This window comes from uncultured Lactobacillus sp. (assembly GCF_948948975.1).
Taxonomy (GTDB): domain Bacteria; phylum Bacillota; class Bacilli; order Lactobacillales; family Lactobacillaceae; genus Lactobacillus.
Window position 1 is genome coordinate 1 of the sequence record NZ_CARBVX010000013.1, and the last position, 57671, is coordinate 57671.

63 protein-coding genes (1 of these 63 running past the window's edge) are annotated in these 57671 nt (G+C 35.2%); 56 read left to right on the forward strand and 7 right to left on the reverse strand.

The features are described from left to right. Nucleotides 1–60: 60 nt before the first annotated feature. A complete protein-coding gene (locus tag Q9R40_RS06250) occupies nucleotides 61–732 on the reverse strand; it encodes an A24 family peptidase (RefSeq protein ID WP_304676943.1) in 672 nt (223 codons plus the stop codon). 165 nt (nucleotides 733–897) lie between these two features. Here Q9R40_RS06250 and rpsL point away from each other — a divergent pair, with 165 nt between their 5' ends. The 38 genes from rpsL to rpsI all read left to right on the forward strand — a co-directional run bounded on the left by rpsL (nucleotide 898) and on the right by rpsI (nucleotide 22202). Continuing rightward, complete coding sequence (gene rpsL, locus Q9R40_RS06255; RefSeq protein ID WP_003647838.1) at nucleotides 898–1305, forward strand: 30S ribosomal protein S12; 408 nt, start codon at nucleotides 898–900, stop codon at nucleotides 1303–1305. A gap of 23 nt (nucleotides 1306–1328) precedes the next feature. Beyond that, the gene (gene rpsG, locus Q9R40_RS06260) at nucleotides 1329–1799 is read left to right on the forward strand and encodes a 30S ribosomal protein S7 (protein ID WP_004895884.1); all 471 of its coding nucleotides are present in this window, start codon (nucleotides 1329–1331) and stop codon (nucleotides 1797–1799) included. 29 nt (nucleotides 1800–1828) lie between these two features. After that, the gene (gene fusA, locus Q9R40_RS06265; protein WP_297939557.1) at nucleotides 1829–3925 is read left to right on the forward strand and encodes an elongation factor G; all 2097 of its coding nucleotides are present in this window, start codon (nucleotides 1829–1831) and stop codon (nucleotides 3923–3925) included. Between the two features lie 269 nt (nucleotides 3926–4194). Beyond that, nucleotides 4195–4503: a 30S ribosomal protein S10 gene (rpsJ, locus tag Q9R40_RS06270; RefSeq protein WP_004895879.1), complete on the forward strand. Its 309-nt coding sequence runs from the start codon at nucleotides 4195–4197 to the stop codon at nucleotides 4501–4503. A 26-nt stretch (nucleotides 4504–4529) separates the two neighbouring features. Then, complete coding sequence (gene rplC, locus Q9R40_RS06275; RefSeq protein WP_003651764.1) at nucleotides 4530–5159, forward strand: 50S ribosomal protein L3; 630 nt, start codon at nucleotides 4530–4532, stop codon at nucleotides 5157–5159. Between the two features lie 14 nt (nucleotides 5160–5173). Then, entirely contained in the window at nucleotides 5174–5791 is a 618-nt protein-coding gene (rplD, locus tag Q9R40_RS06280; RefSeq protein ID WP_004895875.1) for a 50S ribosomal protein L4, read from the forward strand. Beyond that, the gene (gene rplW, locus Q9R40_RS06285) at nucleotides 5791–6087 is read left to right on the forward strand and encodes a 50S ribosomal protein L23 (protein ID WP_004895873.1); all 297 of its coding nucleotides are present in this window, start codon (nucleotides 5791–5793) and stop codon (nucleotides 6085–6087) included. The genes rplD and rplW overlap by 1 nt, the downstream gene beginning before the upstream one ends. Before the next feature lie 19 nt (nucleotides 6088–6106). Further along, nucleotides 6107–6943, forward strand: coding sequence for a 50S ribosomal protein L2 (gene rplB, locus Q9R40_RS06290; RefSeq protein WP_297582002.1), 837 nt, complete (start codon nucleotides 6107–6109; stop codon nucleotides 6941–6943). 21 nt (nucleotides 6944–6964) lie between these two features. Beyond that, a complete protein-coding gene (gene rpsS, locus Q9R40_RS06295) occupies nucleotides 6965–7252 on the forward strand; it encodes a 30S ribosomal protein S19 (RefSeq protein ID WP_003647831.1) in 288 nt (95 codons plus the stop codon). Nucleotides 7253–7272: 20 nt separating this feature from the next. After that, the gene (rplV, locus tag Q9R40_RS06300) at nucleotides 7273–7626 is read left to right on the forward strand and encodes a 50S ribosomal protein L22 (RefSeq protein WP_003649465.1); all 354 of its coding nucleotides are present in this window, start codon (nucleotides 7273–7275) and stop codon (nucleotides 7624–7626) included. Nucleotides 7627–7640: 14 nt separating this feature from the next. Beyond that, nucleotides 7641–8309, forward strand: a complete 669-nt coding sequence (gene rpsC / locus Q9R40_RS06305) for a 30S ribosomal protein S3 (RefSeq protein WP_012845643.1) — start codon at nucleotides 7641–7643, stop codon at nucleotides 8307–8309. A 2-nt stretch (nucleotides 8310–8311) separates the two neighbouring features. Further along, entirely contained in the window at nucleotides 8312–8749 is a 438-nt protein-coding gene (gene rplP, locus Q9R40_RS06310) for a 50S ribosomal protein L16 (protein ID WP_004895865.1), read from the forward strand. Continuing rightward, entirely contained in the window at nucleotides 8739–8936 is a 198-nt protein-coding gene (gene rpmC, locus Q9R40_RS06315) for a 50S ribosomal protein L29 (protein WP_003647828.1), read from the forward strand. The genes rplP and rpmC overlap by 11 nt, the downstream gene beginning before the upstream one ends. A 22-nt stretch (nucleotides 8937–8958) precedes the next feature. Next, the gene (gene rpsQ / locus Q9R40_RS06320; RefSeq protein ID WP_003647827.1) at nucleotides 8959–9225 is read left to right on the forward strand and encodes a 30S ribosomal protein S17; all 267 of its coding nucleotides are present in this window, start codon (nucleotides 8959–8961) and stop codon (nucleotides 9223–9225) included. Nucleotides 9226–9258: 33 nt separating this feature from the next. Beyond that, a complete protein-coding gene (gene rplN / locus Q9R40_RS06325; RefSeq protein WP_003647826.1) occupies nucleotides 9259–9627 on the forward strand; it encodes a 50S ribosomal protein L14 in 369 nt (122 codons plus the stop codon). Between the two features lie 20 nt (nucleotides 9628–9647). Further along, nucleotides 9648–9887 carry a 50S ribosomal protein L24 gene (gene rplX, locus Q9R40_RS06330; RefSeq protein ID WP_004895861.1) on the forward strand — a complete coding sequence of 80 codons (240 nt, stop codon included), beginning with the start codon at nucleotides 9648–9650 and terminating at the stop codon, nucleotides 9885–9887. 14 nt (nucleotides 9888–9901) lie between these two features. Then, a complete protein-coding gene (gene rplE, locus Q9R40_RS06335) occupies nucleotides 9902–10444 on the forward strand; it encodes a 50S ribosomal protein L5 (protein ID WP_004895859.1) in 543 nt (180 codons plus the stop codon). A 14-nt stretch (nucleotides 10445–10458) separates the two neighbouring features. Further along, on the forward strand, nucleotides 10459–10644 hold the full coding sequence (locus tag Q9R40_RS06340; protein WP_003647824.1) for a type Z 30S ribosomal protein S14: 186 nt from the start codon (nucleotides 10459–10461) through the stop codon (nucleotides 10642–10644). Between the two features lie 24 nt (nucleotides 10645–10668). After that, nucleotides 10669–11067 (forward strand): 30S ribosomal protein S8, encoded by a 399-nt coding sequence (rpsH, locus tag Q9R40_RS06345; protein WP_004895856.1) that lies wholly within the window; start codon nucleotides 10669–10671, stop codon nucleotides 11065–11067. Nucleotides 11068–11091: 24 nt separating this feature from the next. Further along, nucleotides 11092–11622, forward strand: coding sequence for a 50S ribosomal protein L6 (gene rplF, locus Q9R40_RS06350; protein WP_011161522.1), 531 nt, complete (start codon nucleotides 11092–11094; stop codon nucleotides 11620–11622). Between the two features lie 27 nt (nucleotides 11623–11649). After that, the gene (rplR, locus tag Q9R40_RS06355) at nucleotides 11650–12009 is read left to right on the forward strand and encodes a 50S ribosomal protein L18 (RefSeq protein WP_003647821.1); all 360 of its coding nucleotides are present in this window, start codon (nucleotides 11650–11652) and stop codon (nucleotides 12007–12009) included. A 17-nt stretch (nucleotides 12010–12026) separates the two neighbouring features. Continuing rightward, the gene (rpsE, locus tag Q9R40_RS06360) at nucleotides 12027–12551 is read left to right on the forward strand and encodes a 30S ribosomal protein S5 (protein ID WP_297939541.1); all 525 of its coding nucleotides are present in this window, start codon (nucleotides 12027–12029) and stop codon (nucleotides 12549–12551) included. A 9-nt stretch (nucleotides 12552–12560) separates the two neighbouring features. Next, entirely contained in the window at nucleotides 12561–12746 is a 186-nt protein-coding gene (gene rpmD / locus Q9R40_RS06365) for a 50S ribosomal protein L30 (RefSeq protein ID WP_024273012.1), read from the forward strand. A gap of 25 nt (nucleotides 12747–12771) precedes the next feature. Beyond that, complete coding sequence (gene rplO / locus Q9R40_RS06370) at nucleotides 12772–13212, forward strand: 50S ribosomal protein L15 (protein WP_003649460.1); 441 nt, start codon at nucleotides 12772–12774, stop codon at nucleotides 13210–13212. Then, on the forward strand, nucleotides 13212–14507 hold the full coding sequence (gene secY, locus Q9R40_RS06375) for a preprotein translocase subunit SecY (protein ID WP_297939537.1): 1296 nt from the start codon (nucleotides 13212–13214) through the stop codon (nucleotides 14505–14507). Before rplO ends, secY begins: the two co-directional genes overlap by 1 nt. 11 nt (nucleotides 14508–14518) lie before the next feature. Continuing rightward, nucleotides 14519–15172 carry an adenylate kinase gene (locus tag Q9R40_RS06380; protein ID WP_004895847.1) on the forward strand — a complete coding sequence of 218 codons (654 nt, stop codon included), beginning with the start codon at nucleotides 14519–14521 and terminating at the stop codon, nucleotides 15170–15172. A gap of 73 nt (nucleotides 15173–15245) precedes the next feature. After that, entirely contained in the window at nucleotides 15246–15467 is a 222-nt protein-coding gene (gene infA, locus Q9R40_RS06385) for a translation initiation factor IF-1 (protein WP_003647816.1), read from the forward strand. A 14-nt stretch (nucleotides 15468–15481) separates the two neighbouring features. Further along, nucleotides 15482–15598 (forward strand): 50S ribosomal protein L36, encoded by a 117-nt coding sequence (gene rpmJ / locus Q9R40_RS06390; RefSeq protein ID WP_003647815.1) that lies wholly within the window; start codon nucleotides 15482–15484, stop codon nucleotides 15596–15598. A 33-nt stretch (nucleotides 15599–15631) separates the two neighbouring features. Beyond that, nucleotides 15632–15979, forward strand: a complete 348-nt coding sequence (rpsM, locus tag Q9R40_RS06395) for a 30S ribosomal protein S13 (protein WP_003647814.1) — start codon at nucleotides 15632–15634, stop codon at nucleotides 15977–15979. Between the two features lie 24 nt (nucleotides 15980–16003). Beyond that, entirely contained in the window at nucleotides 16004–16393 is a 390-nt protein-coding gene (gene rpsK / locus Q9R40_RS06400) for a 30S ribosomal protein S11 (RefSeq protein WP_003647813.1), read from the forward strand. 45 nt (nucleotides 16394–16438) lie between these two features. After that, entirely contained in the window at nucleotides 16439–17377 is a 939-nt protein-coding gene (locus Q9R40_RS06405) for a DNA-directed RNA polymerase subunit alpha (protein WP_297939531.1), read from the forward strand. 26 nt (nucleotides 17378–17403) lie between these two features. Next, complete coding sequence (rplQ, locus tag Q9R40_RS06410; protein ID WP_003649454.1) at nucleotides 17404–17787, forward strand: 50S ribosomal protein L17; 384 nt, start codon at nucleotides 17404–17406, stop codon at nucleotides 17785–17787. A gap of 181 nt (nucleotides 17788–17968) precedes the next feature. Next, entirely contained in the window at nucleotides 17969–18817 is an 849-nt protein-coding gene (locus tag Q9R40_RS06415; RefSeq protein ID WP_297939528.1) for an energy-coupling factor transporter ATPase, read from the forward strand. Next, nucleotides 18793–19662: an energy-coupling factor transporter ATPase gene (locus tag Q9R40_RS06420; RefSeq protein WP_304676944.1), complete on the forward strand. Its 870-nt coding sequence runs from the start codon at nucleotides 18793–18795 to the stop codon at nucleotides 19660–19662. The genes Q9R40_RS06415 and Q9R40_RS06420 overlap by 25 nt, the downstream gene beginning before the upstream one ends. After that, the gene (locus Q9R40_RS06425; protein WP_304676945.1) at nucleotides 19655–20452 is read left to right on the forward strand and encodes an energy-coupling factor transporter transmembrane protein EcfT; all 798 of its coding nucleotides are present in this window, start codon (nucleotides 19655–19657) and stop codon (nucleotides 20450–20452) included. The genes Q9R40_RS06420 and Q9R40_RS06425 overlap by 8 nt, the downstream gene beginning before the upstream one ends. Nucleotides 20453–20455: 3 nt before the next feature. Continuing rightward, nucleotides 20456–21247, forward strand: a complete 792-nt coding sequence (gene truA / locus Q9R40_RS06430) for a tRNA pseudouridine(38-40) synthase TruA (RefSeq protein ID WP_023599213.1) — start codon at nucleotides 20456–20458, stop codon at nucleotides 21245–21247. A 102-nt stretch (nucleotides 21248–21349) separates the two neighbouring features. After that, nucleotides 21350–21793 carry a 50S ribosomal protein L13 gene (rplM, locus tag Q9R40_RS06435; protein ID WP_011161528.1) on the forward strand — a complete coding sequence of 148 codons (444 nt, stop codon included), beginning with the start codon at nucleotides 21350–21352 and terminating at the stop codon, nucleotides 21791–21793. A gap of 13 nt (nucleotides 21794–21806) precedes the next feature. Beyond that, entirely contained in the window at nucleotides 21807–22202 is a 396-nt protein-coding gene (gene rpsI / locus Q9R40_RS06440) for a 30S ribosomal protein S9 (protein ID WP_004895822.1), read from the forward strand. A 365-nt stretch (nucleotides 22203–22567) separates the two neighbouring features. Here rpsI and Q9R40_RS06445 read toward each other — a convergent pair whose 3' ends face one another. The 3 genes from Q9R40_RS06445 to Q9R40_RS06455 are packed head-to-tail and all read right to left on the reverse strand — an operon-like array spanning nucleotide 22568 to nucleotide 25049. After that, on the reverse strand, nucleotides 22568–23263 hold the full coding sequence (locus Q9R40_RS06445; RefSeq protein ID WP_172475965.1) for a Sir2 family NAD-dependent protein deacetylase: 696 nt from the start codon (nucleotides 23261–23263) through the stop codon (nucleotides 22568–22570). A gap of 2 nt (nucleotides 23264–23265) precedes the next feature. Beyond that, on the reverse strand, nucleotides 23266–23910 hold the full coding sequence (locus Q9R40_RS06450; protein WP_172475964.1) for an NAD(P)-dependent oxidoreductase: 645 nt from the start codon (nucleotides 23908–23910) through the stop codon (nucleotides 23266–23268). Further along, nucleotides 23910–25049: a DUF3533 domain-containing protein gene (locus tag Q9R40_RS06455; protein ID WP_304676946.1), complete on the reverse strand. Its 1140-nt coding sequence runs from the start codon at nucleotides 25047–25049 to the stop codon at nucleotides 23910–23912. The genes Q9R40_RS06450 and Q9R40_RS06455 overlap by 1 nt, the downstream gene beginning before the upstream one ends. Nucleotides 25050–25139: 90 nt before the next feature. On the opposite strand from Q9R40_RS06455, the gene Q9R40_RS06460 reads away from it, so the two are divergent. Then, nucleotides 25140–25730 (forward strand): TetR/AcrR family transcriptional regulator, encoded by a 591-nt coding sequence (locus Q9R40_RS06460; protein WP_053107063.1) that lies wholly within the window; start codon nucleotides 25140–25142, stop codon nucleotides 25728–25730. A 143-nt stretch (nucleotides 25731–25873) separates the two neighbouring features. Then, nucleotides 25874–26740, forward strand: a complete 867-nt coding sequence (locus Q9R40_RS06465) for an NmrA family NAD(P)-binding protein (protein WP_300722349.1) — start codon at nucleotides 25874–25876, stop codon at nucleotides 26738–26740. Between the two features lie 245 nt (nucleotides 26741–26985). Here Q9R40_RS06465 and Q9R40_RS06470 read toward each other — a convergent pair whose 3' ends face one another. Beyond that, nucleotides 26986–27570, reverse strand: a complete 585-nt coding sequence (locus Q9R40_RS06470; RefSeq protein WP_304676947.1) for a DJ-1 family glyoxalase III — start codon at nucleotides 27568–27570, stop codon at nucleotides 26986–26988. 263 nt (nucleotides 27571–27833) lie between these two features. Between Q9R40_RS06470 and Q9R40_RS06475 the strand changes: the two genes are divergently transcribed. Continuing rightward, nucleotides 27834–28523 (forward strand): histidine phosphatase family protein, encoded by a 690-nt coding sequence (locus Q9R40_RS06475; protein WP_061400951.1) that lies wholly within the window; start codon nucleotides 27834–27836, stop codon nucleotides 28521–28523. A gap of 27 nt (nucleotides 28524–28550) precedes the next feature. Here Q9R40_RS06475 and Q9R40_RS06480 read toward each other — a convergent pair whose 3' ends face one another. After that, complete coding sequence (locus tag Q9R40_RS06480; protein WP_304676948.1) at nucleotides 28551–28877, reverse strand: helix-turn-helix transcriptional regulator; 327 nt, start codon at nucleotides 28875–28877, stop codon at nucleotides 28551–28553. A 92-nt stretch (nucleotides 28878–28969) separates the two neighbouring features. Between Q9R40_RS06480 and Q9R40_RS06485 the strand changes: the two genes are divergently transcribed. The 6 genes from Q9R40_RS06485 (at nucleotide 28970) to Q9R40_RS06510 (ending at nucleotide 42976) form a co-directional block, all read left to right on the forward strand. Next, nucleotides 28970–29854, forward strand: a complete 885-nt coding sequence (locus Q9R40_RS06485; protein WP_297941109.1) for a cation diffusion facilitator family transporter — start codon at nucleotides 28970–28972, stop codon at nucleotides 29852–29854. Between the two features lie 64 nt (nucleotides 29855–29918). Beyond that, the gene (locus Q9R40_RS06490) at nucleotides 29919–30176 is read left to right on the forward strand and encodes a hypothetical protein (protein ID WP_011161537.1); all 258 of its coding nucleotides are present in this window, start codon (nucleotides 29919–29921) and stop codon (nucleotides 30174–30176) included. Between the two features lie 2 nt (nucleotides 30177–30178). After that, the gene (locus tag Q9R40_RS06495; protein ID WP_300734759.1) at nucleotides 30179–30421 is read left to right on the forward strand and encodes a hypothetical protein; all 243 of its coding nucleotides are present in this window, start codon (nucleotides 30179–30181) and stop codon (nucleotides 30419–30421) included. A 21-nt stretch (nucleotides 30422–30442) separates the two neighbouring features. Continuing rightward, nucleotides 30443–31120 carry a 2,3-diphosphoglycerate-dependent phosphoglycerate mutase gene (locus tag Q9R40_RS06500; protein ID WP_304676949.1) on the forward strand — a complete coding sequence of 226 codons (678 nt, stop codon included), beginning with the start codon at nucleotides 30443–30445 and terminating at the stop codon, nucleotides 31118–31120. A 108-nt stretch (nucleotides 31121–31228) separates the two neighbouring features. Continuing rightward, the gene (locus Q9R40_RS06505) at nucleotides 31229–32164 is read left to right on the forward strand and encodes an AAA family ATPase (RefSeq protein ID WP_014567106.1); all 936 of its coding nucleotides are present in this window, start codon (nucleotides 31229–31231) and stop codon (nucleotides 32162–32164) included. 234 nt (nucleotides 32165–32398) lie between these two features. Next, the gene (locus Q9R40_RS06510) at nucleotides 32399–42976 is read left to right on the forward strand and encodes an MBG domain-containing protein (protein WP_304676950.1); all 10578 of its coding nucleotides are present in this window, start codon (nucleotides 32399–32401) and stop codon (nucleotides 42974–42976) included. Between the two features lie 282 nt (nucleotides 42977–43258). Here the strand turns inward: Q9R40_RS06510 and Q9R40_RS06515 are convergent, their stop codons facing one another. Beyond that, nucleotides 43259–44920: an APC family permease gene (locus tag Q9R40_RS06515; RefSeq protein ID WP_300724377.1), complete on the reverse strand. Its 1662-nt coding sequence runs from the start codon at nucleotides 44918–44920 to the stop codon at nucleotides 43259–43261. Nucleotides 44921–45420: 500 nt separating this feature from the next. Here Q9R40_RS06515 and secY2 point away from each other — a divergent pair, with 500 nt between their 5' ends. From secY2 to Q9R40_RS06560, 9 genes are all read left to right on the forward strand, one after another. Further along, nucleotides 45421–46614: an accessory Sec system protein translocase subunit SecY2 gene (gene secY2 / locus Q9R40_RS06520; RefSeq protein WP_304676951.1), complete on the forward strand. Its 1194-nt coding sequence runs from the start codon at nucleotides 45421–45423 to the stop codon at nucleotides 46612–46614. Then, nucleotides 46614–48122 (forward strand): accessory Sec system protein Asp1, encoded by a 1509-nt coding sequence (gene asp1 / locus Q9R40_RS06525; protein WP_304676952.1) that lies wholly within the window; start codon nucleotides 46614–46616, stop codon nucleotides 48120–48122. The genes secY2 and asp1 overlap by 1 nt, the downstream gene beginning before the upstream one ends. 1 nt (nucleotide 48123) lies before the next feature. Continuing rightward, nucleotides 48124–49668: an accessory Sec system protein Asp2 gene (asp2, locus tag Q9R40_RS06530; RefSeq protein ID WP_304676953.1), complete on the forward strand. Its 1545-nt coding sequence runs from the start codon at nucleotides 48124–48126 to the stop codon at nucleotides 49666–49668. Then, on the forward strand, nucleotides 49652–50509 hold the full coding sequence (asp3, locus tag Q9R40_RS06535) for an accessory Sec system protein Asp3 (RefSeq protein WP_304676954.1): 858 nt from the start codon (nucleotides 49652–49654) through the stop codon (nucleotides 50507–50509). Before asp2 ends, asp3 begins: the two co-directional genes overlap by 17 nt. 4 nt (nucleotides 50510–50513) lie before the next feature. After that, nucleotides 50514–52880 carry an accessory Sec system translocase SecA2 gene (gene secA2 / locus Q9R40_RS06540; protein WP_304676955.1) on the forward strand — a complete coding sequence of 789 codons (2367 nt, stop codon included), beginning with the start codon at nucleotides 50514–50516 and terminating at the stop codon, nucleotides 52878–52880. 12 nt (nucleotides 52881–52892) lie between these two features. Next, nucleotides 52893–54422 (forward strand): accessory Sec system glycosyltransferase GtfA, encoded by a 1530-nt coding sequence (gene gtfA, locus Q9R40_RS06545; protein WP_304676956.1) that lies wholly within the window; start codon nucleotides 52893–52895, stop codon nucleotides 54420–54422. Continuing rightward, nucleotides 54415–55743 carry an accessory Sec system glycosylation chaperone GtfB gene (gene gtfB / locus Q9R40_RS06550; RefSeq protein WP_304676957.1) on the forward strand — a complete coding sequence of 443 codons (1329 nt, stop codon included), beginning with the start codon at nucleotides 54415–54417 and terminating at the stop codon, nucleotides 55741–55743. Before gtfA ends, gtfB begins: the two co-directional genes overlap by 8 nt. Next, on the forward strand, nucleotides 55736–55915 hold the full coding sequence (locus Q9R40_RS06555) for a hypothetical protein (protein WP_301050285.1): 180 nt from the start codon (nucleotides 55736–55738) through the stop codon (nucleotides 55913–55915). The genes gtfB and Q9R40_RS06555 overlap by 8 nt, the downstream gene beginning before the upstream one ends. Nucleotides 55916–56465: 550 nt before the next feature. After that, nucleotides 56466–57671: part of a pectate lyase-like adhesive domain-containing protein coding region (locus tag Q9R40_RS06560; RefSeq protein ID WP_304676958.1), annotated on the forward strand (this coding region is incomplete at its 3' end). 1795 nt of the annotated region lie beyond the right edge of the window; the window shows 1206 of its 3001 annotated nt.

Below are 57671 nucleotides of genomic sequence, written 5' to 3' on the forward strand. Positions count from 1 at the left end.
AGTGAATCAATTATCCCGTCGGATAACTAATTCACTATTTAGCTTAGAATGTTTTGTATATTAGAGAAAATTATAAAATATAAGGCTTAAAAAAATAAAAGGAATAAAAGGATAGGAGTTCCGCTTATCACAAACTATATGATCAATAAGTAAAAAAATAGAAGCTAAAAGGAAAATATATTGTGCAGTATAAAAATCATAGTAAAAAATCAGAATAGCAAAAATGATCGTATCACCATAACCAAATTTATTTTTTAAATTCATTATTAAAAAAATTGAAATTGTAGTAAATATTAGGATCCATTCAGTTATGTCGTAGCTTGAAAAAGAACGAGTGAGAAAGACAAGCAAAATTAAAGGTAAAAGGATAAAGGTAGGGAAAGATTGGTCAAAATAATCAAAGATACTAATTAGGAAAATAAGGGTGATGAATAAATAGTAAGACTGATCAAGGTATGGATTTAAGGGGAAAAATGCAATCCCACCGAGTAATTCACAATAAAAAGTTTCTATAGGGATAGGTGCATTGCAGAAAAAGCAATGTCCTTTATACCGCATAAATGAAAAGATAGGAATTTGATTAAGAAGGGTGAGAGGGATTTGACAACTATCGCAGTGAGATCTCTCTGTGATAAAATTTTCCTGTCCAAAACGCCGTACAATCACTAACAAGTGAGAACCGATAATAGTTCCAACTATAAAATTAAGTCCATGAATAAATAATGTTGACATTTTTTACCTCCGATATTTATATACGCAAATTAAAAAAAGTTTTTTTAATTGTTTACGGAATTAAAAAATCGTGTTACACTAGCCATTGTGCTATTAAAAACATGATGTCCGTGAGGTCAGAAAAGAAACTCCCGGATGTGTGAACAATTTTAGGAGGAAATTTTAATGCCAACAATTAACCAATTGGTTAGAAAAGGCCGTCACTCAAAGACGACTAAATCTGATTCACCAGCTTTAAACTATGCTTACAACAGCATGAAGAAAAAGATGAACTACAACCCAGCACCTCAAATGCGTGGAGTTGCAACTCGTGTAGGTACTATGACACCTAAGAAGCCTAACTCAGCTTTACGTAAGTACGCTCGTGTTCGTCTTTCAAACTTAATTGAAGTTACTGCTTACATCCCTGGTATTGGTCACAACTTACAAGAACACTCCGTTGTTTTGATTCGTGGTGGTCGTGTAAAGGACCTTCCTGGTGTTCGTTACCACATCATTCGTGGTGCTTTGGATACTGCAGGTGTTGATGGTAGAAAACAAGGCCGTTCTAAGTACGGTGCTAAGAAGGGTTAAACAGTTAATAGGAGGGACTACTAATGCCTAGAAAAGGTAATATTGCTAAGAGAGATGTTTTAGCAGATCCAGTTTACAACTCTAAATTGGTTACTAAGTTAATTAACCACTTAATGATTGATGGTAAGAAAGCAAAGGCATCTTCAATTCTTTACGATGCTTTTGGTATTATTCAAGATAAGACTGGTAAGGAACCAGTTGAAGTTTTTGAAGAAGCAATGAACAATGTTATGCCAGTTTTGGAAGTTAAGGCTCGCCGTATCGGTGGTTCTAACTACCAAATCCCAGTTGAAGTTCGTCCAGAAAGAAGAACTACTCTTGGCTTAAGATGGCTTGTTTCATACGCACGTTTACGTAATGAACATACTATGGATGAACGTCTTGCAAACGAAATTATGGATGCTGCTAACAACACTGGTTCAGCAGTTAAGAAACGTGAAGACGTCCACAGAATGGCAGAAGCAAACCGTGCATTTGCTCACTACCGCTTCTAATCGTTAGTTTGTAAAAGGAGATTAATCTTATGGCTAACAAACGTGAATTCCCTTTGGATAAGACACGTAACATTGGTATCATGGCCCACATCGATGCCGGTAAGACTACTACTACTGAACGTATTTTGTACTACACTGGTAAGATCCACAAAATTGGTGAAACTCACGAAGGTGACTCACAAATGGACTGGATGGAAGAAGAAAAGGAACGTGGTATCACTATTACTTCCGCAGCTACTACTGCTCAATGGAAGGATTACAGAATTAACATTATTGATACCCCAGGACACGTTGACTTCACTATCGAAGTAGAACGTTCACTTCGTGTTCTTGATGGTGCTGTAACTGTTCTTGATGCTCAAGCTGGTGTTGAACCACAAACTGAAAATGTTTGGCGTCAAGCTGAAACTTACGGTGTTCCTCGTATTGTTTTCGTTAACAAGATGGACAAAATCGGTGCTGACTTCGATAAGTCCGTTAAATCATTACATGAACGTTTAAACGCAAACGCACAAGCTGTTCAAATGCCTATTGGTTCAGCAGAAACTTTTGAAGGTGTTATTGACTTAATCAACATGGTTGCTGACGTTTATGATGAAGATAAGCTTGGTTCAAAATGGGATACTATTCCAGTTCCTGATGAATACAAGGAAGAAGCTTTGAAGCGTCGTAACGAATTAATTGAAGCTGTTGCTGATGTTGATGATGGTATCATGGACAAGTACCTAGGCGGTGAAGAAATTTCTAACGATGAATTAAAAGCAGCTATCCGTAAAGCTACTTTGAACTTAGAATTCTTCCCAGTTTACGCAGGTTCAGCATTCAAGAACAAGGGTGTTCAAATGATGCTTGATGGTGTTGTTGATTACTTACCATCACCACTTGACGTAAAACCTTACGTTGCTCATGATCCTAAGACTGGTGACGAAGTTGAACTTATGGCTGACGATAAGAAGCCATTTGCAGCTTTAGCATTTAAGATTGCAACTGATCCATTTGTTGGTCGTTTAACTTTCATTCGTGTTTACACTGGTTCACTTCAATCAGGTTCTTATGTATTAAATGCATCAAAGAACTCTCGTGAACGTGTTGGTCGTTTGCTTCAAATGCACGCTAACTCAAGAACTGAAATTCCAGAAGTATTCTCAGGTGACATCGCTGGTGCTATTGGTTTGAAGAACACTACTACTGGTGACTCCTTAACTGATCCAGGTCACCCACTTATTTTGGAAAGTTTACAAGTTCCAGATCCAGTTATCCAAGTATCTGTTGAACCTAAATCAAAAGCTGACCGTGATAAGATGGATGTTGCTTTACAAAAGCTTACTGAAGAAGACCCAACTTTCCGTGCTGAAACTAACCCAGAAACTGGTCAAACTTTGATTTCTGGTATGGGTGAATTACACTTAGACATCATGGTTGAACGTATGAAACGTGAATTTAACGTTGAAGCAACTATTGGTGAACCGCAAGTTGCTTACCGTGAAACCTTCACTAAGGAAGCTAAAGCACAAGGTAAGTTTGTTCGTCAATCTGGTGGTAAAGGTCAATATGGTGATGTTTGGATTGAATTTACTCCAAATGAAGAAGGAAAAGGTTACGAATTCGAAGACGCTATCGTTGGTGGTGTAGTTCCTCGTGAATTTATTCCTTCAGTTGACCAAGGTTTACAAGAAGCTATGAAGAATGGTGTTCTTGCTGGCTACCCATTAATTGACGTTAAGGCTAAGTTATATGATGGTAGTTACCACGAAGTCGACTCATCAGAAGCTGCCTTCAAGGTTGCTGCATCTCTTGCTTTAAGAAATGCTGCTTCTAAGGCTGGTGCAGTTATTCTTGAACCTATCATGAAAGTTCAAGTAACTACTCCAGAAGAATACTTAGGTGATGTAATGGGTTCAATCACTGCACGCCGTGGTTCTATGGAAGGTATGGAAGATAGAGCTGGTGCTAAAGTAATCAACTCATTTGTTCCACTTTCAGAAATGTTTGGTTACGCAACTACTTTGCGTTCATCAACTCAAGGTCGTGGTACATTTACTATGGTATTTGACCACTACTCACCAACTCCTAAGTCTATTCAAGCTGATATCATCAAAAAACGTGGTGGCGAAGACGCTGAATAATTTTAATTAGAGAGTTAAAAAAAAGAGATATCGAAGGATATCTCTTTTTTTGTACAAAAAATAAAATAAAATGCTGAGAAAGCTTGCTATTTAAGGAAAGACACAGTACAATAGTAAACGTGCGAAAATATTGGAGGGGTATACCCCGTGCACAAAAGCAATGCTTTGACGCAAAAGGTTGCGGCACACCAGGCTGCATTGCCACAGAGGTGAGTCGGTAATTTTTGCCGAGCTAGTCATCTTTTAAAGAAGACGAAGGAGGTTATTAGATGGCAAGTCAACAAATTCGTATTAGATTAAAGTCATACGAACATGGTATTCTCGATGAATCAGCTGCTAAGATTGTAGCTACTGCTGAAAGAACAGGCGCACAAATTTCTGGTCCTGTTCCACTACCTACGGAAAGAACTTTATTCACTGTTTTACGTTCACCACACATGAACAAGGATTCACGTGAACAATTTGAAATCCGTACACACAAGCGTTTAATTGATATTTTGAATCCAACACCTAAGACTGTTGATTCATTAATGAAGCTTGATTTACCAAGCGGCGTTGATATCGAGATTAAATTATAATTTAAAACATATATGGAGGTGTAATCATGACCAAAGGAATCTTAGGAAGAAAGGTCGGTATGACTCAAATCTTCACTAAAAACGGTATTTTGGTTCCTGTAACTGTTATCGAAGCAACCCCTAACGTTGTTTTACAAGTTAAAACTAACGAATCAGACGGTTACGAAGCAGTTCAAGTAGGTTACCAAGATATGCGTGAAGTATTGAGCAACAAACCTGCCAAAGGTCATGCTGCAAAAGCAAAGACTTCACCTAAGCGCTTCATTCGGGAAATCCGCGATGTCGAGCTTAAGGACTACGAAGTCGGCTCAGAAATCACGGTGGACTCATTTAGTGAAGGTGACGTAGTTGACGTTACTGGAACTACAAGAGGTCATGGTACTCAAGGTAACATCAAGCGTTGGGGCCAATCAAGAGGTCCAGAAACCCACGGTTCAAGATACCACAGAATCCCAGGTTCAATGGGTTCAATCATTAACCGTGTACCTAAGGGTAAAAAGTTACCTGGTCACATGGGTGGCAAGAAAGTTACCGTACAAAACTTAGTAATTGAAAAAGTTGTACCTGAAAAGAACGTACTTTTAGTTAAAGGTAATGTTCCAGGTGCAAAGAACTCATTAATTTTTGTAAAATCTGCTGCTAAAGCTGCTAAATAGGAAGGAGGACTATAATGGCTAATTTAGAAATTATCGATCAAAAAGGTAAGTCTGCAGGTAATGTAGATTTAAATGAAGAAATCTTCGGTATTGAACCTAATGAAAGTGTTGTTTTTGATGCTATCATTAGACAAAGAGCTGGTAAGCGTCAAGGTACTTCTGCTGTAAAGAACAGATCAGCTGTTCGTGGCGGTGGTAAGAAACCTTGGAGACAAAAAGGTACTGGTCGTGCTCGTCAAGGTTCTATTAGAGCTCCACAATGGCGTGGTGGTGGTACTGTATTTGGCCCAACTCCTCGTTCATACAAGATGGATATGCCTCGTAAAGCACGTCGTTTAGCTATGAAGTCAGTTCTTTCCCAAAAAGTTGCTGACAATGATCTAATCATTCTTGATCAATTAACTTTAGAAGCACCTAAGACTAAAGAATTAAAAGCTATCTTAGATAATGCTAATGTTTCTGGTAAGGTTTTAGTTGTGTCTGATGATAAGAATGTTCAATTATCAGGTAAGAACCTTCCAAAAGTGAAAGTTGTACCTGTTAATGGCTTAAATGTTGTTGATGCGGTTGACTACCAAAAACTTGTATTAACTCAAGACGCTATTAAGAGAATTGAGGAGGTTTTGGCATAATGGATGCACGTGATATCATCTTACGGCCTGTAGTTACCGAAAAATCCATGAACTTAATGGATGATAAAAAGTATACTTTTGATGTGCTTGTATCAGCTACCAAGACTCAAGTTCGTAATGCAATCGAAGAAATTTTTGATGTAAAAGTTAAAAATGTTAACATTATGAACGTTCGCGGTAAAGAAAAGAGAGTTGGTCGTTACACTGGTAAGACTGCTCGCCGTAGAAAAGCAATCGTTACTTTAACTGAAGATTCTAATGACATTAAGATCTTCAATGATAATAAAGAAAATTAGTAAATAGGAGGTCAGTCAATTGGCAATTATCAAATATAAGCCAACTACAAACGGCAGACGTAATATGACTTCTTCCGACTTTGCTGAAATTACCAAGAAAAAGCCTGAAAAGACTTTACTTGAATCTCAAAGTCATACTGCTGGTCGTAACTCATACGGTCATATTACTGTTAGACACCGTGGTGGTGGTCACAAACAAAAATACCGTATCATTGACTTCAAGCGTAATAAGGATGATGTAAAAGCAGTTGTTAAGGCTATCGAATACGATCCAAACAGAACTGCTAATATCGCTCTTCTTCACTACACTGATGGTATTAAAGCTTACATTTTAGCACCTAAGGGTCTAAAAGTTGGTACTGTTGTTGAATCTGGTCCAAATGCTGATATTAAGCCAGGTAATGCATTACCATTATCTGCTATTCCAGCTGGTACTGAAATTCACAATATTGAATTAAAGCCTGGTAAAGGTGGACAATTAGTAAGAAGTGCTGGTACTGTTGCACAAGTTCTTGGTAATGATGGTAAGTACACTTTAGTTAGACTTCAAAGTGGTGAAGTTCGTAAGATTTTATCAACTTGCCGTGCTACTATCGGTTCTGTTGGTAATGAACAACACTCATTAATTCAATTAGGTAAAGCTGGTCGTAGTCGTTGGTTGGGTAAACGTCCACAATCTCGTGGTTCCGTAATGAACCCTAACGATCACCCACATGGTGGTGGTGAAGGTAAGGCTCCAGTTGGTCGTCCACAACCTATGACTCCATGGGGTAAGAAGTCTCGTGGTATTAAGACTAGAAACTCTAAGGCTAGAAGTGAAAAACTTATTATTCGTCACCGTAAAGGTAACAAATAATTAAACGAAGGAGGTTAATTAATGAGCCGTAGTATTAAAAAGGGTCCTTTTGCTGATGCAAGCCTTTTAAAGAAGATCGAAGCCCAAGAAGGTTCCGAAAAGAAACAAGTAATTAAAACATGGTCTCGTCGTTCAACTATTTTCCCTTCCTTTGTTGGTTTCACAATAGCTGTTTACGATGGAAGAAAACATGTGCCAGTATACATTACTGAAGATATGGTTGGTCATAAGTTAGGTGAATTCGTACCTACTAGAACTTTCCGCGGTCACAAGGTCGCTGATAAGGCCACTACTACAGTAGGTAAATAATAGGAAGGAGAGACATCTAAATGGCAGAACAAATTAGTTCAGCTAAAGCTGAAGCAAGAACAGTTCGCATCGCTCCTAGAAAAGCCCGTTTGGTAGTAGACCTTATTCGTGGAAAGAGTGTTGCTGAAGCTCTCGCAATCTTACAATTTACGCCAAGAGCTGCTTCCCCAATCGTTGAAAAAGTTTTGAAGTCAGCTATTGCAAATGCTGAACACAACTACGATCTTGAAAGTGCAAATCTTTACGTATCAGAAGCATACGTTAACGAAGGTGCAACTTTAAAGAGATTCCGTCCACGTGCTAAGGGTATGGCTTCTCCAATTAATAAGAGAACTAGCCACGTAGTAGTTGTAGTATCTGAGAAGAACGATTAAGGGAGGTAAATTTAATGGGTCAAAAGATTAACCCAAATGGTTTCCGTCTCGGTGTTAACCGTGATTGGGAAGCAAAGTGGTATGCAGACAAAAACTACGCTGACACTTTAAATGAAGATTTACGTATTAGAAAGTTCATCTCTGAAAAGTTAGCTGATGCATCTGTTTCCACTGTAGAAATTGAACGTGCCGCAAACAGAATTAACATTTCTATCCACACTGCTAAGCCAGGTATGGTTATTGGTAAAGGTGGTAAGGAAGTTGAAGCTTTAAGAAAACAACTTAGTGCTTTAACTAACAAGAACGTTCACATTAATATTGTTGAAATTAAAAAGCCTGATTTAGATGCTAAATTAGTAGGCGAAGGCATTGCTCGCCAACTTGAAGCAAGAATTGCATTTAGACGTGCAACTCGTCAAGCAACTCAAAGATCTATGCGTTCTGGTGCTAAAGGTATCAAGGTTCAAACCGCTGGTCGTTTGAATGGTGCTGATATGGCAAGAAGAGAATGGCATACTGAAGGTAGTGTTCCACTTCATACTTTAAGAGCAGATATTGATTATGCTTGGGTAGAAGCTGCAACTACTTATGGTCAAATTGGTGTTAAGGTTTGGATTAACCGTGGTGAAATTTTACCACAACGTAAGAACAAACCTTCTAAGAAAGCGAAGGGAGGAAACTAATAGTGTTAGTACCTAAGCGTGTAAAGCACCGTCGTGAATTCCGTGGTAAAATGCGCGGTGAAGCCAAAGGTGGAAAGACCATTGCATTTGGTGAATATGGTTTAGAAGCTGTTGAATCTCACTGGATTACTAATAGACAAATCGAAGCTGCTCGTATTGCTATGACTCGTTTCATGAAGCGTGGCGGTAAAGTTTGGATTAGAATCTTCCCACAAAAATCCTACACTGCAAAAGGTGTTGGTGTTCGTATGGGTTCCGGTAAAGGTGCACCAGCTGGTTGGGTAGCTGTTGTTAAAAGAGGCAAGATTATGTTTGAAATCGGTGGCGTTTCAGAAGACGTTGCTCGTGAAGCTTTAAGACTTGCTTCAAACAAGCTTCCAATTAAGACTAAGTTTGTTAAGAAGAGTTCGGAAGTAGGTGGCGAATCTAATGAAGGCTAAAGATATCAGAGCATTAACCACTGATCAAATGTTAGAAAAGGAAAAGCAATATAAAGAAGAACTTTTTAATTTGCGTTTCCAACAAGCAACGGGTCAATTAGAGAACACCGCTCGCTTGAGACAAGTCCGCAAGAACATTGCTAGAATTAAGACAATTCTTAGCGAAAAAGAATTGAGCAAGAATTAGTTAACGGAAGGGAGTTATTAACTTGAGCGAAACTAACGAAAGAAATAATCGTCACGTATACCAAGGTCGAGTTGTTTCTGACAAGATGGATAAGACTATTACAGTTGTTGTAGATACCTACAAGAACCACCCTGTTTATAAGAAGCGTATCAAGTACTCAAAGAAGTATTACGCTCACGATGAAAACAACGAAGCTAAGATTGGCGATACTGTTCGTATCATGGAAACCCGTCCATTATCACATGCGAAGCGTTACCGTCTAACTAAGATTGTTAAGAAGTCAATTTAATTACGCGGATTTTATTGAGGGGAGGATAAACTAGTGATCCAACACGAAAGCCGTTTAAAGGTTGCTGACAACTCCGGTGCAAGAGAACTCCTAGTTATCAAGATTTTAGGTGGTTCTAAGCGTAAGACCGGTAATATTGGTGATATCGTAGTTGCTGCTGTTAAACAAGCAACACCAGGTGGCGTTGTCAAAAAAGGTGATGTTGTAAAAGCAGTTATTGTTAGAACAAAATCAGGTGCACGCCGTGAAGATGGTTCATACATCAAGTTCGACGAAAATGCAGCAGTTGTAATTAATGCTGATAAGAGTCCTCGTGGAACTCGTATTTTTGGGCCTGTAGCCCGTGAACTGCGTGAGCACGATTTCATGAAGATCGTATCTCTTGCTCCTGAAGTCTTATAATTTTTTAGGGAGGTGCACTGATGTTTGTTAAAACAGGTGACAAAGTAAAAGTTATTGCCGGTAAAGATAAAGGCAAAGAAGGCACTGTACTTTCAGTCAACGCCAAGACTAACCGTATCGTTGTCAAAGGTGTTAATAAGATCAAAAAGCATGAGAAACCTTCACAAACCAACGCTAATGGTGGTGTGGTAGAAAAAGAAGGTTCTATCCATGCATCTAATGTAAAAGTTATTGCTAAAAAAGAAGATAACAACAAATAGGAGGGAGGACGCACATGGCAAACAGTTTAGTAGAAAAATACTCAAATGAAATCGCACCAGCTATGAACAAAAAGTTTAATTACGATTCAGTTATGGAAATTCCTAAGATTGATAAAATCGTTTTAAACATGGGTGTCGGTGATGCAGTTTCTAATGCAAAGAATCTTGATGAAGCTGTAGAAGAATTGACTTTAATCTCAGGTCAAAAGCCTTTGATTACTAAAGCTAAGAAATCAATCGCAAACTTCCGTTTACGTGAAGGTATGTCTATTGGTGCTAAGGTAACTCTTAGAGGCGATAGAATGTACGATTTCTTGTACAAATTAATCAACGTTTCTCTTCCTCGAGTTCGTGATTTCCGTGGAATTAGTTCTAGATCATTTGATGGTCGTGGTAACTACACTTTAGGTATCAAAGAACAATTAATTTTCCCAGAAATTGATTACGACAAGGTAAACCGTGTTAGAGGTTTGGACGTTGTTATTGTAACTACTGCCAAGACAGATGAAGAAGCTCGTGAACTTCTTACTGAGTTTGGTATGCCTTTTGCTAAATAATTTGGAGGACATTAATGGCTAAAACATCACAAATCGTCAGAAATCATCGTCCTGCTAAGTTTTCATCTCGTGAATACACTCGTTGCGAGAGATGTGGCCGTCCACACTCTGTTTACCGCAAGTTCAAATTATGCCGTATTTGCTTAAAAGACTTAGCACACAAGGGTCAAATTCCTGGTGTTAAAAAGGCAAGTTGGTAATTAACGGTAAAGGAGGCAAATTAAATGGTCATGACAGATCCTATTGCAGATTACTTGACTAGAATTAGAAATGCCAACATGGCAAAACATACTTCTGTTGAGATTCCTGCATCATCAATGAAGAAATCACTTAGTGAAATCTTAAAGAACGAAGGCTTTATTCGCGATTACCAAGTTGAAGATGATAACAAACAAGGTATGATCAAGATTTTCTTGAAGTACGGTCCTAATAACGAACGCGTTATTTCAGGTTTAAAGCGTATTTCTAAGCCTGGTTTAAGAAACTATGTAAGTGCTGAAAACTTACCAAAAGTTCTTAATGGTCTTGGTATTGCTATCATTTCTACTTCTGCAGGTGTGATTACTGATAAAGAAGCTAGAGAAAAGAACGTCGGCGGCGAAGTTATTGCTTACGTTTGGTAATTTTGACAGAAAGGAGAACTATTAATGAGCCGAATTGGTTTAAAGGTCATCGAGGTTCCTGAAAAGGTCACAGTTACCAAGAATGGTGACGACATCACTGTTAAGGGACCAAAAGGTGAATTAACTAGATACTTTGATCCACGCATTACCTTTGAACAAAAAGATGGAGAAATTCATTTTAGTCGTTCAAGTGAAGCGGATAAAGCTCTTCACGGTACTGAAAGAGCAAATCTTGCTTCCATGATTGAAGGTGTAACTGATGGATATGTTAAGAAGTTAACTTTAGTTGGTGTTGGATACCGTGCAGTTGCACAAGGTAAGAAATTAACTTTAAATGTTGGTTACTCTCACCCAGTTGAATTTGAAGCACCAGAAGGTATTACTGTTAAAACTCCATCAGCAACTTCAATTGAAATCGAAGGTATTTCAAAACAAGTTGTTGGTCAATTTGCGGCAGAAATTCGTGACGTTCGTCCACCAGAACCTTACAAGGGTAAAGGTATTCGTTACGAAGATGAATATGTACGTCGCAAGGAAGGTAAGACTGGTAAATAATAAATAGAAAATTTTTGAGGTGAAATTGTGATTTCTAAACCAGATAAAAACAAATTACGCTTAAAGCGTCATAAACGTATTCGTGGAAAGATTTCTGGTACTGCTGAGCGCCCACGCTTAAGTGTTTTCCGTTCAAACAAAAACATCTACGCTCAATTAATTGATGATGTAGAGGGTGTAACGCTTGCAAGTGCCTCAACAAATGATAAAAATATTTCAGCAGAAGGTTCTAAGATGGAACAAGCTGCTGAAGTAGGTAAAGCTTTAGCTGAAACTGCTGCTAAGAAAAACATCAAGAGTGTTGTATTTGACAGAAGTGGTTACTTATACCATGGTCGTGTTCAAGCTCTTGCTGATGCAGCACGTGAAAACGGATTAGAATTCTAGGAAAGGAGAATTAACTAATGGCAAACCGCAACGATTCTCGTAGAGATTCTCGTAAAGATCGTAAAAAAGACGATATTGAAGATCAATTAGTAGCAATTAACCGGATCACCAAGGTTGTTAAGGGTGGCCGTCGCATGAGATTTGCTGCTGTTGTAATCGTCGGCGATAGAAAAGGTCATGTAGGTTTTGGTACTGGTAAGGCTCAAGAAGTCCCAGAAGCTATCCGCAAGGCTGTTGAAGCTGGTAAAAAGAGAATGATTAAGGTACCTACTGTTGGTACTACTATTCCACATGAAGTTATGGGCCATTACGGTTCTGGTAACATTATGTTGAAGCCTGCTGAAGCTGGTTCTGGTGTTGCTGCTGGTGGTGCTGTTCGTATTATCATGGATTTAGCTGGTATTTCAGATGTTACTTCTAAATCACTTGGTTCAAATACACCAATCAATGTTATCCGTGCTACTATGGACGGTTTGAGTAAATTAAAGACTCGTGAAGATGTTTTGAAGCTTCGTGAGTCATCAAAAAGCTTAGAAGATTAAGGAGATTAAATAATGGATTTAAAAGTTACCTTAATTAAAAGCGTCGCACACCGTCTTCCAAAACAAAGAAAAATTGTTAAAGCTCTTGGTCTTGGTAAGGTAAATAGCACTGTTGTTCTTCCAGACAACGCTGCAACTCGTGGCGCTTTATTGAAGATTGCTCACCTGATCTCAGTTGAAGAGGTTAATAAGTAATTAGAATCCAAGGAGGTGCCAATTAATGAAGCTTAATGAATTAAAACCAAATGAAGGTTCACGTCGCAACAGAAAACGTGTTGGTCGTGGTACTTCTAGTGGTTACGGTAAAACTGCTGGTCGTGGACAAAAGGGTCAATTAGCTCGTACTGGTGGTAAGACTCGTTTAGGTTTCGAAGGTGGTCAAATGCCATTATTCAGAAGAATGCCTAAGCGTGGTTTCAAGAACGTTAACCGCAAAGAATACGCTATTATTAATTTAAATGATTTAAACAGATTTGATGATGGTAGTGAAGTAACTATCGATACATTAAAATCATCAGGTTTAGTTAAAAAAGAACTTGCAGGAGTTAAGTTGTTAGCTAACGGTGAATTAAAGGTTAAGTTAACTGTAAAAGTTAACAAAGCCTCAGAAGCTGCTAAAAAAGCTGTTGAAGCCGCTGGCGGAACTGTTGAGGTGATCTAATGTTCTCGACCTTGAAGAACGCCTTTAAGGATAAAGATATTAGATCAAAAATCTTCTTTACTCTCTTTATCCTATTGCTTTATCGAATCGGAGCTAATATAACAGTTCCGGGTGTTAATGCAAAAGCTATTACACGGGTTGCACAAACTGGTTTAGTCCCAATGTTGGATACAGTCAGCGGTGGTGGATTAGATACTTATTCAATCTTTTCATTAGGTGTTTCACCTTATATCACTGCCCAAATTGTCATTCAATTACTCCAAATGGATATTGTTCCTAAGTTAGTTGAGTGGGGGAAACAAGGAGAAGTCGGGAGACGAAAAACAAATCAGGTAACGCGCTATCTTACTTTAGTCGTTGCTTTTGTTCAAAGTCTTGGAATTACTCTTGGTTTTAATGTTTTAACTGAAATGGGTTTGGTTAAAACACAAACTCCTCAAACCTATATTGAGATTGCCATTATTATGACTGCTGGGACAATGCTTTTGACCTGGCTAGGTGATGAAATTACTGATAAAGGGCTCGGAAACGGTGTATCTGTTATTATTTTTGCAGGAATCATTTCTCGCCTTCCAAATGGAATTTATCAATTATATAAAGATTTCATCATTAATAATAGTGCTAGCGATCGTTGGCAAGGGATTTTGTTCTTCATCGCGATCATTATTGCCATTTTACTAGTAACTCAATTTGTTACATGGTTTCAACAAGCTGATTTACGAGTACCTATTCAATATACTCGTAGAGCAGCAACAAGTGGCTCCGAAAGTTTCCTACCATTAAAGGTTAACGTATCTGGAGTTATTCCAGTTATTTTTGCCAGTTCCTTTATTATTACACCAGCTACAATTTTGATGGCTTTTCAAAGATCACATGGAGATGAACAATGGTTTAAGATTTGTAATCAAATATTTAGTTTACAAACTACACCTGGTGCATTGATTTATACACTATTGATTATTTTGTTCACTTTCTTCTATGCCTTTGTTCAAGTAAATCCAGAAAAGTTGGCTGAGAACTTGCAAAAGCAAGGAGCCTATATTCCTAGCGTTTGGCCAGGAAAAGATACACAAAAATATGTATCTAAAATTTTGATTAGATTATCTACAGTAGGTGCGGTATTTTTAGGCCTAGTTGCCTTGTTACCACAACTTGCTACAAATATTTTTGGTTTACCAAGTTCAATTGGTCTTGGTGGAACAAGTCTTTTAATCGTTATTGGTGTTGTTTTAGAATTAGCTCGTCAAGTTGATGGGTTACTAATGAAACGCGAATACGTTGGATTTATTAGATAGTAAGGATAAAAATGATTAATTTAATTCTTTTAGGTTTGCCTGGTGCAGGCAAAGGAACAGCTTCTGAAAGCATTGTGGATAAGTATCACTTAGCACATATCTCTACTGGTGATATGTTTAGAGAAGCTATGGCTAATGAAACTCCTGTTGGTTTGGAAGCTAAAAGTTATATTGATAAAGGAAATTTGGTCCCAGATGAAGTTACAGCTAAGTTAGTTGAAGAACGACTTAAGCAACCCGACACTAAGAACGGATTCATCTTGGATGGATTTCCAAGAACCACTGTTCAAGCAGAACTTCTTGAAGATATAACTAAACGGTTGGAAAAACCGTTAACTAATGTAATTGCAATTGATGTTGATGAAGATGTTTTGATCAAACGTTTATCAGCACGTTACATTTGTAAAAAATGTGGGGCAACTTACAATAAGATTTCAAATCCAACTAAAGTAGAAGGTACTTGTGATCGTTGCGGAGGACATGAATTTTTCCAACGTGAGGATGACAAGCCAGAAGTTGTTAAAAATCGCTTAGAAGTTAACAAGAAAATGAATACTCCTCTTCGTGATTTTTATGAAGAAAAAGGAATTCTTTCAACTGTTAACGGTGAACAAACTCCGGAAAAAGTATTTGAAGACATTGACAAAATTTTAAGTAAAGACTAGTCTGTTATTGTTTTTTTACAATTCCGTGTTATAATGCCTAAGTGTGACTATTTGTTCATGTGGAGGAACAATTTTGGCAAAAGAAGATGTCATCGAAGTTGAGGGTAAGGTAGTCGATACCTTACCTAATGCTATGTTTAAAGTTGAATTAGAAAATGGTGCAACTATTTTAGCTCATGTGTCTGGTAAAATTAGAATGCACTACATTAGAATTTTACCTGGTGATAGAGTAACAGTTGAATTATCACCATATGATTTAACTAAGGGTAGGATTACGTATCGTTTTATTAAGTAATTACGGAGGCAAACATGAAAGTTAGACCATCTGTTAAACCAATGTGTGAACATTGCAAGATTATCAAAAGACATGGTCGTGTTATGGTGATTTGCTCTGCAAACCCTAAGCACAAACAACGTCAAGGTTAATAGTTAGATATTTTTATTAGGAGGTGCAATTTAATGGCACGTATTGCTGGTGTTGACTTACCCAGAAATAAAAGAGTTGTAGTCGCATTAACTTATATCTATGGTATTGGTGAACCAACTGCAAAAAAGATTTGTAAAGATGCTGGTATTTCTGAAGACATTCGTACTAATGACTTGACTCCAGAAGATCAAGAAAAATTACGTAGCGAAGTAGACAAGTACCGTGTTGAAGGTGATCTTCGTCGTGAAGTTAGCCTTAACATCAAGCGTTTAGTTGAAATTGGCTCATACCGTGGTATTCGTCACCGTCGTGGCTTACCAGTTCGTGGTCAAAATACCAAGAATAATGCTCGTACTCGTAAGGGTTCAAAGAGAAAATAATTTATTAAATAGGAGGTTAAGTTAATGGCTGCAAAGAAAACAGCACGTAAACGCCGTGTAAAGAAGCATGTTGAAAGCGGCGTTGCTCATATTCATTCTACGTTTAACAATACCTTGGTCATGATTACTGATGTACAAGGTAACGCAGTCGCATGGTCTTCCGCTGGTGCTTTAGGTTTTAAGGGTAGTCGTAAGTCTACACCATTTGCTGCTCAAATGGCCGCAGAAGCAGCTGCAAAGTCTGCAATGGATCAAGGCATGAAGCATGTTGAAGTTTCAGTTAAAGGCCCAGGTGCAGGTCGTGAAGCTGCTATTAGAGCACTTCAAGCTGCAGGTCTTGAAATCACTGCTATTCGCGACGTTACTCCAGTGCCGCACAACGGTTCCAGACCACCAAAACGTCGTCGTGTCTAGTTTATTCCTGCGTGCAGGACATTACGTTTTGAAAGGGGCCCAGTAATGATTGAATTTGAAAAACCAAATATTACCGTAGTAGACCAAGAGGAGGCATACGGTAAGTTTGTTGTCGAACCACTGGAACGCGGTTTCGGGACTACTTTAGGTAACTCACTCCGTCGTGTTTTACTTACTTCTATTCCAGGGACGGCACTTTCTTACATTCAGATTGATGGTGTATTACATGAATTTTCAACAATTCCTGGCGTTAAAGAAGACGTCACGAAGATTATTCTTAATTTGAAGAAACTAGAGTTAAAGTCACTCTCAGATGAAGAAAAAATTGCTGAAATCGATGTAACTGGACCAGCAATTGTAACTGCTGCTGATTTGAAGGTCGACTCGGATATTGAGGTCTTAAATCCAGATCAATATATTTGTAGTATTGCTGATGGTGGCCATTTGCATATGAACGTTGCGATCAAGAATGGTCGTGGTTATGTTCCCGCAAGTGAAAACAAGACAGATGACATGCCTATTGGTGTCATCCCCGTTGATTCACTCTTCTCACCAATCAAAAAAGTTAACTACCAAGTTGAAAGTGCTCGTGTTGGTAAGAGAGATGACTATGACAAATTAACTTTAGAAATTTGGACTGATGGTTCAATCACACCTAATGATGCCCTTAGTTTCGCTGCGAAGATTCTTGTAGAACACTTCAAAGTATTTATGTCTACTGATATGGATGCGCAGTTTGATGATGTAATGGTAGAAAAAGAGGACGATAAGAACGAAAAGAAGCTTGAGATGACGATTGAAGAGCTTGATTTGTCCGTTCGTTCCTATAACTGCTTGAAACGTGCAGGAATTAATACTGTTCAAGAATTAGCTGATAAATCTGAAGCAGATATGATGCGCGTACGTAACTTAGGACGTAAGTCATTAGAAGAAGTAAAGAATAAACTTGCCGATCTTGGTCTATCACTTCGTCAAGATGACTAAGTAGGAATAATAAGGAGGGAAAACTCATGGCATACCGTAAATTAGGTCGCGATAGTGCACACAGAAAAGCAATGCTTAGAGAAATGACCACTCAATTGATCATGAACGAACGCATTGTTACCACTGAAACCCGTGCTAAAGAAATCCGTAAAACTACCGAAAAAATGATTACTTTAGGTAAACGCGGTGATTTAAGTGCTAGAAGAAAGGCAGCTGCTTTTGTTCGTAATGAAATTGCTGATATTCATGAAGAAAAAGACGCAGTTGTTGTAAAATCAGCACTTCAAAAACTTTTCAGTGATATTGCACCTCGTTACAAAGATCGTAATGGTGGTTACACCAGAATGTACAAGTTAGCTAACCCACGTAAGGGTGATGCTGCTCCAATGGTGATCATTGAATTAGTTTAATTAGGTAAAATATAATATTATTTTATAAATCTTTCACAAAAGCGAGAATAAGCGTGATGATGGTGGCTTTTGCCTAGTCTAGCTTAGATGTTAAATCATCCCTCTTTGTGGATGATTTTTTTTTGCTCTTTTTTTATAATTGATACAATGACATATTATGGAAAAAGAGCAGTGAATATTTATGAAAGATAATATAGTAACCGTTGAGCATCTTTCTTTTACCTATAAAGATAGTAAAGTGCCTGCTGTAAATGATATTAGTTTCTCTATTCCTAGAGGATCATGGACTACTTTAGTAGGTCATAATGGGAGCGGAAAATCAACAATTGCGCGTCTATTAGATGGTATTCTTTTGCCTAATGATAATCCTAATACGTTAATTAATGTTGATGGTATTGAGTTGACAGAAAAAACAATGTGGGATATTAGAGACCGTGTAGGAATTGTATTCCAAAATCCTGATAATCAATTTGTTGGTGCTACCGTAGAAGATGATGTAGCTTTTGGTCTTGAGAATCGCCAAGTTCCTCGTTCTAAGATGCAGACTATTGTTCATGATGTGCTTGACGAAGTGGATATGCTTTCCTTTCAAAAAAGTGAACCTCAATATTTGTCTGGAGGTCAAAAGCAAAGAGTAGCTATTGCTGGCATTTTAGCGATTGGACCAAAATTAATAATTTTAGACGAATCAACAAGTATGTTAGATCCAGCAGGTAAAACGAAGATTCTTAGTCTTATACGAGATTTACAAAATAAAAATGGTTTGACTATCTTCTCTATTACTCATGATATTAATGAAGCGGTACAGGCAGACCAGATGTTAGTTTTAGATAAAGGAAAATTATTGGCTAGTGGCTCTCCGAAAGAGATATTTGAAAATGAGACTTTAATAAAAAGTGCCGGATTAGATCTCCCTTTATTTTATAAGGTTAAAAATGGACTTATAAAAAAAGGAATTCATATCCCTCGAGAAATCAATAGTGAGGAAAAGTTGGTGAAATATTTGTGTCAATTGAATTCAAAAATGTAGATTATGTTTATGCACCTGGAACTCCATTTCAAACTCAAGGATTGGCAGATATATCTTTTAAAATAGAAAAAGGATCATTTGTCGCGATTGCGGGTCATACCGGAAGTGGAAAGTCTACTCTCATGCAGCATTTTGATGGTTTATTGCTTCCAAGTAAGGGAAAAATCACTATCGCGGGTGATCCGATTAATGCAAATACTTCAAGCAAGTCACTAAAAGCAATTCGAAAAAAAGTTGGCCTAGTATTTCAATTTCCTGAAAACCAATTATTTGAAGAAACGGTGCTTAAAGATGTGATGTTTGGTCCACTTAATTTTGGCTTTTCAGAACAAAAGGCAAAAGAGCAAGCGGTCGAGTGGATTAAAAAAGTAGGCCTTTCTGAAGATATGATGGATAAATCTCCTTTTGAACTTTCCGGAGGCCAAATGCGTCGTGTGGCAATAGCAGGTGTGATGGCATATGAACCAGAAATTTTATGTCTCGATGAACCTGGAGCTGGACTAGATCCTGAAGGACAGAAACAAATGTTTGAGATATTTAAGGATTACCAACGAGCTGGTAATACAGTTATTCTAATTTCACATAATATGGATGATATTAGTGAATATGCAGATGATATGTTAGTCCTTGATCATGGTCATTTAATAAAACATGCTAGCCCTCAAGAGATTTTTTCTGACCAGGAGTGGGTAAAAAAACATTATCTCGATGAACCAGCAACTAGTAGGCTAACTCGGGAGCTACAAAAAGGTGGTTTTCAATTTTCAGAGATACCACTAACTGTTGAGTCTTTAGTAAGTAAAGTTGCCGATGAATTAAAGACGAGAGGAAAAATGGATGAGTAAAATTATTATTGGACGTTATATTCCTGGTGATTCTATCGTTTATAAAATGGATCCTAGAGGAAAGATAATTGCAACATTTTTATTTATTGTTATTATCTTTCTTGCTAATAATTGGTTGTCCTACTTCTTTTTATCGATATTTACTTTACTTGCTGTTTGGGCAACAAAATTAAAGCCTAAAGTGTTTTGGGATGGGGTAAAGCCATTAATTTGGTTAATTTTATTTACTTCAGTTTTGCAATTATTTTTTACTACAGGTGGAAAAGTTTATTGGCAGTGGGGAATCTTCCACATTAGTGAATATGGTATTCAGAATTCTATTTTCATCTTCATTCGTTTTGTAATGATTATTCTGATTTCGACAGTTCTTACTCTGACGACCACATCATTAGAAATTGCAGATGGAATGGAATGGATCTTAAAACCTCTTGGCTACCTAAAAGTTCCAGTAGCTCAAATTGCTCTTGTAATGTCTATTGCGCTTCGCTTTGTGCCGACGTTATTAGATCAGGCTGTACGAATTATGGATGCTCAAAGAGCGCGTGGAGCCGATTTTAATAGTGGTGGCTTAATTAAGAGAATTCATTCGATTATCCCAATTTTAATTCCCTTATTTATTAGTTCCTTGACTGTCGCAATTGATTTGGCTACGGCTATGGAAGCAAGAGGTTATCGAGAAGGGGCTAAAAGGACCCGCTACCGAGTTTTAAAGTGGTCAAAGTATGATTGGGTTAACTTAGGTTATTTTGCGCTATTGACGCTAATTTTATTACTTACAAGGACGTATTAATTAATGACTACGAGATATAAACTAACCATGGCATATGATGGCCATCTTTTTCATGGATTTCAAATTCAACCGAATGAACGAACAGTACAAGGCGTGATTGAAGAAGCATTGAAAAAGATGACTAAGGGAAAAAGAGTAGTAGTACACGGATCGGGAAGAACTGATGCCGGTGTTCATGCTAAGGGACAAGTTATTCACTTTGACTATCCGGGAAAAGAAATCCCAGCTAAAAATATGATGCTTGCTTTAAATGCCCTAATGCCGATTGATACAGTGTTTTTTGAAAGTGAAATTGTTGATGCGGATTTTCATGTTCAATATTCAACTAAAGGAAAATGGTATCGATATGTAGTGGATCAACATCGCTTTACAGATCCTTTTAATCGGTTTTACACCGGCCACTATCCATATCCTTTAGATATTTCATTAATGCAGCAAGCAGCTAAAGATTTGATTGGTGAACATGATTTTACCAGTTTTGCTGCTAGTGGTGGACAAATTGTGGATAAGGTGCGAACAATTTACTATGTGAATATTACGCCCGACCCGGATAAAAAGCAGATCATTTTTGATTTTATTGGAAATGGCTTTTTATATAACATGGTAAGAATTCTAGTTGGAACTCTATTAGAAATAGGCAATCAAAAAAGACCTGTTGACGATATACCAAGAGTTTTAGAGGCGAAAGACCGACAAGAAGTTCGAACTACTGCACCAGCCAGTGGATTATATTTACAACATGTTTTTTATGAAGATATTCCTAAAAAATATCGTTTAGACCTTAAAAAGGATTGACTTTTCAGGCAAAACGACGTAAATTAATATACGTATGTTTGTCCACGATAGGCCCCGGAAACTTATTGTTTGTCAAACAGAAGAAAAACGGAGGAATTTAAAGTGCGTACTACCCCATTAGCTAAAACTAGTGATATTAAACGTAAGTGGTATGTTATCGATGCGACTGATGTTTCACTTGGTCGTTTATCAACTGCTGTAGCATCAATTTTAAGAGGTAAGAATAAGCCTCAATATACACCAAATGTTGATACTGGTGATTATGTTATTGTTGTTAACGCAGCTAAATTGAAGTTGACTGGTAAAAAAGCAACTGATAAGATCTACTACCGCCACTCAGATTACCGTGGTGGCTTAAGAGCTACTCCTGCCGGTGAATTATTAGCTAAGAACCCAGTAAGATTAGTTGAGTTATCTGTAAAAGGCATGTTGCCAAAGAATACTCTTGGTCACCAAGAATTCATGAAGATGCATGTTTACGCTGGTGAAGACCACGAACACGCAGCACAAAAGCCTGAAAAGTTAGACATCAACGAATTAATCTAGGAGGTTTTAAATAATGGCACAACAAGCAGCTTACGCTGGAACTGGTCGTCGTAAAGATTCTGTTGCCCGCGTACGTTTAGTACCAGGTAACGGTCAAATTACCATTAACAAAGAAGACGTAACTAAGTACATTCCATACCCTAACTTGGTTCAAGATATGAAGCAACCATTAGCATTAACTGAAACTGAAGGTCAATACGACATTTTAGTTAACGTTAACGGTGGTGGTTTCTCAGGACAAGCTGGTGCAATTCGTTTAGGTATTGCACGTGCACTTCTTGAAGTTGACCCAGATTTCCGTGGTCCTCTTAAGAAGGCTGGCATGTTAACTCGTGACCCAAGAATGAAGGAAAGAAAGAAGCCAGGTTTGAAGAAAGCCCGCAAAGCTTCACAATTCTCAAAGCGTTAATATTTATATTACGTTTTATGCAAAAGACATCTCGAAAGGGATGTCTTTTTTGTTGGGAAAAATTAAGTAAGTATCAGTGTTTTTTATCTTAAAAAGACTACTTCTATTGAAAATACGTTGGGATAACAGACAGTGACATGACCTATACCTAGTTTAAGTAATAGAATCTTTAATATTATTTTGAAATTTGATACCATCCTTAAATGAGAATATAAATAATCAATTGTATTATTCGAATTGAATTTAAAAGGTTTAAGATGTGTATTATCTCTTTTTGCATTAAAAAATCCTGTTGACAGAATATCAAGGATATTCAACAACAGGAAAATGTGTAGAAGTGGTTTTTAGCTTGCGTATAATATTATTTATAATTTTTTGAAGACATTATCGGCTTCATCTTTTATATTTAGTGTAGCAATGTTATCAAATTGAGTTACTTGAGGATTTATTTGAATAATAGGGGTTGAGGGAGATAAATTATTCAAGTAGTAACTATAGTTTCCTTTAGAGCCAACAATTAGTACTAACTCAGCTTTTGTCATCCATTGTTTAGCTTGGGTCATTGCCTCTTCATATACACCAACATGAGAATAAACGGGAAAGGATAACATTAAGCCATTGCATTTTGAGCATCGGGGTGCATGCCCATTGTTCCAAATTTCAATATTATCATTATGATGTCCGCATTGAGAGCATTTGTTGATTGCATATGAGCCTTGAATTTCTGCTACTTGTGTTGAGCCAGCTAAAGAATGTAGATGATCAATATTGGTAGTAATTGTACCTTGTATTAATCCGTCTTTTTCTAAACTGGAAATTTTACGATGAGTTAGAGAAGGTCCCTTTTCGAAAATTCCTTTTAAAAATGATTTATGTAACAAATTGTAAGAACGTTCGGGATGCATCTGAACGAGGGGAGCTAAAGAAGTTTCGATAGTATTTAAGACATTCATCTTTTCCATATCTGCAATTCCGCAACTATTGGAAATTCCAGCTCCTGTGATAACTACTGTGAATTTACTTTCTGATAACATCTCCTTTAATTTTTGTACGTTGTTCATTTTCAGTCCTCCTGTTTTGAACACATAATTAATTTTTGTTTATAACTTGATTTTTTGTTTAATTGATCTAACATGACGGCAGCCACATCGGCTCGGTTAGTTTTAGGAGCACCAGGCATCTTATATCCAGACGCTGCATTTTTTACTAAAGGATGAGAAGTTTTATCTCCATTAAATAAGGGACCTGGATAAATTAGAGTCCAATTCAAATTAGAATGGATAAGATATTGTTCTCCTTTTTCATGATCGGCTTGGTTTCCTTTTAGAAAAGTTTTGACACCCATTTTGTAGGGATAAGAGACATTATTAATTGTATCTCCAGTTCCTAGACTAGATAGACTAATAATTCGAGATATGTTTGTATGTTGCATGCTTTTAATAAGATTAGGCATTAGACTTTCAAACAAATTAGCTGAACTGTCATTTACGGGATTGCCGAGAGTTACTAAAACAGCATCACAAGAAGCTAAGGCGTGTTCCATTTTTGATGTTTCGTTGAGATTGCCTTGAATAACTTTGAGATTATCCTGTGGTACTAATTTTTGTGGTGAACGTACATATGCTACTATTTCATATCCACGTTCCGTTGCTTGTTTAATTAATTCTTTTCCAGTTCGGCCAGTGGCCCCTAAGATGAACAGTTTCATTAAGCATCGACTTCCTTTTTCTTATCTTTTTTAAATTGAGCACTTATTACTAAAATTAGTCCAACGATTATAGTGTAAATTAACCCCATAATTATTGACTGAGAAGGTGAGTTGTTAAAGTACATAATACTTTTGACACCTCTATACATGTAGGACATAGGTAACCAATTAGACAGTGTACTGTAAAAGTCATTTAATGATTCAGGTATAGCAGTTAACAATGGAGCAGCGAAGAATAGAAGTAACATAAAAACTGGAATTGAAATTAATCCTACCCAAGACTCTACGCCGTTAATAAAAATAATGAACGAGAATGCGCATAGTGATAGGAATAAACCAAGTAAGGTAAAATTAGGAATAGTTACATTAAGAATTGTGGATTGTAGATATATCACTCCATATCCAATTACAAAGGATGAAATAATTGCAGAAAGTAGCTGAACTCCTAAAGCACTAAATTTTTCTCGAAGAGATTTAAATTTAATCTTTGAAAAGGCAAATCCAAGAAGCATTGAGGTTCCTAAACATCCTAGCCAAACAGATTGGAAGAAATGGGCGCCCCCATTTGCTAAATCACCGGTTTTATTAATTTTTTCTGTTTCTATAGTTAGTGGATTAGTTAAATTGGAAGCCATTTCTGCTGGTATGGCAGGCATTTTTTTAGATAAAGTTTGTAGTAGTTGCTTGCCTAAGGCAGTGCTAATTTGATGGGTCATTTCAGTTAAGGCTGTATTTACTTGTGTCGTAATGGTAGTTCCCATACCCTGATTAATGATGATTTTTAATTTAGCTTTTTTGGGGTTAGGGGTCATTAGACTTTGAAGATTAGAGGAAAAATTTTTGGGAATAACAATTGCTCCATAATATTTTTCTTTATTCATTTCTTTTAACAAATCTTCTTGAGAATTAAAAACTGTCCATTTAATACTCATTTTAGAAGAGTTAGATGAATTTTTGGTTGTTATTTGCTTAGTTAAATTTTTTCCAGTAGTACCTTGATCTTCGTTAACTATAGCAATAGGTAAATCATTAACCTTCATATGAGTTGAAGGAATTGCTGTAATTGAAAAGTATGCTCCAATAAATAAAGCAACTAGGATGGGTAACCAGACAAATTTATTCTTTAATAGTTTAAACATATATACATCCCTTTCAATATTAAGATTACAAATATTCTAAGAAAAATAGGGATATAATAAAACTACAAAAAGTAACAAGGTGTTGCATTGATGAAAAACAATAAAACTAATGACAAAATTGAGAATGCTTTATTATCGCTTTTACAAGTAAAGGATATTAATCAGGTAACTATAAAGGAGATTGCTCAGAAAGCAAATGTAAATCGTGTCACGATATATCGTCATTATAATGATAAATGGGACATATTAGAAAAGATCGAAGAAAAATTTCTTCATAAGCTTGACGTTCCACATTCTAAAATGATCCTTAATCTCCAGCTAAAAACTCAAAGTACAACTGAATCTCCGGACTTAACAGCACTAACAGATTTTTTAAAAGTTTTTCAAGAAAACTTTTCCTTGCTTCATATTTTGATGGGTACAAATGCCAATTTGGGTTTTACTAACAAGCTTATGACCTATTTGATTAACTTAGAGATAAAGTCTCATCCTTATACCCTTCTTCATATGCCTAAAGATAAACAGGAAATGTTTTCTTATTACAGTATTTCTGCATTGATAGGAGTAATTCAGTACTGGAGAAAACATCCGAAATACTCGGCTCTCCAAATAGCAAATTTTTTCTTTGAAGCTCGAGTAGGGGCTATAAAAGAACTAGAAGATAATAATTTATCTTTATAATTGAGATGTAGTAATTGGAAGAATAACTCTCTAATACCCCAATAACTAAAACCGTATATTTAAACTAACATTAAGGATTTCTAAAGGTTTTGAACTATAATAATATAGAAAGTTAATCTTAAGAAAGGTTATATATTATTTATATGAAATACTTAATTACAGGAGCAACGGGCAATTTAGGAGAAAAAGTTACTCGTTGGCTTAGAACAATGACTTCGGAAAATAACATCCGAGTTGGAATTCATAATTTAAAAAAGGCTGATAAGTTTAGTGACTTAGCTGTGGAAAAAGTAAAACTAGACTATTTTGATTTGGATACGTTAGAAAAAGCTGTTGGCGGAATTGATCTTGTTGTTTACATTCCAAGCATTACTTATAATTTACAAAAAAGAATTACAGAATTTGAGAATATACTTCAAGTGGTAAAAAAGGCAAAAACTAAATTAATTTTTGTAAGTTTTTTCGCAGATCAAGAAAATAATCCATTCGTTATGTCACCATTTTATGCATATGTTCCGAGAAGACTTGCTAGCTCAGGAATTGAATACAGTATTATAAAAAATAGTTTGTATGCGGATCCACTGGTGCCATATCTAGAAGAACTAATTGAACGTAAAAATATTATTTATCCAGTCGGAGCAGAACCACTATCCTTTATTACAAGAAATGATAGTGCTCATGCAATTGCTTGTTTAGCTATGCAGCCAGTAATGCGAGATCAAGGTCAAACTTATCTATTAAGTATGGATAAAAATTATAATATGGTTGAATTATCATATATTATGTCTCGGATCACTGACCATAAAATTGGCTATACACCTGTAACAACGGGTGAATTTGCAAAGATTTATGCTGCTGAAGGCGATGGAAAAGAACTTGCATCGATGTATGCAGGCGGAGCTAAGGGACTTCTTAGTGCAACATCTGATGACTTTCATCGCTTAACGGGTAGAGAACCAGAAGAAATGGAACATTTTTTAAGAAATGGCTATCAAATTGCACGTTTATAAGATAAATTAGTTTAATTAAAAATAAAACGTGTTATACTAAATATAGTAAGTGCTTAGAGAAAAATTAATTGTAATTAAGTGTAGTGCAATGCTGAGACAAGACCGTAAGCTTGCTATTATTAACTACACACGCTTTTAATTTAAGGGATAAATTAAAAGTTTTTAGCTTATATTTTAGCTGTTATATACGAAGAAAAGAGATCAGATATGGCACCTGATCTCTTTTTTCGATATTAGATTTTTAATTAAAGGCTTTGATCGATATTTTTAGCTAAATAATCATAGAGCATTGCTTTTTCTAGTTCTTTGGTATCATATCCCAAAGTACGGGCTATAGTATAAGCGTATGCCCAGGCTGTAGCGGGTCCACGACTCGTTATAATTTTGTGTTCTTTATCTACAACAGTAATCTCAGTGCTAAAGTGGCCGTTTGGACATTCTTTTTCAATTTCCTTTTCAAAGCCTGGATAACAGGTGTAGTCGGCTCCTTCTAGCAAGCCATAGTGACCTAAAGCAATCGGAGCAGCACACATTGCGGCATTCCATTTGCCTTCTTTATTTCTTTGAATCATAAGCTTAGCTAGTTTTTCATTATTTCTAAGGTTTAAAGCTCCAGTTCTTCCACCTGGAAAAGCTACTAAGTCATACTCTAAAAGTGAATCATCCACAACTTTATCACAGGTTAGTAAGATATGATGGTCTCCATTAATTTCTTTTTTATCAAGACCGACCATGTCACAATCAATATTTAAACGACGTAGTACATCAACGACACTAAGTCCTTCAACTTCTTCACACCCATCTGCGAAGACAACAGCAACTTTTGTCATAAAAAAGTCCTCCTTTTTATTAAAGTACTATACAACTTTTATTTTAACCCATTAAAATAGTATTTTTTAATTTAAAGATTAAAAAAATAAACTTAAAATTGCGTATATAACTATAGATAAAACTAAGATATGTTGTACTAAGAACTTTGTGAAACACTAAATGTAGTACTGCTTTGGAAAATACTTGAATTACCGCAATATTCTGGTAACATTGAGATAATTGAAATAAAATTTGTGAAACAATTTAAGAAAAGAGGGTAAAAATGGCTACTGAAGTTTATTTAGTAAGACATGGGGAAACAATGTTTAATCAGTTGAATAAAGTTCAAGGTTGGGCGGATTCTCCACTAACTGTAAAAGGAATTAATGACCTAAAAGTAACAGCATCTAATTTATCTCAGGTTCATTTTGATAACATGTATAGTTCTGACTTAAAGCGAGCCATTGATACAGTTCACTTAATTGCAGATACAAATGAAGTTTCTGAGATTGGTAAAATAAAAAAGCTACCGGCATTTCGTGAAGTGTTCTTCGGTACTTTTGAAGGTGACGATATTGACGAAACTTGGGAAAAAGTTGCTGTCGCTGGAGGGATGAAGCCCACAAATGATGTGGTAAAAATCATTCAAACATTAGGGATTCATGACTTTCGTGAAGCAACTAAAAAGGCTGATCCACGCCATTTAGCAGAAGATGCAGAAGCTCTTGATAATCGAATGGATCAAGCAATTAGTCAACTAGCTGAAGAAACAAAAGGTCTAGGACGAGTTTTAATTGTATCTCACGGAGATTTTATTAAGACTTTGGGAATTAAATACTGGGATCAAACTACGCATGATCACGATATTCCGTTTCCAGATAATGGCAGTGTAACGCGTGGAATAATTGATGATAATGGAAAATTTAAAATAATTAATTACGGTGTAAAAAACACTGACATTCCAAATTTATAAGATGTAGCTATCAAAGCTGCATCTTTTTTAGTATAAGTTTGTGGGATGTTCGTTTGCAGTATGTTCTACGTGCTCAATCATGGCATCAATCATTGATAAAACATCAGGATCATTTAAAAAATAAAAGACATGAGTTCCATGCTTATGATGTTTAACTAGATTATACTTTTCTAAAATACCTAATTGTTTTGATACAACAGGTTGTGCTAGTTCTAGAGTAGTCGCAATTGTCGAGACGTCGACTTCTGTTGAAGCATTGCGTAAAAAAAATAAGATGGAAATTCGTCTGCTATTGCTTAAAACTTTATATATTTTAGCTGCTTCGTTAACTAGATTGGTATCTAATTGTGTCATTATTTGAAACCTCATTGACAATATATCAAAAATGGAATATTATACTTTCTGCAATAAGTATACCAAATTCGATATATTTATGGAGAAAAAATATGAAAGATAAATCATCATTACGTTACTTTTGGGTAACATTATTGAATATTATTATCACAATTGCAGAGTTTATTGGAGGAGCAGTGTCAGGATCACTTGCTTTACTTTCAGATGCTGTACATAATTTAAGCGATGTCGGATCAATTATTTTAGCCTTTGTTGCTAATTTGATTGCTAAAAGGAAACGAAATGATAGTAAAACCTTTGGTTATGATCGTGCAGAAATCCTAGCAGCTTTTACTAATGGGATTATTTTAATAGTAATTAGTATTTATTTGTTTATTGAAGGAATCCAGCGATTTAGTCATCCAGAACCAATTAAAGGAAAAATTATGCTAATTGTTTCTTTAATTGGGCTAGCTGCTAACCTGATTTCCATGTTAGTAGTTATGAAGGAAGCTAAGACTAGTCTTAATGCGAAAGCTACATTTTTAAATATGCTTTCAGATGCAATAACTAGTGTAGCTGTTGTTATTGGGGCAATTGTAATTTCAATTTGGAAAATTTACTGGGTCGATCCAGTCTTAACGATAGCAGCTTCTGTCTTTTTACTTAAAGAAGCTTATGAAGTTACTATCAAAGCGGCTAATATTTTAATGGAAACTAATCCTAGTATCGATTTAAATAAGATAAATGAATTAGTTTTGTCTTGTCCACATGTGAATAACATTCACCATGTGCATGTTTGGCAATATTCAGACAATGTGACGATGTTAGATGCACATATTAATGTGGATAAAAATTTAGACGCTGTGCAGTTAGAAAAGATATACACAGAAATTGCTAGAAAATTAAAGCCGCTTGGAATTAACCATGTGACACTTCAAGCTGAATGTACACGTGGACTTAGCGATAAAATGATTTTTGATGATAAAGAAGATTAGTTAATCTGGTTTTGCTGCTATTTGGTAAAATAGGGGCAAAGCCTTTTATTTTAAGGAGAAAAAAATGAGATTCGATACTAATGATCTAAAAGAAAATCTAAAAAATTATCAAAAGAAAGCTACAGACCAGTTTAAGGATTTTGCTGAAAATGATTGGCCTGATATTAAAGACCACTTAACTGAAAAAGGACAACAAGCCGGAGATTTTTTGAAACAAAATGGTGGAAAAGTTTATCAAAATTCTGTTAATGCTTTTAAGAAAGCAGTTCGAAACTTAGACCAAAAAGTAAATGGTACAAGTGTACATAAGGACAATAAATAATAATGAAGGTAAATATTTGGGTCGCAGCAATAGTTTTATTTATTGGCTTATGGGATTTATATACGGCATATAATCGTTATAAGAAAAAAGGAATGACCAAAAAAGATGTCAAAGACAATCTAGCAAAAGGAACTATTGGAGCCTTAACAACCCTTCCATCAAGTGGAAAAGCAGGCATTATTTCTTTTACAATCTTAGGTGTCGTTTTTACCATTACTGGAATTATTTTGTTTTTTATGATTTAAATGAGACGGGTGAGAAGAAAGTTGGCCAAATTAGTTTTAGTTAGGCATGGTGAAAGTATAGCTAATCGTGACAATGTTTATACGGGCTGGAATGATGTACCTTTAAGTAAAAAAGGGATTGCGCAGGCAAAAAATGCAGGCCTTAAGGTAGAAAAAATAGCTGAATTTGCACCAACGCATATCCATACTTCTGTCTTATCGCGTGCAATTATGACGGCTAATATTATTGCAGATGTTTGTAGCTTTTTATATTTACCGATCACTAAGACTTGGCGTTTAAACGAGCGTCACTATGGAGCACTTCGCGGTATTAATAAGGATGTTTCAAAGAAAATTTTTGGTACTAATCAAGTCTTAGAATGGAGACGTGGTTTTGACAGTGTGCCTCCTTTATTAACGCAGCCTGTCCAAGATCGTAGATATCGAAAGTATGATATGCGTTTAATGCCTCAGGGAGAAAGTTTACATCAAACTCAAGAAAGACTAATGCCGTATTTTTGGGATCATATTGCACCTGAATTAATGGCAGGACATGATCAATTAGTTGTAGCGCATGGCTCAAGTCTACGTGCCTTGATTAAAAAAATTGAAGATATCAGTAATGAGGATATTGTAAAAGTAGAAGTTCCTAATGCGGAGCCAATTGTTTATACTTTTGATACTGATTTGCATATTGTAAAGAAAGAAGTTCTACATTGATTGAGTAGCCGACTGGTCTACTCTTTTTTAATAGTTTGTATAGGTATTTTTATGGTAAAATTTTTTACGAGTATATTTGAACAAATTCTTGTAGAGTAGGAGAAAATAATGCGTAAAATATTTTTACTAAGAGGAGCACCTGGATCTGGTAAATCTTCCTTTATTGCTCGTCACCACTTGCAGCCTTACGCTATTTCTCGTGATGAAATTAGGCTGCTATTAGCTGATTTGACGGTGTATTATGAGGAAAGTACAGATCACTTACATCAAGTTATTCCACGCCATGTTACTGTACGGACAGAGCAAATGGTTGATAATTTGGTGCAGCATAAGATGGCCTATGGAGAAACTATCATTGTCGATGGAACTCACATTACGCCAGATAAAATTGAACATTTTCGTCCATGGGTTGAAAAGTATCGCTATGAATTATTTGTAGTCGATTTAATGCAAAATAATAGTCTAGAAAACTTATTGCAACGTAATCAGGTTAGAATGCATTATGATTGGGTAAAACCAGACGTAATTAAGATGATGTATGAGCAATATAAGGCTCATCCAGAAGTTCCATCTTGGGCCTATTCAATTTTACCGAATGGGATGGAACGAGCTTTAAGTCAAAAGGAAAAGAATTTAGATCGTTATTCACATGTGATTTGTGTGCCAGATAAGGTAAGACCTGAAGACTTTCCACATGTGCATATTTCTAATTTTTATTTTTCTTTTAATGATGAATTTACTAAAAAATATGGAACATATAGAAATGTCATAACTTTAGGTAAAACTAGGGAAGAAGTAATTGAGCAATTTAGGCTTCCATATTTTGTATTTAAATTTCATCATAAGCACTTTTTGATTTCTGCATATCCAATTAGAAATGAAATGTTAGATCCTATTCGAAAAGTAAAGGGAGTTTGGTCTTATTCAACTGGTCTATATAATATTGCTGATTTTGTAAAAGAATTTCCAGAAAATGAGCATCAACATGTTCATCAATTTAATTTAAGCAAAATTGATCCCACCCGTTTGTTACATATTTGGTAGTAAAAAATGAGAAGGTTTTTGCCTTCTCATTTTTGTTTGGAAAAGTTTATTGTTTTTTCAATAACTGAGATTAGGTCCTAATACATTAGATAAAGTATAAATTTAAGGAAGAATATCAAAAAACCATATAGGTAAACTATTGAAAAATAACAATAATGAGACATCATGTGTGTTATTATATTGAAAATTAGGTATAATTGAAACGATGAGAGAGATTCAGAAAAAAGGATAGGGATGGGTATGTTTTTTAATAGGAAAGATAACGATAGTAAACAACGGTTCGGCATTAGAAAATTAACTATAGGGGCTTGTTCCGTATTGTTATCCACATTAATCTTAGGAATAGGAACTCAAGAGCAAAATTCAAAAGCTCAGGCTGCTACTACAGAAACTTCTAACACTGCCAGTTCGACAGACTTAGTAGATAATCATCAAAATAAAAATACTTACCTAAGTTCTAGTGAAGTAAATGAAACAGCTACTAAAGTTAATGAGAAAGAAACTTCTGCTGGTAATGAGCAACAAGACTCTCAATCTGCAGTAGCTCAAGACAAGCAAAGTGGGGAAAAGGTTGCAGATGTAGTTACTAATAATCGGTCTACAGTTGAAGATAAAAGTTCTAATAATACAGAATCTTCGGGAATCACTGATAACACTAAGAATACGGTAAATTCTGATAGGGCAGAAGTTACAAATAAAGAAGCTAATACACAAACTGATTCTAAAAAAGTTACGCAAAAGACGTCAGGTCAGGCTGTTAATGATGTAAACAAAAATGTAGCTGAAACCACTACTGACACTAAGAATACAAAAGTTTCCAGCTATACTAGTAATTTAGACTTGAAAAATATTCAAGAAAATCTTGAACAGCAAGCTAAGGAAAATAATGGAAAAGCATTAGATGCTAAATCAGTTACATCTTTACTTAGAAGTTCGGATGCAGCTAATTTTCAAGTTTTGGCAGCATTAACAGAAAATATCGCTGAGGCTGATAAAATTAAAGCCAACGCAGCAGTGACAATTCCAAGTACTGACGGACGTTATACTTTATATATTTCAAGAAATACGTGGGGAAATACTACAGATGGTAATCAACCAACTAAGGTTTTACTTTCAGGAAATGTTCTTAGTGGTGATACTGTAACTATTTCAATCCCAAGCTATGGTATTGTCGGTGTCAATTCGCCAACTATCGATGCTAACTATGGGAGTGCTTCTCTAAAGGATATGGGTAATGATAAGGTAGTTATCTATAACTTCACCACTTCTGGGGTTATTAATCCGATCGTTACGATTCCCGCTGACAATGGATATGGTGCTAAACCCACGCCAATGCAAATTACTCAGCCTACGGTTAAGGATATTACTTGGACAATTAATGGAGTAGAACAAACATCAGCTGAATTTCATATCGATGTTAACCCTGTATGGAATCCAAAGTTTTCTTTAAGTAAGCCTAACCCAAATTCTACTGATCAAAATGCATTAAAAAAGATGATTCCTAACTATGAATCTATCTATCAACTCGCAATTAATGAAACGAACGGGGTTGCTCCTGGACAAGATTATCAAAATAGTCTTCCTTATCCTTCCTCAAAAATTAATAGTGCCGTTAATTATGGCACCGTAATTACAATTCCAATGCCTAAAGGGTATGTGCTAGATGAATCTGCTACAATGCAACTCAATAATTTTGGGGATAAAACTACCATTACCCAAGAAGGTAATAACGTTATTATTACCGTACCAAAAGGTTCTGGTACACAAAACTGGAATAGCGGACCGGCATACCAACTTGTTGGTTCATATGATATTGCTATGCCAGAAAACGCTACTACTTATACGGCTGATGCGCCAATTACGATTGTGCAAAAGCTTAATAATGACGGGAGTCAAACGAAGACCTGGACTGGTCCAACAGTAAGTCAAGATTTTTATGGTGCAAATGATCAAATTCCACTAGCCCAAGTGCCACTTTATGCTAAAGCTGCTTATGGTGGTAATCAGCTTTTAAATAACGGTCATAAACAAATAGTTGCCTACTTTGGTGCTACTAATGAATCAATTGCTTCCTACAGTAATTACAGCAGTAACTTTACTTTTAATTTTGATGAGAGCCTGGGCGTAACTGAACTAAAAACACCAACTATTCCTGGTACAAGTAACTATAAGTACACAATTACTTACGCAGATGGTGCAACGAGTGAAGGACGGGTAAATGCTGGTAACACTATTACTGGAACTGGAGTAATTACTAATATTGTGGTTAGCCCTGATAACTTTGAAAGAGATCAAAGTACAGCTGTTGATTTGCCAACTAATAATTTTGCAAATCAAACTACTGCGTCCGTGAACGCGTTTGAAGCATATGGCGCGGTCCCAGATACAGTTAAACCAGGCACACAATTAGTTGCTAACATGACTTTTACTGGAACAGTTCAACAAGGAAATGTAACTAGATATTTGACCAGCAAAATTCAAGTTGATCAAACAGTCGTTTCATCAGCTAATTTAACTTCTAGTTCAGGCATATTTGGATATCAAAGTAACAACACAGCAACAGGACAATCAAATGTAGGATATCTTTCTGTCTACGCTGGCGGAGGACAAACCAACAATATTTATGAACCGATTTTTTACTATGTTTTGCCAGAATGGTTCTCAGTTTATGACTTTTCAACCGACTATACCAAGCTACCTGATTTTGTCCCTAATACTAATAATGGTGTTATTGGTACGCCAAAGTTGTCAGTATTTACTGTTCCAACAGAAATTTCGGGACTCTCTCGTCAAGTTGTAAAAATTGATTACTCTGGTACTGGCTATAACTTTCTTGCTGGCCAGGGTGCTAACAATCAAATTCACCTTAATACGTTACCTGACGGAACTAATGGTACATATCAAGGGATAATCTATATTGTTAGTCCAACGACAAAATTAACGAACACTGCTTATAATCCTAATAACACAAGCAATTTTGCTCCTAGTGGTATTACTTTTAATCCAGATTGGGTACAGGGAAACACTTCTAACTTGTACTATGTCGGAGCTAATGGTTTTACCATTAATCAAGTCGGTGGTGCTAATACTGCTAGTGTTGCTCAAGGTAATCAAAATGATATATTGGTTGATTCTGGTGTCTCTGATCTTTATGGCTCTAATGAAATGGAATATGCTGTTCGTTTAATTAATGGATCAGGTACTAAATTAACTAATGTTGTTGCGATGGTGAACTTACCACAAGCTTCAGATACTAGTTTTACTTTCCAGTTAAATGGTAGACCAGTTTATAATGGTGAGAAGACAGGGTACACTTTCTTGTATTCTACGGAATTAGGTAATCTTAAGAGTAATAACGATCCTGATGGTACTAAGCCCGATGAGACCGGATATGTTCCAGCAGATCAAGTAACTGATTGGTCTAAGATTAAGTCAATTATTATTAAAACTTCGTCCTTAAATAATAATGACCGTTCCGATCGTTTGATTTTCACAGGAATAGATCCTAACTTGGTAAATGATGCGGGTAAGACGGGATATATTAGTACTGGTTTCTATTCCGATACTACTAAGCCGTTTATCAGCAGTTTGGCAGTTTATAATTCAAGTACTGTAGCTAACAAAGTTAAGCCAGCTAATATTACTATTACAGGTGAGGCTAATATTAATTTTAAGCTTCAGTATACTGATGAAAATGGGCAGTTGCAGACGATTAATCTTCCTGATTTAAGTACTAGTTATAATTTGGCTCAAAACAATACAATGTTGACTGAGCAAGAAGCTATCGAATTAGCTAATAAAAATGCAGCATCGTCTATTCCTGCAAACTATGAAATTAAGTCAGCGACTTTGCAATCTGGTGGTAAAACTTGGCAAACTGATGCGCCGGAAGGAACTCCTGTCTTTGGTGGGCAAGTACAATATTTCTATAATAATGCTACTGTCCTCTTACAAGCTGTGCCAATCCAACGTACACTTACTTACCAAGTAATTGATGAAAATGATCCATCAAACCCAGTAACTATCCAGCCGAACACTGATTTATTAAACAATGGTCAAGCAATTACTGGTAATCAAGGAAGTAATGTTCCACCTGATGCAACCACTGCATACGATGCGGTTAAGAATGCTTTAGAAGCTAAGGGCTATGTTATTAGTTCAAAGAGTAGTACTGTACCAACAATTTTTGGTCCAGATAATACTGCATTGACAATTTATGTAACTCATAAGACTATAAATGTAAGTACACCAGATCAATGGCCAAGTACAAGTACTGATGCAGATAAGGTTTCACTGTCTAAAACAATTACTCGAACTATCACAGTTGAAGGCTTACCAACAGCTGTTGAAGGTACTACCCAAACAGTAACATTCACTAGAACAGCAGTTGTTGATGAAGTAACAGGTAAAGTAATAGGTTATGTAGATCCAAGTGATAGTACTATTACAATTACAGATGGTAACGACGCATGGACGAGCACCAATAATCAGTGGGATGCATTTGTTCCATCGAACGTTCCAGTAGGTTATTCAATCAAATCAATTACCGATGCCAATGGCAATTATGCGAATGTTACGAGCACAGATGGCAAACTAACAGGTGTAGCACAAACTACTGTTGCACCTAATGAAAGTGATGTTACAGTAACGATTACTTATCAAGGTAACCAAGTAAGCAATACGATTACTTTTATTGATACTGACGATAATAATAAACAAGTTGGAGAAACTATTACCATTAGTGGTCGTGTTGGAGAAACCGATAACAATCTTAATTTAACTGTTCCAGAAGGCTATGAACTGGCTAATGGAGCAAGCTTACCAACAAGTTATACTTTTGAAGCAACTAACACTCCAATTACTATTCCACTTGTTCATAAACATAAGACTGTTGGACCTAATGACACGTGGCCAAGTACAAGTACTAATGCAGATAAAGTTCCACTTTCTGAAACCATTACTCGCACCATTACTGTGTCAGGACTTCCTACAAATGTTCCATCTGTTGAACAAAATGTTAACTTTACTAGAACGGCAATCGTTGATGAAGTAACAGGTAAAGTAATTGGCTATGTAGATCCAAGTGATAGTACTGAGACAATTACAAATGGTAATGCTGCATGGACAAGTGATAATCCGACTTGGAGTAGCTGGACTAACTCAACTGTTCCAGAAGGCTACTATATTGAAAGTGCAAAAGTTGGTAATACTGACTACCCTACAGTAACAACTAATGCAAATGGAATTATTACTGGATTAAATAGTGTCGATGTGACTCCAAAGATGAGTTCGATAACCGTTAATGTGGTTTACAACAAGGTCAATCTTGATTTAACGATTAACCATGACACTATTATTAATACCTACAATGGTAGTGAACAACCAGTTTCTCCCGATATAATTAGTGAAATTACTCATACTGTTGTTTCATCAAATAATAATGTACCTATTCAAAATATTGCTCAAGCTATTCAAGATGCTAACTTGACATCAGATGATTATTCATACACAGATAGCCAAGGTAATGTTTTAACTAGCACTCCAACTAACGCTGGTAATTACCGCATTATTTTGAACCAAAATGGTTTGGATAAATTAAATAAAGTAGCTGGCGGCTTAACAATTAACTATGATCCAAGTAAATCATACGTTAACTACACTATTGAAAAAGCAGAAGCAAGTGCTGAGCTAGAAGGAAATAATTCTAAGCAGTATGATGGTCAAAGTGTAACTAATGTTGAAGTTACTAAAGATGGTAATATCAAGGTTACTGCGAATGTTCCGGGCACTACTCAAAGTGCATATCAACTTCAAGCGGGTGACTATGACTGGTATAGCGCAGATGGTTCAACTAGATTAAGTAGTGCACCAACTAATGTTGGAAATTACATGATTAAGTTAAACAGTACGGGAATTACCAACATTAAAGCTCATTATGGCAATAGCGACAACATTAATTGGACTGATGATGCAATTACAGGCAGTGCAACTTATGAAATTACTAAAGCTGCAGCCACTATTTCATTAACTCCTGATGAGAACAAGCAAACAAGTAGTTGGACTGGAAATGAAATTTCTATAAATCCAGCTGATTTTGTACCAACTATTACCACTGATAATGGTGTGACGCTCACTGTTCCTGCTGGTACTTTAGCAGTTGGTGACTACACAGTTACTCCTTCACCAGTTGCACCAGGAACTTACCAAGTTTCATTGACGGACTCAGGTATTGAAAAGATTAAAAAGGCGATCTCAACTAGTGAAAACTATGTTTGGAATAATACTGGTAATGGAGTGTTAGAAATTGTTAATGCTAAAGCGAACTATCAAATGTCAGGCAGTGGTGAAACTACTTATACTGGTTCTGCGGTAGAATTACCAATTGATCAACTTAAGGATGCAATTTCTTCATCTAATACAGTTAGTGGTCAAGATTTAGTTATTCCTGAGCTTGATGTTAATGACTTTACTTGGTCTAGCGGTACTGCCCCAACGAATGTAGGTAATTACACTATCAAGTTGAGTGAAACTGGTATTAATAAGATTGCTGCAGCAAATCCAAATTATGCCTTAACTTTAGGTACGAATGCCTTTACTTACAAGATTAATGCGGCTAAAGCAAGTGCAACTGTAAGTGGTGAGAATAGTCGAACATACAATGGTAAAGCTATTTCAATTAATGATATCTATAATGGTGGAACTATCTCTGTTAAAATTACTGGACTTGACGATCAAGAATTTACTTACACCTTGCAAACTGGTGATTACACTTGGAATGTATCTGATCCAACAAATGTGGGTACTTACACTTTAACTTTGAATAGTACTGGAATTGGTCACTTACAAGATCTCTTGAACGATAAGTACGGTAACGGCAATGTAACTATTGCTAACAGCCAAGTTACTGGAAGTGCAAAATATACTATTGAAAAGGCTAACGCCAATGTAACTTTATCAGGTAACCAAGATGAAACTTATACTGCTGAGGAATTCACCAATAGCAACATTAAGGTTAGTGACTACAAGGTAACTTTGAGTAACGGATTAGAATACAAGCTAGTTGATGGAGACTTAGAATTTATTCCAAATCAAAATCCAACAAATGTCGGTACTTATACTGTTCAATTGTCTGATCAAGGTAAGAAGAATATTGCTGCCGTTCAAGGTGAAAACTATGAATATAGCTTTAATGATACTGGAGTAGGTAGTTTCAATATTACTAAAGCCACACCAAGTGCATCATTTACTGGTCAAGGCGAAAAGACCTACGATGGTACACCAATTAGTGGGTATGTACCAAAGGTGATGATTACAGCTCCTGGCAAAAATGATGTAACTTTAGTTGCTGGTACTGATTATGTTTGGACTAATGATGGTCAGACCTTTACTACCGCTCCAAGTGATGCAGGAAATTATACTGTTTCATTAACTTCAGACGGAATTGGTAAGATCAAAGCAGTAAACGCTGCAAATCTTGATTGGTCAAATGTAATAATTAGTGAAAATGCAAAGTACACTATCACTAAGGCTCAAGCTACAGTTAACTTTGCTCAACCAGCTAGTCAAACAGTTGAATATGGGAAGAATGATTTTGATGTAAATAACTTCAAACCAAGTATTTCCACAAATAATCATGTAACTGTTAATGTCCCAGAGGGGGTGAGCCTTTCTGCACAAGCTGGCGACTTTGAGTTTACTAATGCCAATGGAAATACAACAACTACCGTTCCAACTGGGCTAGGAACTTACACTGTTACTTTAAGTGAAGCTGGCTTTAAGAAACTTCAATCACAGACTAATAATTATGACTGGGTAAATAATGCAAAAGGTACTTACATAGTAACTAAGGCAACTGATGTATCTGTAACCTTAATCGGTAATCAAGAAGTAATTTATACCGGTAATACATTTACAAATAGTGATATTAATGTTAACGACTATCAAGTAACTCTTGAAAATGGTCAAACTTACAAGTTAGTTGCTGGCGATTTGGAATTTGGTCCGAGTCAAGATCCAACTAATGCAGGAGCCTACAAGGTACAATTGTCCGCACAAGGTAAGGAAAATATTGCTAATGTGGATTCAACTCATTATAGTTACAACTTTGATAATACTGGTACTGGTAATTTTGAAATTCAAAAAGCTACTCCAAGCGTTGAATTTAAGGCCAATGCTGAAAAGATATTTGATGGCACATCAATAGCTCTTGGTGACTACAAGACTCAGCCAAGTGTCACCGTAACTGCACCAGGTAATCCAACTATTACTCTGGAAGCAGGCGATTATGTTTGGATAAAAGATGGTGTTACTTATACAACTGCGCCAAGCAATGTTGGTAGCTACACTATCCAATTATCTGAATCAGGTAAGAATAAGATCTTGCAAAATAGCAATAATACAGAAAATCTTGATTGGGCTAATGCAAAGATTAGTGGTCAAGGTTCATATATAATTACTGAGGCTAATGCTACAGCAAATCTTTCGGGTAATTCATCTAAAACATATGATGGTAATCCAGTAACTACAACTGAGGTTAATAGTAAAGATGGTACAGTTGAAGTAACTATTACCATTCCAAACAGTAGTGAAACTGTAACTTATAAGTTACAAGATGGTGACTACACTTGGAATACGCTAAATGGGGATGCTCCAACTGATGCAGGTGACTATACATTTAAGCTAAGCCCAGAAGCTCTTACTAACTTGCAAAGTGCAATTGATGGTAAATGGGGTAAAGGTAACGTTAAGATAACAGATAGCGATCTTAACGGAGAAGCTAATTTCACGATTAATAAGGCTGATATCACTATTTCAGGGAACGGTAGTCAAACAGGAACATACACAGGAAATCCACAAGTAGTAGATCCAAATAATTTCCCAATTACGTTAACCCCAGAAGGTGATGGTCCAGTTCCAACAATTCCAGCTGGTACTTTAACAAGTAATGACTTTGTAGTTAAGGATAAAGATGGAAAAACTGTAGATCCAACCGATGTTGGAGACTACACAGTTTACTTAACCCCAGAAGGTGTTGAGAAACTTAAGAAGCTCAATCCAAACTACAACTGGCCAACAACTGAAGAAGAAGTTGGTAAGTTAGTAATTAAAGCTGCTCAAGCAAGTGCAATAGTAAGCGGTGAAAATAGTCGTGTCTACAATGGAGAAGCTATTAGTACCGCTGATCTTTACCAAGGTGGAGACATTAATGTTACGATCGTTGGAATTAATGATGATAAGATTACTTATACCCTAAAAGATGGAGATTACGATTGGAATGTATCTGATCCAACTAATGTTGGTACTTATATTTTGACTTTGAATAGTACTGGAATAAGTCACTTGCAAGAAGTTCTTACTGCAAAATATGGTGCTGGAAACGTAACTCTTGCAAATACTGCAGTAAGTGGCAGTGCTAAGTTCACAATTACTCCAGCTTCCATCATTATTTCAGGAAACGGTAGTCAAACAGGAACATACACAGGAAATCCACAAGTAGTAGATCCAGGAAACTTCCCAATTACGTTAACCCCAGAAGGTGATGGTCCAGTTCCAACAATTCCAGCTGGTACTTTAACAAGTAATGACTTTGTAGTTAAGGATAAAGATGGAAAAACTGTAGATCCAACCGATGTTGGAGACTACACAGTTTACTTAACCCCAGAAGGTGTTGAGAAACTTAAGAAGCTCAATCCAAACTACAACTGGCCAACCACAGAGCAAAATGTTGGTACTTTAACTATTATTCCAGCTGTTATGGATATAACTTTATCAGGTAATGGTTCTAAAGTTTCTGATGGGCAACCAGCAAAAGTTGAGCTTTCAACATTGGTAGATAACTTAACTGGTAACAATCTTAATAAAGATGGTTTAACACTGGATGACTTTAGCTGGAATACTCCAGATGGCAACGCTCCAAGGGAAGTGGGTAACTACACGATTACTTTAAACGAAAACGGGTTGAAGAAACTTCAAGCTGATAATTTAAACTACACTGTTAATGTAAGTGGTGAATTTAAGTACACTATTACTGCTGTTCATCAAAAGATTGAGTATGTTGATGGTAACGGCAATGTCATTAAGACTATCGAAAATATTGGTACGGCTTTATCTAACTATGGTGATAAAGTTGACTTTAATGTAAAACAAAACGTTCCAAAAGATTACAAGTTGGTAGATTCTAATGTCTCAACCCAAATCACTATTGAAAATGGTGTAACTAAATTTTTAGTCGAACCTAATATTGTAACAACAACTGATACTAAGACGGTAACGAGAACAATTATTGTCGAAAACCCAGATGGAAGTGAGAACAAAGTTGTACAAACTGTAACCTTCACTCGTCCTAAGTACACTGATCCAGTAAATGGTGAGGTAACTTACGGAGAATGGGATAAGAGTTCAGGTAACTGGAATAAGTACAGTGCACCAGAGATTCCAGGCTACACTTCAAATGAAGTACCAGAAGAATCAGTAACTCCAGCTACTGAGGATCAAATTGTAAGGATTGCTTATAGCAAACTACAAGAACCAGAAAATCCTATTACTCCAACTAAGAATGAGAATAATAAGAAATCTGAGAAAGTATCACCAGTAAAATCACAAGTTTTAACTAATAAGACAAGTAAAATAAAGACTGTGAATACTGTACAAAGAACTATAAGAAAACAAGTACCAAGAAGCCAGATTAAGAAAAATAATCAAACATTGCCTCAAACAGGTGCTCACAAGGATATGCTCGCCATTATATCTGGAGCATTTGCAGTAGGAATTGGGTTATTTGGCTTAAGTACTAATCGAAAAAAGAAAAAATAAAATTTGAATAATCTGGATAATTTCCAGAAATAATAAACGCTGTTAAATCAAGGTTTAATAAAAACAAGATTTAGCAGCGTTTTTGTTTAGTAACTATGTTTTAGATTGACATACTGTTGGGAATTAAGTAGCTAAAAGTAGCTGCTTAATTCCTTTTTATTGTATTAGTTAAAGTTAAGTAGTTATTTTTAAACAACTAATTTAGAAATGACTAAAAAATCCTGTTGGTGAAATAGGGTAACTATTTACCAACAGGAAAGAATATATTTATTTTACTAGAAATTAGCTTTGATTCTCTGCAGCTGACTCATTCCGTTCATCCGCATCAACTACTGTTTTTGATACTTGCTGATCAGGTTTATATGGGCGCTTAATTGGCATCCCCATTGGATTCTGTCCTTTAGACATTAATACAGTAGGAATGTTTGATGTAACTTTTTCAGGTTTCTTCAATCCTTCAATTTCCCACGTGAATGGAGCAAATTCGTTTTTTGGATTTACCCAATTTGGGTGTTTTTTAGAAAGAAGATAAAGGCCTAAACATGTAAGTAAAACAACAGCAACTAAAATTGCAATAACAATTACATAAGTTACTGGAGATCCAACTTCTGCCTTAACTTGTGCTGGTGGATAAAAGGCAAGAACTATACCGAAAACTGATGAAATAAGACCAACACCGGCAATAATCCAAGCACCTATCTTACCGCCAGGAACTTTAAATGAACGAGGACGGTTAGGTTGTTGATAGCGTAAGCGTAAGAATGCCACAAACATTAGAATGTAGTAGAAAAGATATAGAACAGTTACACACTGTGTTAGTAAAATTACAAATCCTTCTACGTTTGGAATTAATTTGAATAAATATGCAATAATAGTCATTCCAGCCATTTGAACATAAACTAGGCGAGCGGGCATCCCATGCTTATTTTTCTTTTGTAACCATTTTGGTAAAAATCCACTGCCACCAGCTTGTGCAAGCATAACTGATGGAGCTGCTAGTTCAGTCACAGTAGAGGCAACTAAATTGAAAAGTCCGACCCACATTAGAACTAGATACAACCAAGGAAAGGCGAAAGTTTCACCAAGAACTTTAAATACTGTAACTAATGAATATAAAACATTAATTTGTTTTTCTGGAACGATCATTGCGATGATTACGGTACCTACTACGAAGATTAAGAATACCAAGATCAAAGTAATGAAGATTGAAGATACAAAGTCTTTTTCTGGATGCCTTAATTTTTTAATAAAGGCCGCATTTTCATCGATTCCAGTGTAAGAGAAGAACACACCGGCTGCGAGAGCTAAAGTGCTCATCCCGTTCCATTTTGGAATTAATTGTTTTGGTGCCATAGAAATAGCAGGTGTATGTCCCTGACACAACCAAACGATGGTTAAGATAATCATGATAGCTAATGGGATAAGGGTTCCAATTAAAACACCATACTTTGTAATGGTGGTAAAAGTTTTAACACCTCTATTAGCAATAATGGCCATAATCCAATATAAAATAATCCATCCAGTCATGATTAACACAACGTGGGTAGGATTTTGAGCAAAGGCAACTGCCTTGTTATACATTGGCGTGTAGAACAAAATAGTTGCAGCTGAACTCGGCATTCCCATCCCGAAGTTAATCATTACCTGAAACCATAAAATCAACAGACAAGTTAATGCCCATCCTTTTCCTAAACCTTCGCCAACCCAGCGGAAAATACCACCACGGTTGCTCCAGCCAGAGGCTAGCTCTGCAGCTACTAAGGCTGTAGGAATGAAGAAGCAAATAGCACCGATTGCAAAATAGGTAACTGACGATAAACCATAAAAGGCCTCTTGGACATCATTGCCTAAACCAGCGATAATCGCCACGTTCATTAGAGTTAGGGTCCATATGGAGATAAAGGCTTGTTTTTTAGCAGATCCTGCTTTATGAGAATTCTCCATTTTCCTTCTCTTCTCCTTTAAATATATACATATAGATAAATATCTACAACAAACAAAATCAATATGTTATTTATTAATCTGTTCATGCGTATAATAGTCTCATATTTCACAAAGTACAAATAAAATGACTTCAAAAAAAGAAGCAAGGTATGACAATGATGTAGATCATGATAATAGTAATAATATAATAAATATTTTATATATTGTGAATATAAGCACAATATATAAAAGCAAGATTATAGTAATATAACTCCTAGTAGCCAACAGATGGATAACTTTTTAACTAAGTAATAAAAAATATTAGCTAGAAAAACTGAGCCTTAAAAATAACAATTTATATTATTTTCTTCTTTTATATACCTTTACTTAAATGCTTTTTATTATAATGTAATATAGAGTATAAAATGGAAAATATAACACTAAATATAAAGAGATATGTGTATAAGAAATAAAGGATTGAAAGAGTAGAAGGTTCAATTCACTTATCGAGGAGAAATTCATTGGAAAAGAAAAATCTTTTAAATGTAGTAAAGAAAGTAAGTTTTAGTCTATTCATAGTAATAATTTATGTAATGGGATTATATATTCCGCTTCCTTTTGCAGAAGTGACTAAACAGTATATGGAAGCTGTAAAAAATACTCCTATTTCAATTTTAGGAGCATTTAGTGGGGCCAATTTTACACGGATATCTATTTTTTCAATCGGTCTGAATCCGTTAATGTTTTCGATGTTAATTATTCAGCTTCTAAGTTTTACTCATTCCTTTGGTTTTGATGCCTTATCACCAAAGCAAGTGCAGTACTTGATGCAATTTTTAACTATGATTATCACTATCATTCAAGCAGCACTATTAGTTTTTGCTTTTACTAATCGGCGAGATGGATTAGAAGATTTTGAAATGATTCTGATATTAAGTGCTGGGTCTTGTTTAGTAGTTTGGCTTTGTTACCGAAATATGAAATATGGGGTCGGAGCAAGTGCACCAGTTATTTTAACAAGTATTCTTAATGGGGCTATTCCCAATATAATTAGTAATGTAAAGCTTCTTTTAACCATGAAATATGCATGGGTTTGGTTAGCAGCTTTAGCTATTTTTATTTTATTACTAATAAAATTTTGGCTCGCGTTTACTAAAGCCTACTATCCTTTAAAAGTAGTTAATCCTAGTCTCCCTGCTTCTAGTAATTTGATGACAGTACCATTAGGATTAAACATGGCTGCCATGATGATGTATATGGTAGGAATGGCTATTTTGACCCTTCCTTTAATGGTGGGAAGATACTTTAGTTCTACGTCTTTGATCAATAATTGGGTATTTCAAGCTTCTTTTTCTGCAGTAATGGGAATATTGATTTTTTATTTCTTCACTTTTGTAAATTTCGATCCTAAAGAACAGGCCAAGAGTTTTCGAAATAATAACTACTATATTCCAAATATTGCTCCTGGACGTCCAACACAACAATATTTGAAACGGTTAATATGGATTATTGCCTTTCCAGGAGCCGTTTTAAATGCCTTCCAGCTTGTTTTTGGTTTATATGGAGCTAATTTTTTAGGTAATTATGCTGGCTTTGCTATTATTCCAATGAATGTTGTTATGATTACAATGTTTATGGGAGGAATTAAAGATCAAATTGATACTATTTTATTCCCATATCGTTACGATCGTTTATTAAAGGATGATAATCAATAATGAAATATTTTATTCCTGCATGGCACAAACAATATGATGACTGGTCAATTAATATTCCAAGTATTGAAAACTATGATGCAGCCGAATATATGACTGTTTTAAAAAAATTTGACGAAGAAATTGGTCTGATAATTACAGACTATCAGCCTCAATTATTAAGTAAATTAAATCAAATCGCCTTTTTCCCTAATAGCCTATTTTCTGTATATGATTTTTTACAAGGAGTTCATGGATTTGAAAATAAGGTTCTAGAATTGGAAGATTTTAACTGGCCTAAAAATGCAATTTTTGATTATGGTCCTTTCAGAACTTTAATTGTTTTAGAGAATCAACTATATGCGACAGTTTTCTATGATATTGATGGTCATATTTTAAGGATCGCTTATCCTGAAAATGGTGAGCATAAAGCATTTATTTTGGGCATAGATAGTCGTGGTTTTATCTCTAATCAAGATGATGATGAAAAAACTATCTACTTTGATCCATACGGTAATTGGCGTTTAAAAAAAGACAAAAACACTGGCAAAATCACGGTTAATCCAGAAACCCACTTTTGTAAAAGAAGAGAATATGAAAATATTACAGATTTGGTTGACGAGATTTTAAGTCGATACCTAAAAATCAATGTTAAGAATAATGATGAAATGATTGTAACAGTAGACGATGAGAGTAGTTTTAGTAATAAAATTATTGGGCCGTATAAACCCTTATATTTAATTAATAGCCATCATCCCTATAGTAAAAAGATAGGTAGCCTAGCTAAGGCAAAAGTAATTGTAAGTAGCAATGAAATTAAACAAAATCTAGAAAAAGATTATAAAGAACAGTTCGATATTTCAGTTATTCCTGTCTTTAATTCGGAATTTCGTCTTGGTCATAGTCAAAGACAAAATATACAGGAAATTGGCTTCTTTGCGGAAAATGCAAATGACGAAGATATTCATCAAATTATTCAAAAGCTGTGTAACTATATCTTAAAAAATCCCGATAATTACAGCTTGAAAATATTTACATATGATTTTTGGAAAGCTGATCGTGTAAATAAAATTATTGAGCAAATAAAAAAAGAAAACAAAAACAGTTTTATTATCGGAAAGTCAGAACAAGCAGAAAATGCTGCAATTGATGGACTTGATGATGAAGTTAGTTTACCAGAACTTGATGTTGCGCATACCCGTTTAACTAATATTTCAGATGTATTAAGTAATTTAGATACGCTGAGACTTTTAATAAATTGGGGAAAAGCGGATGAATTAATGCAAATATCGGGTGTAAGTATTGGAATTCCACAAGTGCAAAACTTTTCTTCAGCTACTGTTGTGGATAATAAAAATGGACGAATTATAAAGAAAATAAGTGAGCTTTTACCTATAGTTGATGACTATTTAGTTAATTTAAATAGTTGGAATCAAACTGTCGTCTATAATGTGCAAGTAATGAATCAGTATTCAGAAGAAAAGATCATTGAGAAATGGAAAGAAGTATTTAAAGAGAGGAAAGCGGAGTAGAATGCGAGTTTTGCAACTAGGAAATGATAACTGGGAGAAAAAATATACAATCCCAGAAGATATGGAATGGCATTTTAACGACTTTTCTTTTGAGGAAAAAAGGGCTACGAAAAAAAAGGGGATAAAAAGTTACGATGTAATTTTAGTTACTGGTAAAACTAACTTAACTAGTGACCAGTTGAAGAAATTAAAGAATTTAGTATCCCCATATCATGTTTTATACAGTTCTAATTTAAATACAGAATTGGATGATCATGAAAAATATTTTTTGAAAAGTATTGCTGCTCAAAAAATAAAAGAAGAACCCCAGTACTTAATTGATAGGCTTCCAATTCGTTACTTCTCTGGACAATCTGGATTAAGGATTTTTCCAAGTCAACTGAAATTAAATGAGCACGTGGTTAAGAGTTATGAGTTTGAAGAACAGGGTCATCTTAAAGTAAATCTAGATACCCATAATGAATGGGTAAATTTAGGTACTTATAAAAGTGGGGTCTTTATCGATCCTGATAAGCAGATCAATTTGTGGCTTTCATTAAAAAATGTTAATTTTCAAGTTAGACTGAGAATTTTTATTCAGCAACCTGGTACAGATGGAGATGTCAAAGAACAAAGGGTAATCGACTTAAGCTCTTTTAATAAAGATGAATATTTTTCTCAAATTGAAGCATCTGACCACTATCGGACTGCAACTCTAAATCTAGAGGTCAAGGGGAGTGGCGACTTAATCATTGGCGTGCTTCATTCACGTTGGGGCCGAGATGGGGCCGGAAATTTCATTGCTGGTGGGCAAAGAATAGTTAATCCTCAGACTAGGGATGATATTGCCTATTACTTTAATCCTGGCGATCTGAAGCCCCCATTAAATGTATATTTTTCCGGTGCGCGTGAAGCAGAAGGCTTTGAGGCATATTTCTTGTTTAAAGGGTTAAAAGCACCGATGCTTTTGTTTACTGATATGCGACTAAACATTGGTCAATTTTATGATGATGAGGATAATTTTTTTGAGCAAGAAATTATTAAAACAATTAAGTCAAAATTGAATGAACTAGGTTTTGATGAATCGCAACTACTAGTAAATGGAATTTCAATGGGAACCTATCCTGCAATAAAATATGGAGCTAAAATGGGTGCCCATGCAATTAATGTTGCAAAACCTTTAGTAAATTTGGGCTATATTGCTTCAAGGACGGCCTTAGATCGTCCCGATGAATTTGAAACTATGTTCGATATTGATAAAGGCATCGGTCCAGCCACGGATAGAAATGACTTGAAAAAAATAGATGAAAATTTTTGGAAAGAATTTGATAAGCAAGATCTTTCTAAAACACGCTTTTTTGCTGGGTATATGATTAATGATGACTATGATGATAAAGCAGTAAAGGAGTTGAAAGAGTCGCCTGCTGTAAAACAAGCAGCTCAGTTTTCAGCTAAGGGATTTCTTGGACGGCATAATGATGATCCACAAGTTAACTACTGGTTTATTGATCGTTTAAATGAACTATTAAGAGAAGATTTTGGTCGGGATAATGAAAAACGTAATTAATCAAGTTTATTGGGATAGAATGTCAGAGACATATTTATATGGAACGACATTTAAGAAAAACGCTAAAAATGAAGTCACTTTTAAGAATAAATTGATGCCTTCAGGAAAAACTCTGATTAGCTGGTCATCAATAGCAAATTATCAGGTGACAAAAGAAGTCCCTAGTTTACCACTCCTGCTCAATGGACAAGAATATTTGTTAAAAATTAGTGCAAAGATTAAGCCGGAAAATAGTGCAATTTTTGGAATACATTTTTTTGATATTCAAGGGAATGAAATTGATAAGGTTATTTTCACTAATTTAGAACAAAAGTTTAAATATCCAACTCGAGCAGTGAAATATACTATTAAAATAATTAGTGGTGGAGTAGAAGAGATTAATTTTAAAAAAATTCAAATTTCTCCGTTAGATTTAGAAGAAGTTTTTAATGACTTTTATCCTCATCCTATTTATTTAAATAAAAATTCTCAAAAAGAAGGGCTCATTCTACTTGATGATTCTAAACGCGCTAGAATTATTGCTCCATTTAAGATTGAGAGTTATGTGGGAGCTAATTTAATTATCGGATATTTGAGTTGGCAAAATAAACAACGTGGCTTTGAACTCTTGAAGGATTATATTAAGGAACATCAAGATAAAAAATTAGTCATTTTTAGCAGCAGTGCTGATATAGATAAATCTTTAGAGAATTTTAAATCCTTAAATTGTACGGTAGTGTATTCGGAGGATTTTGTAAATAAAGGATATTATAATTTGCAGGAAACATATCTTTCAAAAAATTATAGAGAATCTGATCAAGTTCGAATGGTAAAAAAAGCTATTAATTATTTTGAGGAATGATGCAATGCTAACAGATAGGTTAAGACTAAAAAAAGCTAGGAAGTTATTAAATAAAATTAATAAACTAGGTCCTAAAATGCAGGCAATGACTGATGAAGAATTGCAAGGACAAACTGCTATTTTTAAAAATCAACTTAAAGAAGGTAGAAGTTTAGACGATATTTTACCAGAGGCTTATGCCACTGTAAGGGAAGCAGATAGAAGAATCTTAGGGATGTTCCCCTATGATGTGCAGGTTTTAGGGGCAATTATATTACATAATGGTTCTATTGCTGAAATGAAAACTGGGGAAGGTAAAACTTTAGTTGCGACAATGGCTCTGTATCTAAACGCTTTAGAAGGTAAAGGCGCAATGCTAGTGACTCCAAATAGTTATCTTGCATCTCGTGATAAAAAAGAGTTAGCTCCAGTTTATGAGTGGCTAGGTTTAAGCGTTAGCTTAGCTTTTGCAGAAGATAAAGATAGTAAAAAGAAAATAACTGCTAAAACTAAAAGAAAATGGTATAACTCCGATATTGTATATACTACTGCTTCTTCTTTAGCCTTTGATTATTTGTTTAATAATCTTGCCAGCTCCAAAGAAAGTCAATATTTACGCCCATTTAATTATGTTATTGTTGATGAAGTGGATGAGGTTTTATTAGATGAGGCACAGACTCCGTTTGTGGTTTCCTCTAGTCCTAACGTTCAATCAAATCTATATCATTTGGCGGATCAGTTTGTAAGATTGTTAGATCCTGAGGTGGACTATGTATTTAAAAAGGATGATCAATTATTTTGGTTAACAGCCCACGGTATTGAAAAAGCTGAGAAATTTTTTAAACTAGATAGCTTATTTTCTATTGAGAGTAGGAGTGTTTATCGCCATATTATTTTAGCCATGGGTGCTCATTTAACTATGAGACGAGGACATGACTACTTAGTGGTAAAAGGCGAAGTAGTTTTGTTAGATGAGGATAGCGGTAGATTAAAGCGTGGGGTTCAGGTAAGTACAGGAATTCACCAAGCTGTTGAAGCTAAAGAAAAGGTTGATTTGACTAAAATTCAGAAAACAGCTGCTTCGATAACATTTCCGGCTTTATTTGCCTTGTTTAATAAAGTAAGTGGAATGAGTGGAACTGCGAAAGTTAATGAGGAAGAGTTTTTACAGACGTATAACTTAAAGGTGGTCACTATTCCTACAAGAGTACCTGTAATTAGAAAAGACTATCGTCCACTTATTTTCTTAACTACAAGAGATAAATTAATGACAGCTGTAGATGATGTAGTAGAGATGCATAAAACTGGACGTCCGGTATTACTTGTTGCGGGTTCTGTAGAAAATTCAGAAATTATTTCAGAATTGTTACTCAATATCGGTATTCCTCATAATGTTTTAAATGCCTATAACGCCGCATATGAAGCACAAATCATTAAAAATGCAGGGCAAAAAAATGCTGTGACTATTGCAACAAATATGGCTGGGAGAGGAACTGATATTAAGCTAGGCCCCGGAGTTAAGGAACTCGGTGGCTTAGCAGTAATTGGAACGGAAATGTTACCTAAAAGAGTGGAATTGCAGTTAGCGGGGCGTGCCGGCAGACAAGGAGATCCGGGTAGTAGTCAATTTTTGATTTCTTTAGAGGATTCATTTATTTCGTCTAATAATACTGCTCGTCAGAAGAAGTATTACCGCAAATTAATGAAAAAGAAGTCAAAGGGAAAAGATATTACCCTTCTCTCAGGTCCGCGAATTCGATTTAGTTTGCTAATGCTCAGAACTCGTAAAGAAGATCTTAATGAGTTGATGAGAAGTCAAACTAACAAGATGGAAATAATTTTATCGCTTCAACGGAAGAATTTTTATACTAGAAGAAACAAAATTATGAAAACTGATGATTTACAGGGAAATGTAGATCGGATCATCGATAATGCATTGGATCTTTATTTAGAAAAACAGGATTTATCAGATAAGAGTGATTTAAAGTACTTTATTAACCAGCATGTTACTTATCAACAGGTTAACGTACCAGATAATTTAAAAACGAAAAAAGCGATAAAAGACTTTTTGAAAGAATTAGCTTACAAGATTCTTGATGAGAAAAAGCATGTATTAATTAACAAAAAACAAGCAAATGATTTTTATCAACAAGTAATCATTTCATCAATGGATGGAAATTGGATTGATCAAGTAGATAGAATTGAAAAAATAAAGGTTAATGCACAGCAATGGGGAAAAAGTGGCAGACCTCAAGATCTTCTCCACCAAGAAAAGGCTTTTGAAGCGTACAAAGATTTTTTAGATAAAATTACCTTGTCTGCCTTTGATAATCTTTTATTAAGCAAGATTTTTACGAATGAAAAAGGCCAATTAGTTGTAGTATTTAATTAGTAGAGGAAAATTATGACAGTATATAACATAAATTTAGGAATAGGTTGGGCTAGCTCTGGAGTAGAATACGCTCAAAAATATCGTGATCAAAGTTTTAATGAAGTTGGAATTAAACGAAAATTTATTTTTTCAGATTTAATTTTAGGGAATAATATCGGAGATTTAACTGCCAATTTGGGTTTTGATAATGACAATATTATCTGGTTATACAACTTCTTTACTGATATAAAGATCTCTACATCAAATTATTCTTTAGATACTTTAGAAAATGAACTTAATTTAAGAGCTCAGACTAGTGATGTTAAAACTGTTGGAAAAGAAGTATTTTATCAATTAAATAATAATTTTCAATTAGTAGCACGCTTGAGTGATACAGAAAAGCGTACTATCGATCAAGTGAGTTACGTTAAGAATAATATTTTACTTAAGAGAGATTTTTATTCTTATACTAAGTATGCTTGTGAATATTATTTAGGAACTGAGAAAGATAATCGCGTTACCTTTAGGGAATTTTATAATGAAGATGGCACAATTGCTTATACACAACATTTAAATGGTGATCAAGAAACTTTTGAATTTGAAAATGGTGAAGTTGTTTATAGTAAAGATGATCTCTATTTGAAAATGCTAAAAGGATTGAACTTTACTAAAAAAGATGTAATTATCATGGATCGAGAAGATGAAGATAAAAACTTAATTAATGGTCAGTTAGTTTTTGAAAATCACGGTCCTGCTAAATTACTCGTAGTAGTACATGCTGATCATTTTGATAAGCACTATACTAACGATCAAAATATCTTATGGAATAACTTCTATGAATATCAATTCCAACATGCGAAATATGTAGATAGCTTTGTTGTAGCTACAAATGAACAAAAGAAGATTTTAAAAAATCAATTTAAAAAATACTATAATATTGAACCACGCATTGATTGCATTCCGGTAGGAAGTTTAAATGAGTTAGAGCATCCTACACAGGGCAGGATGAAACATGCCTTAATTACAGCTTCTCGTTTAGCAAAAGAAAAACACATTGATTGGATTGTGAATGCGGTAATAGCTGCTAAAAATAGTGTTCCTGATCTTTCTTTAGATATCTATGGAACTGGCGGTGAAGCAGGGATGCTTACTAATTTAATTAATCAAAATAAAGCACAAGATTATATTCATATTATGGGCCAAAGAGATTTAACAAAAGTCTATCGAAACTATCCTGCTTATATTGCTGCTTCAACAAGCGAAGGTTTTGGTCTTTCACTGCTGGAAGCTGTGGGATCTGGACTAGCAATGATTGGCTTTGATGTTCCTTATGGAAATCCTACTTTTATTGAAAATGGAAAAAATGGAATGCTTTTACCATATAATGAAGAATGGACTGACTTTAAAAAAGAAGAAGTTTTAACAAAGGCAATTATCGAATTGTTTACGAAGAGTGATATAGATAGCTTTAATAAAAACTCATATCAAATAGCAGAGCCATATCTAACAAAAAATGTTGCTAAACAATGGAAAAATTTAGTGGAGGAGTTAGTCAATGATTAATTTATTTGAAAGTTTAGACGTAGAATCAACTGATTTTTTAAGATCGCAACTTTTTGCTAATATTAAAATTCCTTCTGTGGTAATTAATGATGATGGTTTTTTACCAATTGAGGTAGACTCTCCGTTTAAATTCTATTGCGGATTTGGTGATGAAAATACTCCCCTGTATTTTAACCGCTTAAAGGTGCCAGAATTTCATCGAATTGTAGCAACTGCAAGTAAGGGAGAAGTTTATGATCTGCAACAAAAAAGAGCAGATATATTTTTTGTTGCTACTGACAATACTCGCTTAATTAAAGAAGTACATTGGCTTGATAAAAATGGCAATTTAAGCTGGATTGATCATTATAATCGACAAGGAAAGCTATTTGCTAAAACTTATGTTAATAATGGGCAGCAAGTTTTGAAGCGATACTTCAATAAAGAAGGTAAGGAAGTTATTACGCAATATTTAATTTCTGGCGATATTCTCCTCCATGAAGAAAATGTTGAAAGATATTTTGCCAATTTAGCTCAATTTGTGACTTACTATTTAAGAAAAAAGAAGTATCAAGTTGATCATGTTTTCTACAATACTTTGAATCAGTCAATGATGGTAAGTTTAGGTCTTCAAAATGATGGGAGTGATACGCTGTTTTGGCATGAAAAAATTGCTAACGATCTACCAGGTAATATGAAGTATTTAATGGACAATAGTACCAGAACTAAGCATATTGTTTTCCAAAATTATGTAGATTGGCAAACTTGGAAGAATAAATTACCGAAGGATAAAAATGTTGATTTTAGATTTTTAGGTATGATTTATCCTCATCCAAGAGGAAACAAAATGCGTCCTGAAGCAGTTATTTTGACTAATTCAGACCAGATTGAACATTTAGATGAAGTAGTTCAAGCAATGCCAAATATTCATTTTAATATTGCAGCTATTACTGAAATGTCATCTAAATTGCTTGCTTTTAAAAAGTACAATAATGTTCGCTTATATCCGAATGCTACAACTAAACAAATTCAGGAATTGTATCAGACAAGTGATATCTATTTAGATATCAATCATGGAAATGAAATATTGGATGCAGTTCGTGGCGCCTTTGAACAGAATATGTTGATTATGGGGTTTGATAATACTCTGCATAATCCGAAATTTATTAGTCCAGATAATGTATTTAAGAGTACAGAAATTTCTAAAATGGCTGATAAGATTTCTGAGGCATTATCTGAAACAAGTACAATGAGACAGCTTATTGATCAACAAAGATTGCTTGCGGGAGATGTAAGTATTGACCAATATAAAGAAGTTATTGAGGACTTGAAAGGTGAATAAAAAAAAGACACTTGCAGAACGTCATGCATTAAAAAGATTAGAAAAAGTAGAAGAAAATCAAAGAAAAGCGTATGAAAAAAAGCAAAATGATTTTCCGTGGAAACAGATAGTCATGGGGTTACTTTTTGGAATAATTTTACTTTTGATGTTAATTCAAATGATAGTTAAATAAAAAAGAGCTTAGCTTCTAAAAGTAAGAAGCTAAGCTCTTTTTTATAGAGAATATATTAAAAATATAGCTGTAGGGGATAAAAGATAATTATTTCTGATTTGTTATTTAATTAAGAACCTTTAATTAATTGAAATTAGTAAATTTTTTAAGAAAACAAGAAGTATATTTGGCTTTAGTTACTATATTTGTTATTTTTTAGAGAGGACGCGATAATAGATTTACTATTTTTTATAAAATTGACAAAGTAGCGTAAACCCTTGATATATACGGGGAAGCTAGCTGGACTATTCATCATATAGATATCCTTTTTTATCTCACAACATTATTGAAAAAATATATATTGTTGTTATACAATGATTAGAGCAAAGTTACACGTATTAAATGACACTTTTGTAACAAATTATCTCATTAGCAAGAAATTAGTTATTAAACATTTTTTATTTCTTAGACTAAGAGTAAAAAACAAACTAGAAGATCAGTCTTTCTAGTTTGTTTTTGTAAGGAAACTTTATTTTGGATACTATTGGATATTTTGAGTAAAAGGATATTTATGAAGAGGAAAAAGTTCAAAAAAATAAAACATAGAAAAGAAATTAAACATTATATCGATCCTAATGACTTAAAGGAAAAAGATACTAAAGCATCTTATCTAAAAGAGATTGCCGGCCTGGCTACTATCTTAGGCGCTGGCGTTACTGGCGGTGTCATGATGGCTAATGACCGTGTTTATGCAGCAGAAAGTTCTGTAGACAGAAAGTCAGAAGTCGTTGGGTCCAACTCAATTACCGGCTCCATTGACGAAGAAGTATCTAATAATAATCAAAAGACTGCTTCTGTTACCGATTCTAATTCTGTTAAATTAAGCCAAAGTCACAGTACTGAACAATCAGTTACCTATTCAAAGAGTAGATCAGTACTAGCAAGTATGTCACTCTCAACTTCTACTAGTTTTTCACAATCAGCTAGTGCATCTGCTGCTGTGTCTTTATCTGAATCAGCATCAGCATCAGCTTCTGCTTCAAAGTCAAGTTCAGAAGCAACTTCAAAAGGTTCAACTGAAGAATCTAAATCACAAAAGTCTGAGAGCAAATCTACTGCCGAGAATACAAAAACAAACAGTGAAAGTGAATCAATTCTTACTGCTTCATCAGTTTCTAAAAATGATGAAGGTTCAGGATCAACTACCAATTCACTCGCAGCTAGTTCAGAATCAATTTCAACATTAGATCAACGGTCCTTAAATATTACTAATTTAACAGTAAATCCACAAAGTCCAGTTGATTTATCGCAATTATTTGGTATGCAGTTAGTTCAACTAAATGGTACCAAAACTACAGATCGTGTTGTTAAAAGCGATACAAATGAAAATAGATCAAGTGCAGAAAATGGTTCTTTAACAAATGGAGATAGAAGTCATCTATTAAGATCTAGCTTTGTCCAATTTGCAGCTTCTAGTGGAACCAGTGTTGATGTGGCAACTGGAAAAGAGTTTTATAGTGCGTTAAATAATAGTAATGTAAACACCATTAATATAACTTCAGACTTTACTTTAACTAATAGTGACGATATAAATAATAGAAGTATTACTATTAACGGTAATAACCATACTTTATATTTTGATAAAAATTATATAAATATTAGTAATTCGTATGTCACAGTTAACGATGCCACTATTTATAACGGTGATAGCAAGGGTGCCTTTAGAATACAAGGGCTTACTGGTCATAGTGAGTTAATTTATAATAATGTGACAGCC

Bases quoted from the DNA above. Each gene is read 5' to 3' on its own strand.
- Q9R40_RS06250 (WP_304676943.1), bottom strand. From the start codon at position 732: ATGTCAACATTATTTATTCATGGACTTAATTTTATAGTTGGAACTATT.
- rpsL (WP_003647838.1), top strand. From the start codon at position 898: ATGCCAACAATTAACCAATTGGTTAGAAAAGGCCGTCACTCAAAGACG.
- rpsG (WP_004895884.1), top strand. From the start codon at position 1,329: ATGCCTAGAAAAGGTAATATTGCTAAGAGAGATGTTTTAGCAGATCCA.
- fusA (WP_297939557.1), top strand. From the start codon at position 1,829: ATGGCTAACAAACGTGAATTCCCTTTGGATAAGACACGTAACATTGGT.
- rpsJ (WP_004895879.1), top strand. From the start codon at position 4,195: ATGGCAAGTCAACAAATTCGTATTAGATTAAAGTCATACGAACATGGT.
- rplC (WP_003651764.1), top strand. From the start codon at position 4,530: ATGACCAAAGGAATCTTAGGAAGAAAGGTCGGTATGACTCAAATCTTC.
- rplD (WP_004895875.1), top strand. From the start codon at position 5,174: ATGGCTAATTTAGAAATTATCGATCAAAAAGGTAAGTCTGCAGGTAAT.
- rplW (WP_004895873.1), top strand. From the start codon at position 5,791: ATGGATGCACGTGATATCATCTTACGGCCTGTAGTTACCGAAAAATCC.
- rpsS (WP_003647831.1), top strand. From the start codon at position 6,965: ATGAGCCGTAGTATTAAAAAGGGTCCTTTTGCTGATGCAAGCCTTTTA.
- rplV (WP_003649465.1), top strand. From the start codon at position 7,273: ATGGCAGAACAAATTAGTTCAGCTAAAGCTGAAGCAAGAACAGTTCGC.
- rpsC (WP_012845643.1), top strand. From the start codon at position 7,641: ATGGGTCAAAAGATTAACCCAAATGGTTTCCGTCTCGGTGTTAACCGT.
- rpmC (WP_003647828.1), top strand. From the start codon at position 8,739: ATGAAGGCTAAAGATATCAGAGCATTAACCACTGATCAAATGTTAGAA.
- rplX (WP_004895861.1), top strand. From the start codon at position 9,648: ATGTTTGTTAAAACAGGTGACAAAGTAAAAGTTATTGCCGGTAAAGAT.
- rplE (WP_004895859.1), top strand. From the start codon at position 9,902: ATGGCAAACAGTTTAGTAGAAAAATACTCAAATGAAATCGCACCAGCT.
- Q9R40_RS06340 (WP_003647824.1), top strand. From the start codon at position 10,459: ATGGCTAAAACATCACAAATCGTCAGAAATCATCGTCCTGCTAAGTTT.
- rpsH (WP_004895856.1), top strand. From the start codon at position 10,669: ATGGTCATGACAGATCCTATTGCAGATTACTTGACTAGAATTAGAAAT.
- rplF (WP_011161522.1), top strand. From the start codon at position 11,092: ATGAGCCGAATTGGTTTAAAGGTCATCGAGGTTCCTGAAAAGGTCACA.
- rpsE (WP_297939541.1), top strand. From the start codon at position 12,027: ATGGCAAACCGCAACGATTCTCGTAGAGATTCTCGTAAAGATCGTAAA.
- rplO (WP_003649460.1), top strand. From the start codon at position 12,772: ATGAAGCTTAATGAATTAAAACCAAATGAAGGTTCACGTCGCAACAGA.
- secY (WP_297939537.1), top strand. From the start codon at position 13,212: ATGTTCTCGACCTTGAAGAACGCCTTTAAGGATAAAGATATTAGATCA.
- Q9R40_RS06380 (WP_004895847.1), top strand. From the start codon at position 14,519: ATGATTAATTTAATTCTTTTAGGTTTGCCTGGTGCAGGCAAAGGAACA.
- rpmJ (WP_003647815.1), top strand. From the start codon at position 15,482: ATGAAAGTTAGACCATCTGTTAAACCAATGTGTGAACATTGCAAGATT.
- rpsM (WP_003647814.1), top strand. From the start codon at position 15,632: ATGGCACGTATTGCTGGTGTTGACTTACCCAGAAATAAAAGAGTTGTA.
- rpsK (WP_003647813.1), top strand. From the start codon at position 16,004: ATGGCTGCAAAGAAAACAGCACGTAAACGCCGTGTAAAGAAGCATGTT.
- Q9R40_RS06405 (WP_297939531.1), top strand. From the start codon at position 16,439: ATGATTGAATTTGAAAAACCAAATATTACCGTAGTAGACCAAGAGGAG.
- rplQ (WP_003649454.1), top strand. From the start codon at position 17,404: ATGGCATACCGTAAATTAGGTCGCGATAGTGCACACAGAAAAGCAATG.
- Q9R40_RS06415 (WP_297939528.1), top strand. From the start codon at position 17,969: ATGAAAGATAATATAGTAACCGTTGAGCATCTTTCTTTTACCTATAAA.
- Q9R40_RS06425 (WP_304676945.1), top strand. From the start codon at position 19,655: ATGAGTAAAATTATTATTGGACGTTATATTCCTGGTGATTCTATCGTT.
- truA (WP_023599213.1), top strand. From the start codon at position 20,456: ATGACTACGAGATATAAACTAACCATGGCATATGATGGCCATCTTTTT.
- rpsI (WP_004895822.1), top strand. From the start codon at position 21,807: ATGGCACAACAAGCAGCTTACGCTGGAACTGGTCGTCGTAAAGATTCT.
- Q9R40_RS06445 (WP_172475965.1), bottom strand. From the start codon at position 23,263: ATGAACAACGTACAAAAATTAAAGGAGATGTTATCAGAAAGTAAATTC.
- Q9R40_RS06450 (WP_172475964.1), bottom strand. From the start codon at position 23,910: ATGAAACTGTTCATCTTAGGGGCCACTGGCCGAACTGGAAAAGAATTA.
- Q9R40_RS06455 (WP_304676946.1), bottom strand. From the start codon at position 25,049: ATGTTTAAACTATTAAAGAATAAATTTGTCTGGTTACCCATCCTAGTT.
- Q9R40_RS06460 (WP_053107063.1), top strand. From the start codon at position 25,140: ATGAAAAACAATAAAACTAATGACAAAATTGAGAATGCTTTATTATCG.
- Q9R40_RS06465 (WP_300722349.1), top strand. From the start codon at position 25,874: ATGAAATACTTAATTACAGGAGCAACGGGCAATTTAGGAGAAAAAGTT.
- Q9R40_RS06470 (WP_304676947.1), bottom strand. From the start codon at position 27,570: ATGACAAAAGTTGCTGTTGTCTTCGCAGATGGGTGTGAAGAAGTTGAA.
- Q9R40_RS06475 (WP_061400951.1), top strand. From the start codon at position 27,834: ATGGCTACTGAAGTTTATTTAGTAAGACATGGGGAAACAATGTTTAAT.
- Q9R40_RS06480 (WP_304676948.1), bottom strand. From the start codon at position 28,877: ATGACACAATTAGATACCAATCTAGTTAACGAAGCAGCTAAAATATAT.
- Q9R40_RS06485 (WP_297941109.1), top strand. From the start codon at position 28,970: ATGAAAGATAAATCATCATTACGTTACTTTTGGGTAACATTATTGAAT.
- Q9R40_RS06490 (WP_011161537.1), top strand. From the start codon at position 29,919: ATGAGATTCGATACTAATGATCTAAAAGAAAATCTAAAAAATTATCAA.
- Q9R40_RS06495 (WP_300734759.1), top strand. From the start codon at position 30,179: ATGAAGGTAAATATTTGGGTCGCAGCAATAGTTTTATTTATTGGCTTA.
- Q9R40_RS06505 (WP_014567106.1), top strand. From the start codon at position 31,229: ATGCGTAAAATATTTTTACTAAGAGGAGCACCTGGATCTGGTAAATCT.
- Q9R40_RS06510 (WP_304676950.1), top strand. From the start codon at position 32,399: ATGGGTATGTTTTTTAATAGGAAAGATAACGATAGTAAACAACGGTTC.
- Q9R40_RS06515 (WP_300724377.1), bottom strand. From the start codon at position 44,920: ATGGAGAATTCTCATAAAGCAGGATCTGCTAAAAAACAAGCCTTTATC.
- asp1 (WP_304676952.1), top strand. From the start codon at position 46,614: ATGAAATATTTTATTCCTGCATGGCACAAACAATATGATGACTGGTCA.
- asp2 (WP_304676953.1), top strand. From the start codon at position 48,124: ATGCGAGTTTTGCAACTAGGAAATGATAACTGGGAGAAAAAATATACA.
- asp3 (WP_304676954.1), top strand. From the start codon at position 49,652: ATGAAAAACGTAATTAATCAAGTTTATTGGGATAGAATGTCAGAGACA.
- secA2 (WP_304676955.1), top strand. From the start codon at position 50,514: ATGCTAACAGATAGGTTAAGACTAAAAAAAGCTAGGAAGTTATTAAAT.
- gtfA (WP_304676956.1), top strand. From the start codon at position 52,893: ATGACAGTATATAACATAAATTTAGGAATAGGTTGGGCTAGCTCTGGA.
- gtfB (WP_304676957.1), top strand. From the start codon at position 54,415: ATGATTAATTTATTTGAAAGTTTAGACGTAGAATCAACTGATTTTTTA.